Raw genomic sequence first — 50,330 nt, forward strand, 5'->3', positions numbered from 1 at the left:
CCGATGGTGTAGCCATCCGGCGGGGCCTTGGCGATGGCGTCGGCGCCGATCGAACCGCCCCCGCCAGCGCGGTTTTCCACCACCACGGGCTGGCCGAGGATGCGGCTCATCTGGTCGGCCACGCCACGGCCCACGATGTCGGTGGTGCCACCCGGCGCGAACGGAATGATCAGGCGGATCGGCTTGGTCGGAAAGCTTTGCGCGTGCGCCACGGAAGCCACCGAGGCGATGGCGGCAACGGCCAGGGTCAGTGCGGTTTTACGAGCGTGCATGAGAAGAGAGTCTCCCGTTCTGAAAGCCGGACGGATCGCGCCCGGGGAGGTCATAAAACGCCGGCGAGCGTTGCGCCGGCGGCGTTGCGGATTCAGCCGCCCAGCAGGCCGCGCTTGAGTTCGCGGTCCACCGGATGTTCGCCCAGGAAGATGCGCAGCACCGCCTGGTAGAAGTCCTCGCCCGGAATCGGCCGCCCGCGCGGGATGCCGTTGACGGCCACCACGGTGCCGCTTTCGGGGGCGTAGTCGAAGTTGATGACATCGCCCCGGCGCGCCGTGCCGACCAGGTTCATGGTCTGCTCGAGCTGGGTGAGGCGGTCGGCCAGCAGCTTTAGCTGCGGCTCGGAGTGGTTCTCGCGCAGGCCCGTGTTCAGCGCCTTGACGAAGGCATCGGACTCCACCTCGCGCAGCGGGCGGATCTGCAGCCGCTTGGGCCCGTGCGTGCCCAGCGCCACGGTGGCGTTGCGCGAACGCTCGGGCAGGTAGAGCCCGGCCGCGTAGCCCTTGATGACGAACACCGCGCGCAGCCCGGCGCCATTCAGTTGCAGCTCCTTGCCGCCGACGCGCGTGGCGTCGTCGAAGCGCACCCCCTCGATCTCCATCGCCATGGCATGCGTGGAGATGGCCGACAGCGGCGACAGCAGGCCCACGGCCACGGCGAGCGCGGCGGCGTGTCTGCGGAGAGCGGTGGATCGGCGGGCGGGGACCTTCATGGGTGCGGCGGGCAAGACGAAATTTGGCATGCCATGTTGCCGGAGTTCTGGAACAATACCCATCCGTATCTGCCCTAGTCTGCACATTTGGCCGTGCCTGCCATGGGGGTTCCCCGCCCGCGTTCCCGGTTGCCGCATGCGTCACAAGGGTGGTCTGTCGTGCATAAAAACTAAAGAGACATGTCTTCAGCATTGCTGCTGGTGCCGGACTTCAGCCTGATCCTGATCGGCTGGCTGCTGGTCCGCTACACGCCGTTCGACCGCGTGTTCTGGTCCGGCGTGGAACGCTTGGTTTACTTCGTCCTGTTCCCGGCGTTGCTGTTGCAATCCACCAACAGTGCCAGGTTCGATTTCTCCTCCACCTCGGCCATGCTGGGGCTGGCGCTGGCCACCACGCTCTTGGGCGTGGTCACGGGCTGCCTCGTCAAATTCGTGCTGCGGCCGGCCCCGCGCGACTTCGCCTCGGGGCTCCAGACCGCCTTCCGCTTCAATTCCTATATCGGGCTGGCCCTGGCGTCGCGGCTGGGCGGCAGCGAGGGGCTCGCGCTGATGGCGCTGGTCGTGGGCGTGACCGTGCCGCTGTGCAACGTGGTGGCGGTGTGGGCGCTGGCGCGGCATGGGGAGTCCCGGCTGCTGCGCGAGCTGGCGCGCAATCCGCTGATCCTGGCCACGGCGGGCGGGCTGATTACCAACCTGCTTGGCCTGCATCCGCCCGAAGTGGTGGCGATGACGCTCAACCGGATCGGCTCGGCCTCCACGGCGCTGGGCTTGATGACCGTGGGCGCCGGGCTCCAGATGCGCGGCGCCACGGGCGCGATCGGGCCGGTGGCGTGGTGGTGCGGCGTGAAGCTGCTGGCGATGCCGGCCTTCGCGTGGCTGGCTGGCCGCTACCTGCCGCTGACGGCGCTCCAGTACCAGATCGTGGTGCTGTTCGCCTCGCTGCCCACGGCGCCGAGCGCGTACATCCTCGCGGTGCGCATGGGCGGCAATGGGCCGATGGTGGCGGCGACGATCTCGCTGATGACCATCGCCGCCATCGTCACCACGCCGTTCTGGCTGGCGCTGGTCAGCTAGGGAGCGGGGGCGGCCGGGGAGGGGTCCTGGGCCAGTGCCCAGTCGATATGCTCGCGCACAAGCGGCGTGGCGGCGTCCTGCCGGGCCCGCAGCGCGGCGCGGATGCGCCCGGCCAGCGCCGGATCGGTACCGGCCGCCGCGCGCAGGCTGTTGCCCAGCCCCACGGCGAGGTTGCGCAGCCAGCGTTCATGGCCGATGCGGCGGATCGGGCTGCCTTCCAGCCGCTGGTTGAACTCGGCCTCGGTCCAGTCGAACAGGTCKACCATGTCGGGCGCGTCGAAGCCGTTGCGCACATCGAAATCGGGCAGCGTGGCCCGGTGCGCGAACTTGTTCCACGGGCAGGCGAGCTGGCAGTCGTCGCAGCCATAGACGCGGTTGCCCATCGGCGCGCGGAATTCCTCGGGAATCGGCCCCTTGTGCTCGATGGTCAGGTAAGAAATGCAACGCCGGGCGTCGAGCCGGTACGGCTCCAGGATGGCGGCGGTGGGGCAGATGTCGATGCAGCGGCGGCAGTTGCCGCAGTGGGGGGCCTCGGGCGGGTCCGCAGGCAGGGGCAGGTCGACGAGGATTTCGCCGAGGAAGAACATCGAGCCGCCGTCGCGGTCCAGCAGCAGCGTGTGCTTGCCGCGCCAGCCCAGCCCGGCCTGGCTGGCCAGCGCCACCTCCATCACCGGCGCGGAATCCGTGAATACGCGATAGCCGAACGGGCCGATGGCCTGCTCGATGCGCGCCGCCAGCTGCTGGAGCCGGTTGCGCAGCACCTTGTGATAGTCGCGGCCCCGGGCGTAGAGCGAGAGCACGGCCGTGGACGGATCGTCGAGCCGCGCGAGTTCGTGGCCGCGCCAGTCGTCAGGGCCTTCGGCAGGCAAATAGGGCATGCGGGCGACGATGGCCCGCACCGTGCCCGGCACCAGTTCGGCCGGCCGGGCGCGCCGCATGCCGTGGTTGGCCATATAATCCATGTCGCCGTGGTAGCCCGCCTGCAACCACGCCAACAGGCCCGCTTCCGCGTGGCGCAGATCGACATCGGCGATGCGGATCGCATCGAAGCCAAGCGCCGCGCCCCAGCCACGCATGGACTGCGCCAGGGCGGCCAGATCCGGTGGCGCCTGTGGCGAGATTTCAGTGGGGGCGGGTGCTGCGACATCGATCATTCCTGAATTGTACGCAATGCCCCTGCTCGAAGAACGCATCCTGACGCTGCCGGACGAGGCCGCCACCGCCCGCTTCGGCGCCGCGCTGGCCGCCACGGTGCAGGCCATGCCGCCGCGCACGGTGCATGTGCAGCTCTCGGGCGACCTGGGCGCGGGCAAGACCACGCTCTCGCGCGCCGTGCTGCGCGCGCTGGGCCACGCGGGCAAGGTCCGCAGCCCCACCTACACGCTGTGCGAGCCCTACGAGGTGGCCCGGGCCGATGGCTCGCCCCTCACCGTCTACCACTTCGACCTGTACCGCTTCGCGGACCCCGAGGAGTGGATCGACGCCGGATTCCGCGACTGTTTCGCCGAGCCGGCGTTCAATCTCGTCGAATGGCCGGAAAAGGCGGGCAGCCTGCTTGGGGAACCGGACCTCCACGTGTTGCTCCAATCGGACATCCGCGCGCTGGAATTGGCCGCGGGCGCCGATCCGGAAGGCGCCGATCCCCGCATGGCCACGCTGCGGGCCTATACTCCCACTGGACTTATCCTGCTGAACGCATGCTGATCAAGCGACTCGCCACCGACCGACCCGATGGACCCGACGGACTGCTGCAGGCCCGGCGCAAGTGGATGGCGCAGGCTGCGCGGCTGGGCGCGGGCACGGTGGTGCTGACCCTCGTCGGCCCGCAGATTGCACGCGGCGCCGGCATCGTGGCCGTGCGCGTCTGGCCCGCCGAGGATTACACGCGCGTGACCATCGAGTCCGACGCGCCGCTGGCCGCGCAACACCAGATGATCCGCAGCCCGGACCGCCTGGTGGTCGATATCGACGGCCTCGACCTCTCGCCCACGCTGCGCGAGCTGGTGGCCAAGATCAGCACCAACGACCCCTATATCCAGACCGTGCGCGTGGGCCAGAACCGGCCGCGCGTGGTGCGGATGGTGTTCGACCTCAAGGAAGACGTCTCGCCGCAGGTGTTCACGCTGGCCCCGATCGGCAACTATCGCAACCGGCTCGTGTTCGACCTCTACCCGGTGAATCCGCCCGATCCGCTCTGGAAGCTGGTGCGCGATACCGAGGACAAGCAGCGCCGCTTCGCCCAGACCCCGCCGCCGGCCGGCAGCGAGGGCGTGTCCGGCGCGCCGCCCGGGGCCGAGGAAGATGCGATTGGCGCGCTGGTGCGCAAGTTCGAGGATAAGGACCAGCTCCCGCCGGCCACCACGGCGCCGCCGCCGGCTGTCGCGCAGGTCAAGCCCAGGCCTTCTACCCCTTCGGCTCCCTCGGCACCGCCCGTGCCGCCGCCGATGGCCCAGACCAATGTGCCGCCGCCCAGCCAGTTCAAGATGCGCCGCCTGCTGACCGTGGCCCTTGACCCCGGCCACGGCGGCGAGGACCCCGGCGCCATCGGCGCGGCGGGTTCGCGCGAAAAGGACGTGGTGCTGCAGATCGCGCACCGGCTGCGCGCCAAGATCGACGCCCAGCCCAATATGCGCGCGATGATGACGCGCGACTCGGACTTCTTCGTGCCGCTGAACGTGCGCGTGCAGAAGGCGCGGCGCGTGCAGGCCGACCTGTTCGTGTCGATCCACGCCGATGCCTTCCTGTCGCCGGAGGCGCGCGGGGCGTCCGTGTTCGCGCTGTCGGAGCGGGGCGCGTCCAGTACTGCCGCCCGCTGGCTCGCCAACAAGGAAAACAACGCCGATCTGATCGGCGGGACCAATATGGGCAACAAGGATGCCCAGGTGGCGCGCGTGCTGCTGGACCTGTCCACCACGGCGCAGATCAACGACAGCATGCAGGTCGGCAAGGCCGTGCTGGGCGAGATCGGCGGCATCAACAAGCTGCACAAGGGCAGCGTGGAGCAGGCCGGGTTTGCCGTGCTCAAGGCGCCGGACATTCCGTCGATCCTGATCGAGACCGCCTTCATCAGTAACCCGGAAGAGGAGCGCAAGCTCAACGACGACGCGCACCAGGAGCAGCTGGCCAACGCCATCCTGCGCGGCATCAAGGCGTACTTCGCGAAGAACCCGCCGCTGGCGAAGAATCCGTCGGTGTAAGCCCTTTTCGTACTGGTCAGAAACAAAAAGCGGCGCCCGAGGGCGCCGCTTTTGTCATGCGGGAGAGGCTCAGGCTCAGGCGCGAGCCGTGCCGCGCGCCTCGGGGGCGTCGTCGCGGCTGGCGTAGCGGCCGGCGATCACCGAGCAGACGATCAGTTGCAGCTGGTGGTAGACCATCAGCGGCAGCACCAGCAGGCCCAGCGCGGGATGGCCCGCGAACAGGATCTTGGCCATCGGAATGCCGTTCGCCAGGCTCTTCTTCGAGCCGCAGAACACCGCCGTGATCTCGTCTTCCACCGAGAAACCGAGGCGGCGGGCGACGAAGGTGGTGGCGCCGAGCACCACGATCAGCAGGATCGCCGCGATACCCATCACCGCGCCGATGGTCTGCCAGTGGTACTGGTGCCACAGGCCAGCGGCCGTGGCATCGCAGAACGACGAATAGACGATCAGCACGATCACGCCACGGTCGATCTTGCTGGTGATCTGCTTCTTCTTTGCCAGCCAGTTGCCGATCAGCGGACGGGCCAGCTGGCCCAGTGCGAACGGCAGCAGCAGTTGCAGCGCCACGCCAGTCAGCGCGCGGCCCAGCGGCATGTTGCCGGTGCCCGAGGCGCTGATCACCAGGCCCATCAGCAGCGGCGTGAGCGCCATGCCGATCAGGCCCGAGATGGTGGCGTTGAAGATGGCGCCCGGCACGTTGCCGCGCGCCATCGACGTCATGGCCACCGACGAGGACACCGTGGACGGCAGCACGCACAGGAAGAACACGCCGAGCAGCAGGTCTGCCGGCAGCGCGTCGCGCAGCGCGAACATCAGCACCACGCCCACCACCGGGAACACCACGTAGGTGAACGCCTGGACGAACACGTGCAGGCGCCAGTGACGCGCGCCGGCCACGAGTTTGTCGCGCGAGAGCGCTGCGCCGTGCAGGAAAAACACCAGCGCGACGCCAAGGTTGGTGACAATGCCAAGGTGCAGCGGGCCGTCACCGGTACCGACCTCGGGGGCGATCAGCGCCACCGCAATCGCGGTCAGCATGATCAGGACGAAGCCGTCGATCAAGTCGTACAGCTTTTTGAAGGGAGTCAGGATGGCAGACATTGGGGATAGTGCTTAAGGGTTTCCGCTTGGTATTGGACGCCAACGGCGTCTAGAATGCAAATTCATTTATCGTATTGATTCATCTGATCGTTGCATGAATTACACATTGCGGCAGTTGCGGGTCTTTCTGGCGGTGGCGGCGCACGGCAGTTTCAGCCGGGCGGCGGATGCCGTCGGCCTCACGCAGCCGGCGGTGAGCCGGGGCGTGGCAGAGCTTGAGGAAGCACTTGGCGTGCGGCTGCTGGATCGCACCACGCGCGAGGTGGTGTTGACCGATGCCGGCACGGCGCTGGTGCCAGCGCTGGAGCGGCTGCTCGGCCAGCTGGACGACACCCTCGAGGAAACCCGCCAACTGGGCGAGCGCTACCGAGGCCGCGTGGTGATCGCCAGCGCACCCACCATCTCCGCCCGCCTGATGCCGATGTATGTGGCGGAATGCGCACGCCAGTACCCGGAAATCCGCCTGTTCGTGCGTGACAACGTGCAGGCCGATGGCCTTGAACAGATCCGTGCCGGCGCGGTGGACTTCGGCGTGCTGATCGATCCGATGGCGCGGGAAGGGCTGACCATCGCCCCGCTGGCGACCGATCCCTTCTGCTTCGTGTGCCGCCGGGATCACCCATTGGCGGACGCCAAATCGGTCTCATGGACCGCCTTGCACGGTCAACGGCTGGTGCTGCTCGATTTCGCGTCCGGCAGCCGGCCGCTGATCGACCGGATCTTCGCGCGCCATGGCGTGGCGCCGCATGTGGTGCAGGAGCTGGGCCATTCGGCCAGCGTGTTCGGAATGGTGGAGGCGGGGATTGGGGCGTCGGTGCTGCCGTCGTTCTCACTGCCGCTGCCGGAGGCGTCGCCGCTGGTGTCGCGCCCGCTCACGCCGCGCGAGGAGCGCAGCATCGTCATGGTCCGGCGCGAGGATCGCTCGCTCTCGCCGGCGGCGGCAGCGGTCTGGCAGATGGTCCAGACGCTGCCGATTCCGGCCGAAGCGGTCCTGACTAATTAGTTAACAGCCTTATCCGATGCGCGGCGTGGCGGTCACCATGGTCGCCTCCAGCGAGAAGCTGCCGTCTGGCTGCACCCGGTAGCGCTCGCGCACCTCGGCGGGCGCCTGCTGCCAGAGATGGCGGATGGCGGCCACCGCCACCTCGGGCGTGCGCATGCGCGCCACCCAGGTATCGAAATCGAGTTCGATCCGCCAGGTCGGTGACACCGTCACATCGAATCCCGCCGCTTCGCACAGCGCCGCCCATTGCGTCGGCGAAAAGTCGCGGATGTGTGACGGATCGCGCAGCAACTCCACCGACTGGAGCCACGTATCGCAGAGCGKATCGTCGGCGCCGGCAATATCGATCATCACCAGCTTGCCCTGCGGCTTTACCACGCGGCGGATTTMGCGCAGCGCGGCGGGCACGTCGCGCCAGTGATGGGCGCTCATGCGCGAGACCACGGCGCAGAAGCTGGCATCGGCGAACKGCAGCGTCTCGGCCGCGCCCTGCTGTGTGGTGATGTTCGTCAGTCCTCGCTCACGCGCGGCGCCCGCCACCACGTCGAGCATGGACGGCGAGAGGTCGTACGCGACTACCGCATTGGCCTGCGTCGCCGCAGCGAAGCTGGCATGGCCGGCGCCGCAGCCCAGGTCGAGCACGCGGCTATGGCCCACCGGCTTCAGGTGGGCGAGGGCGGCTTTGAGTTGATCGAGATCCGCGCCCTGGGCGTGGACCGCGCTGGTGAGATAAGCCTGCGCGGTGGCGCCAAACTGCGCCGCGACGAGTTCCTGCTGTTGCATGGGGTGCCTCATTGTTCTATTTGGACGGGGGAAGACTTGCCTTGGGCCCAAGGGTTCACGTACTGTAGACGGCACGTTTTCCCGGTACAAGTGACCGATTTATCCTGGTATAAGAAGCACCACCATGTCCGAGCCATCTGCCCCTTCATCGCGCGAAGCCGAACTTGGCGCCTTCCTGCGCGCCCACCGGGAGCGCCTCACGCCTGCCGATGTGGGCCTGCCGCCCGGCCGGCGGCGCCGCACCCCTGGATTGCGTCGTGAGGAAGTCGCGCAACTGGCCGGGCTCAGCGCGACCTGGGTGACGTGGCTGGAGCAGGGCCGGCCGGTGTCGATGTCCGCGCGTGCGCTGACCAGCCTGGCCCAGGCGCTGCGGCTCTCGCGCGCCGAGCACGGTTACCTGTTCGCGCTGGCGGGCCGTCCCGCCCCGCGCGATGACGCCGAGCCGGCCGTGCCGCCCGCGCTGCTGGCCAGCGTGCATGCGATCGCCGGCCCCGCCTATCTGCTTGATCGGCAATGGAATGCGCTGGCGTGGAATGCGGCGGCGGCCGACCTGTTCGTCGGCTGGCTCGATCCCGGCAGTACGGAGCGCAACCTGATGCGTGCGATGTTCCTGTCGCCGGCCTTGCAGGCACTGGTCGAGGACTGGCCGCATCGGGCGGCGCGGCTGGTGGCGGAGTTCCGCGTGCACAGCCTGCGCCATGCCGAAGACCCGCCGACGCGGGCGCTGGTGGAGGGATTGCGGGCGGAGAGCGCGGCGTTTCGCGCGGCCTGGGCCTCGCAGGATGTGGAGGAGCGCCAGGGCGGCCGGCGCGGGTTTCATCACCCGACGCGCGGCCTGCTTGCCTTCGAACAGATCACGATGGTGCCGCCGGCCGCGCCGGGCCTGATGCTCGGCATGCTGCTGCCGACGGCCGGGTAGCGTCGGTACTTACTTCGGCTGCATCCGGATTGCGCCATCGAGGCGGATCACCTCGCCGTTCATCATCGTATTGACGACGATGGCCTGCACCAGCTTCGCATACTCGGCCGGACGGCCCAGACGCGGAGGGAACGGCACCATCCGGCCGAGCGCATCCTGCACTTCCTGCGGCATGCCCATCAGCATCGGGGTCTCGAACAGGCCGGGGGCGATGGTCATGCAGCGCACGCCGTCGCGCGCCAGGTCGCGGGCGATGGCCAGCGTCATGCCGACCACGCCGCCCTTGGACGCCGCGTAGGCCGCCTGGCCAATCTGCCCGTCGTACGCCGCCACCGAGGCGGTATTGATGACCACGCCGCGCTCGCCATCGGCGTCGGGCGTGTTGCCCACCATGGCGGCAGCGGCCAGCCGGATCATATTGAACGTGCCGATCAGGTTCACGCGCACGGTCTTCTCGAACGAAGCGAGCGGGTGGGGGCCATCCTTGCCGACGGTCTTGGCCGCCACGGCGATCCCCGCGCAGTTGACCAGCCCGGCCAGCCGGCCCAGCTTCAGCGCGGCGTCGACAGCCGCCTGGCCATCCACCTCGGACGCCACATCGCACTTCACGAACTGGCCGCCCAATTCCTCGGCCAGCGCGGTCCCGGCCGCCTCGTTCAGGTCGGCGATGACGACCTTGCCGCCGGCTTGCGCCAGCATCCGCGCGGTGCCCGCGCCCAGTCCCGATGCGCCGCCGGTAACGATGAATACGTTGTTCTGGATGTCCATCCGCCTGTCTCCTTGGTTTCCTGTGGTCAGATTGCCGTTTACGTTAACGTAAATCGACCGTCATGGGAAAGCCTGCGGATAAAAAACGAACGCGCGGACGAAAAAAAGGCGACCCGGAGGTCGCCTTTCTCGGTACAGCGGCGCGGTGCGCTTACTTCAGCGCTTCGAACACGGAGGCCGTGATCTTGTCCACATCGCCCACGCCCGCGATCTTGCGGTACTTGGGCGGCGACACCTTGGCCGACGCGTCACCGTTGGCGGCCCAGTTCGAGTAGTAGTCGACCAGCGGACGGGTCTGCTGCGAGTACACGTCCAGGCGCTTGCGCACGGTTTCTTCCTTGTCGTCGTCGCGCTGGATCAGCGCTTCGCCGGTCACGTCGTCCAGCATGTCCTGCTTGGGCGGGTTGAACTTGACATGATAGGTGCGGCCCGAAGCCACGTGCACGCGGCGGCCGCTCATGCGCTCGATGATGGCGTCGAACGGCACGTCGATCTCCAGCACGTAGTCGATGGCCACGCCGGCTTCCTTCATCGCCTCGGCCTGCGGAATGGTGCGCGGGAAGCCATCGAACAGATAGCCCTTTTCGCAGTCGCAGTCCTTAAGACGGTCCTTGACCAGGCCGATAATGATGTCATCGGACACCAGCCCGCCCGCGTCCATCACCTTCTTGGCTTCGATACCCAGCGGCGTACCGGCCTTCACCGCGGCGCGCAGCATGTCGCCCGTGGAGATTTGCGGAATGCCGAACTTTTCGCAGATGAACTTGGCTTGCGTGCCTTTGCCGGCGCCAGGTGCGCCCAACAGGATCAAACGCATTTACGGGTCCTCAGAACAATTTGAATTCGGTCTTGCGGGGGTATCGAAGGAGGGTAACGCCGCAACTTGACGCAGGACTTACGCCGGCAAGTCGTGCCGACGTCACGTCATGGTTGGCGCCCGGGCGCACTCGGCTGCCGAAGGCAGCGGGGCTCACGGTCTGGCTCGCTTTCTCTATCTCCCCACCGAGCCTTGTGCGGACGCGTAGCACGCGCCCACGGGCTCTGTATCGGCAAGCATTATGCCACGGGCAGTACGGTTCGGATTCCGTTCAGGTTGCAGCAGTATGAACTTCCGTGCAGGAATGCTGTCACGGACCTTCCTGCGCCACGCTGCTGGCCCACAGGGCGCGCACGCGTTCGAGGTCGGCCTGGGTGTCCACACCGGGGGCAGGTGCTGCCCCCGTCACCAGCACGCCGATCCGCTCACCATGCCACATGGCGCGTAGCTGCTCCAGGGCCTCGGTCTGCTCGATCGGGGCGACGGCCAGCGTCGGAAACCGGCGCAGGAAGCCCGCGCGGTAGGCATAGAGGCCGATATGGCGCAGCACCGGCATGGCCGGCAGCGGCACGGTGGCGCTGGCCGCCGGCTGCGTGGGCACGGCGGTCCAGGCGTCGCGCGCCCACGGAATCGGCGCGCGCGAGAAATACAGCGCCCGGCCGAGGTTGTCGCACACCACCTTCACCACGTTCGGATTGAACACCTCCGCCACGTCATCGAGCGGATGCGCCGCCGTGGCGATCGCGCAATCGGGATGGGCGGCCAGATACAGCGCCACCTCGTCGATCAGGTTCGGGTCGATCAGCGGTTCGTCGCCCTGCACATTGACCACGATGTMGTCGTCGGCCAGKCCCAGCAGGGTGGCCACTTCGGCGAGGCGGTCGGTGCCGGACGGATGGTCGGCACGTGTGATCACCGCCTCCACACCGTGCGCGGCACAGGCTTCGGCCACGGCGGCGGCATCGGTGGCCACCACGGTACGGCGCGCGGACGAGGCGTGGGCGCGTTCGGCCACGCGCACGATCATCGGGTGCCCGCCAATATCGGCAAGCGGCTTGTTCGGCAGGCGCGTCGAGGCGAGCCGGGCCGGAATCACGACGGTGAAGGCGGGAATACGCATCGCGGGAAAACTCAGTTGCCGGCGGCCGGGGCGGACGGCTCCACGGGCACCACGCGGCCCGGCACGGTCTGGCGCGCTTCATCGGCCAGCATGACCGGAATGCCATCGCGGATGGGGTAGGCCAGCTTGTCCGCGTGGCAGATCAGTTCCTGCGCGGCGCGGTCGTATTCGAGCTTGGCCTTGCAGAGCGGGCAGACGAGGATTTCAAGCAGCCGGTTGTCCATCGTGGGATTCCTTGTCGAGCCCGRTCGTCGCCCCGTTTGCTGCKGGGGCGGCTTGCCCCACGGTGACGGGCGTGGCGATGGCCGGGTTGCGCGCCTGCACGGCGCKGCGGATTTTGTCGATCAGGCCCGCGTCGATCACGGGCGTGGTGGGGACAACCCAGATGCGCGGGTCGTCGAAGCGGTCGCATTTTACGGCATCCTTTTCGGTGATCAGGATGACGTCGGCATCGAGCGCCGCCGGGTGGTCCGCGAACGGGTCCTCGGCAAAGTCGTAGTGGTCCGGCAGCGGCAGCGTGGCGGGCTGGAGGCCGGCGCCGCGCAGGCTGGCGAAGAACCGTTCCGGATTGCCGATGCCTGCCGCGGCCAGCACGCGCCGCCCCGCGAAGGTGGAGAGCGGGCGCACCATGGTCGGGTCGTTCAGTTGCCACGCGTCGTCGAGTTCCAGGCGCATGCCGTAGACATCGGGTTTGTCGGGCGTGGCGCGGAAGTGCGGGTCGTTGATCAGCGTGGCGTCGCGCGGACGGGTCAGCGGTTCGCGCAGCGGGCCGGCCGGCAGCAGCATGCCGTTGCCGCCCATGCGGGTGTCGAACATCACGATCTCGAAGTCGCGCTGGAGCTTGTAGTGCTGCAGGCCATCGTCGAGCAGCAGCACGTTCACGCCGGGGTGGGACACCAGCATGGTCTGCGCGCACAGCGCGCGGTCCGGATAGACCCAGACCGGCACGTCGGTGGCGCGCGCGATCAGCAGCGGTTCGTCGCCCACCTGGCTGGCCTGCGAGGTGGGTTTCACGCGGCGCGGATGCTTCAGCGACACGCCATAGCCGCGCGAGACCACGCCGGGCCGCAGCCCCGCTTCGGTCAGCGCGCGCGCCAGCGCGATCACGGCCGGTGTCTTGCCGGTGCCGCCCACGGTGACATTGCCGACCACGATCACCGGCATCGGCAGTCGGGTGGATTTGAACCAGCCGTTGAGATAGCCGTGCCGGCGCACCCGGGCGATCAGGCCGAACAGCAGCGAGGCCGGCCACATCAGCCGCGCGAACCAGCCGCGGCGCTGCCACTGGGCGGTGACGAAGTCGGCTACGGCGTGTCGGGGAGCGGGCATGCGGGCGGCGGAGGCGACGATAGGGCGGACGGAAATCGGCGATGGCGCACCGGCTGGCGCGCCATCGATCGGCATGCAGACATTATGGGCATTGCGCGGCGCACGCCGCAAGCCCGGTGCGGATGGTACACCAGCGGCCCGGCGCCCTTTGGGCGTGGGCCGCCGGGTATGCCGGGGCAGGTCAGCGTTGCTGCGTGCTCTGCGTGGCGAAGGTCAGGCGCGACAGGCCGGCCACACGTGCGGCCTCCATCACATTGATGACGGCCTGATGGCTCGCCTGGGCATCGGCATTGACGATGACCACGGGCGGCGGGCCATTGCCGAGGGGGCCGGCTGCGTTGCGTAGCTGATCGGCGAGGCTCGTCACGTCCTTCTGTTCGAGCACCTGCTTGTTGACCGAGTAGACGCCACGGGCCGAGACCGACACGACGATCTCGCTCGGCCGCTGCTGGGCGCGCTCGGCGTCAGCGGTCGGCAGCTGGATCTGCAGCTCGGTGTAGCGCGAATAGGTGGTCGTGATCATCAGGAAGATCAGGATCACGAGCAGGACGTCGATGAGCGGGATCAGGTTGATCTCGGGCTCCTCGCGCCGCTGGCGGGAACGGAAATGCATGGCGCGTCCCCGCGGCTCAGGCCCGCCGCTGGGGCAGGATCGCGTCGAGGAACGTGGTGGCGCGGAATTCGAGTTCGGCCACGTAGTCGTCCACGCGGCGGCGGAAGTAGCGCCAGAAGATCAGCGCCGGAATGGCCACGATCAGGCCGAAAGCCGTGTTGTACAGCGCCACCGAGATGCCGTGCGCCAGTTGTTCTGGGTTGGCGCCGGTGCCGCCCTGGCTGCCGAAGATCTCGATCATGCCGATCACGGTACCGAGCAGGCCCATCAGCGGGGCCACCGAGGCAATCGTGCCGAGCGCGTTCAGGTAGCGCTCCAGCTCATGCGCCACGACGCGGCCGGCTTCCTCGACGACATCCTTGGCGGCGTCACGCGAGGTATGCGGCTGCAGCACCACATGGCGCAGGCCGGCGGCCAGCACGCGGCCCAGCGGGGAATTCTTCTCGAGATTGTTCACCACCTCGGGCGTGGCCTTGCGCTGCTGGGCGGCCGACAGGGCCTCCTCGTACAGACGGGCCGGCAGCACCTTGCTGCGCTTGAGGGTGAGGAAACGTTCGACGATCAGCGCGAGGGCAATGATCGAGGCGAGCAGCAGTGGCCAGATCGGCCAGCCGGCCGCTTGAATGATGGAAAACACGTGGACCCCCGAAATCTACAGAACCAACAGACCCGAAACGGACAGCGAGGTACCGGTGCGGTACCGCCAATGCGCGGCAGCCTTTGTTGCGCACCGATGGACCCGGCGCGCCGCGGCAATGCTCGAAAAATGCAGGCGCCACTCTAACCCGCCCCTCGACGCGCGGCAAGACACTCGCGCGCGTGCTGTCTCAGGCGCGCATCGGCCCGGCCCGGGCGGCTCGTGTGGCTGTCTGCGCGGCTGTCTGCGTGGCTGTCTGTGCGGCTTTCCACATTGGCGCGGGACAGTGCTGTGGACGGGTTGTGGAAAGCTGCCTGAAAAGCGGGCTAAGCCCTTGATTGGAAAGGGTGTAGATGGCGTTGCCCAAAAAACAGGCAAACGCGGCGGGTGCGCGATGCGGCCCGGCGGCGCAGGTGCGGGGGTCCGACMGCCACCGCTGTCCACAGCGGCGCGGGACAGGACTGTGGACCCGCTGTGGACAGCGTTCTGAGAAGCCGCCTAAGCCGTTGATCCATAACGGGGAACCGTGCCCTGCCTAAAAAACGGGCAAATGAGCCAAAGGGAGCGAAAGGGGGCAGGAAGGTGGCCGAAGGGGCCCCTCGCGACGCCTGACCGGAAAAAGTCGACCGCTTTCCACATGAAAGCAGGACAGTACTGTGGACCGCTTGTGGATAAGCGCCGGACAAGCGGGTTAAGTCATTGATCGATATGGACTTCCGTTTGATTGCTGAAAAATCAGGCACTTTTGGTGCACTGCGGTGCCCGGTGAGCGGGGATCGACATCGCAACTCGCCAGCCGTTGCTGTAGCGCAAGCGCCGCGCATCGGCGGAAGTTCTCCACAGGCAAAACGCTTGACAAATCGATTATCCAGAACTTCTGTGGATAACTTTGTGAACAAGATGCGGCCGCTGGCCGTAAGTGGTTGACGCGTAAGGTTTTCTCTTACATTGCCTGTTTTTTGGTCCGACCCGATTCCTCATAAGAATCAAAGGGTTGTACGGATGGATGCGGCAATCCGAGCGATCGGCGCGGCCCGGGGTGTACCACTTGACACAGCGGGTATGCTGTGGACATGTCCATTCCACGCCGCCTGTGCGGCCGTGCGCCATGCCCGACTTTGAGAATGTTCCGCGCAACCTGCCGCCCGCGATGCCCGCCGTGTCCGCGCGGACCCGGGAGGTCATTCCCGTCAGTGAGCTGAACCATGCGATTGCCGGCGTGCTCGAGCGCAGCTTCCCGCTGGCCTGGGTGCGCGGAGAAATCTCGAACTTCACGCGCGCGGCGAGCGGTCACTGGTATTTCTCGCTCAAGGACGCCCGCGCGCAGATCCGCTGCGTGATGTTCCGGGGGCGCAACCAGCACGTGGATTTCGCCCCGCGCGAAGGCGAGGCGGTGGAAGTGCGCGCGCTGGTGTCGATGTACGAGGCGCGCGGCGAGCTGCAACTGGGTGTGGAGGCCATGCGCCGCGCCGGCATGGGCAATCTTTACGAGGCTTTCCTGCGCCTCAAGGAAAAACTTGCCCAGGCCGGTCTGTTCGCTCCCGAACGCAAACGACCAATTCCGAGCCACGCCCGCACGATTGGCGTGGTGACGTCGCTACAGGCGGCAGCGATGCGCGACGTGCTGACTACGCTCCAGCGGCGTGCGCCACATGTGCCGGTCATCGTCTATCCAGTGCCAGTGCAGGGCGCCGGCGCGGCCGAGAAGATCGCCGCCATGCTCGATATCGCCAGTGCGCGGCGCGAATGCGACGTGCTGATCCTGTGCCGGGGCGGCGGCAGCATCGAGGATCTCTGGTCGTTCAACGAGGAAGTGGTGGCGCACGCGATTGCGCGCAGCGCCGTGCCGGTGGTGTCCGGCGTGGGCCACGAGACCGATTTCACGATTGCCGATTTCGTCGCCGATGTGCGCGCCCCCACGCCCACGGGCGCGGCGGAACTGGTCAGCGCGGACCGCGCGCATCTGCTGCAGGCGGTTCGCCGCGCGCGCGATGCGCTGGCGCAAAGCCTGGACCGGCAGATGGAACGCCGCGCGCAGCACCTGGAATGGCTGGCGCGGCGGCTGCGCAGCCCGCAGGCGCAACTGCAGGAGCGGCGCGCGCGGGTCGACAATCTGGCCCGGCACTTGCGTGCAGCCCTGCGCGATACGGTGTCCGCGCAGCGCCACCGGCAGGACGTATTGGCGATGCGCTGGCGCGCGTGCCGCCCCGACGTGGCGGCCGCACAGGCCGATTTGGGCCGGCTGGCCGCGCGCCTGGACGCCGCCGCCGTGCGCCGCCACGAGCGCGAAAGCCAGCGGCTGGGCCGCGTGGCCGGCGCGCTGGAATTGCTGGCGCCGCAGCGCACGCTGGAACGCGGCTATGCGGTACTGCTGGATCAGCGTGGCAAGGCGCTGCGCTCGCCGGCCGAATTGCGCGCGGGCAGCGTGGTGGAGGCGCATCTGGCCGATGGCGTGGCGGACCTGGAAATCGCCGGGGTGCAGGCCAAGCTGGCGGCGTTCTGAAGTCGTTCTGAAGTCGTTCTGAAGTCGTTCTGGAGCCGTGATGGGACTGATTCTCAATCGACCCGACATTGTCTTCCGCGCAAACTAACATGAGTCCAGGGGGCATTCCGCCCGCGTTTGCGCGGGTCTGGCAAGTCACCTACAATCGGCAACTCCCCACCCCAAACCAAGAGACAGAACAATGGAACACAAGCTCCCCCCGCTCCCCTACGCGCATGATGCCCTGGCTCCGCACGTCTCCAAGGAGACCCTGGAGTTCCATCATGACAAGCACCACCAGACCTACGTCACGAACCTGAACAACCTGATCAAGGGTACCGAGTTCGAGAACGACACGCTGGAAGCCATCGTCAAGAAGTCGTCGGGCGGCATCTTCAACAACGCCGCCCAGGTGTGGAACCACACGTTCTACTGGGATTCGATGAAGCCCAACGGCGGCGGCCAGCCGACCGGCGCGCTGGCAGATGCCATCAACGCCAAGTGGGGCTCGTTCGACAAGTTCAAGGAAGAGTTCACCAAGACCGCCGTGGGCACGTTCGGCTCCGGCTGGGCCTGGCTGGTGAAGAAGACCGACGGTTCGCTGGACCTGGTCTCCACCTCCAACGCCGCCACGCCGCTGACCACCGACGCCAAGCCGCTGCTGACCTGCGACGTGTGGGAACACGCCTACTACATCGACTACCGCAATGCCCGTCCGAAGTACGTGGAGGCATTCTGGAACGTGGTGAACTGGGACTTCGCGTCGCAGAACTTCGCCTGAATCCAGGTTCCGCAAGCGTGACAAATTCGTCACGAAGGCGGTAGGGAAAGGCCCCGGAACGGGGCMTTTTTMGTGTCCGCGCCCGGCGGTGGTGCGGCAGCGCCTGCACATAGTAAATCACCTACAATAGCCACAATAGCGAAGGTGATCGACGCAGTAACCCCCCAGGAGGCGAGATGAGTTCGTGGTCGCAAACGACGTTGGCCAAAAGCCCGCAGGACAGCAAGGAGCGAGTGGTCTACGTGGTCGATGACGACGAGGCGGTCCGGCTCGCCCTGAGCGGCCTGCTGCGCTCCACCGGCCTGCGCGTGGAGACTTTCGAGTCGTCGCAGGAATTCCTGGCGTTTCCCAAGCATGATGCGCCGAGCTGCCTGATTCTCGATGTCCGCCTGCGCGGCGAGAGCGGCCTCGCGTTCCAGGAGCAGATTGCCAAGAGTGGCGTGCGCATGCCGATCGTGTTCATGACCGGTTATGGCGATATTGCGATGACGGTGAAGGCGATGAAGGCCGGCGCGGTCGATTTCTTCGCCAAGCCGTTCCGCGACCAGGACATGCTGGACGCAGTGGCCAACGCCCTGGCCCGTGACGGCGAGCGGCTGGCCGCCGAGCAGTCGGTGGCGGGTCTGCGCACGGCCTACGAATCGCTGACCCCGCGCGAGCGCGAGGTGCTGGTGTTCGTGGTGGCCGGCCTGATGAACAAGCAGATCGCCTATGAGATGGATCTCACGGAAGTCACCGTGAAGATCCACCGTGGCCGKGTCATGAAGAAGATGGCCGCGCGCTCGGTGGCCGATCTGGTCCGCAAGGCCGAGTCACTGGGCGTCCAGCCGCAGCCGCGCAAGCCGGCCTGAGCGGACGCCACCTTCCGGCATTCGTCGATCTACGATGGCAGGTCCAGCGCCACGCTGAGCCAGTGGGCGATGGCGTCGGGGTCCACCGGCTTGTCGAGCACGGCCAGCGCGCCGTTCTCGGCCGCGCGGGCCTTGAGGTCTGCGGTGGGGAACGCAGTGATGAAGATCGTCGGCGGCGTATAGCCGAGCGACAGGATGCGTTCATGCATCGCCACACCGGACATGCCGGGCATCATCACGTCGGAGATCAGGCAGGCGGTGACGGCGAGCAGGCCCGATTGCAGGAACTCCTCCGCCGAGGCAAACAGGCGTGTCTGCCTGCCGAACGAGCGCACCAGGCTCTCCGTCGCGAGGCGAACGGCCTCTTCATCGTCGACAATCGACACTATCTKATCAGAAGGCAAAAGACCGACCTCGACCCTTGGGGATGGATATGGCACGCGACAGGCGTGCACCTATCGCGTGAATGTGTAGACGTTTCCAGCGTAGCGCGCATGCCTGCGGCGGAGCATTATACAAACGTATTACGCGTCGCCTGGCGGCCCTCAGGTAATACCCCAGTATGACTTCGCGCATCCTAGGTAGGACCTCCCGCTACCCCTGTGCAGAATAGTTTTACGGCCCCCCGGCACGTAACCTTCTGTCATGGCCGGTGCGAAGTGCGCAGTGCACTCCGCAGACTGCCGGCACGCTTGATAGGGGGGCCATCAAATGCATCAGACGGTGTCATCTCAGTGTGGTTTTCGTGTGGGCACGCCCAATCGCGCCGACGCGCTGTCCAGCTGCTTCTCCACCAGCTACGCCGGCATCATCGCGTTCATGGCGGTGGCCACGGAGGGCAGCTTCGTGCGCGCCGGGGAGCGACTGGGCATCGGCCGTTCGGCGGTTTCCCGGAGTGTGCAGAAACTGGAAGAGCAGCTAAGTACCCGCCTGTTCCTCCGCACCACGCGTACCACGAACCTGACCCGCGAGGGCGAGCGCTTCTTCGAGAACTGCAACCTCGGCGTGACCCAGATCGTCGGCGCCATGAACGACATGCTGGACCTGCGCAACGGCCCGCCGCAGGGCATGCTGCGCGTCTGCTCCACCGTGGGCTTCGGCCGCAATGTGGTGGCGCCGCTGCTGCTCAAGTTCTCCGAGGCCTACCCGGACATCTCGGTGGAACTGCTGCTCGATGACMGGCCCGCCAATTTCGCCGCCGATCAGGTCGACGTGGCGTTCCGCGACGGCTATATCGACGACTCCAGCATCATCGCCAAACAGCTCATTCCGATGCAGATGGTGGTCTGCGCCGCGCCGGCCTATGTCCAGAAGCGGGGCCTGCCGGCCACGCTGGACGAACTGGGCGAGCACGACTGCATCAACCAGCGCTTCACCAGCGGGCGGGTGGCCGAGTGGGAATTCAAGGTGGACGGCCAGCTGCGCAAGGTGCTGCCGACTGCCCGGCTGACCTTCAACGACGCCGACCTCGTGCTCCAGGCCGTGCGCGATGGCCGGGGCATCGCCCAGATGCCGGCGCACCAGGTGAAGGACTACCTCGCGCGCGGGGAACTGGTCATGGCCCTGCGCCAGCATGTGCCGAGCGACCGCGGCCACTACATCAGCTACCTGTGCCGCCAGCACCTGCCCACGCGCATCCGGGCGTTCGTCGATTTCATGACCGACCAGATCCGCGCGCTCGACCTGCTTCAGGTGGCCGAAAGCGAAGCCGTGCCGGAGCGGATGGCGGCCTGAAGAAAAAGCGCCGGATGAGGCATATTAGGCGACTGCCGGCCCTGCTCCCCAACATATGCCCACTGACCTTGCTGTGCCCGATCACGCACGTTTCATGGCGGCGCGTTCGCCTTGGTATATGCTGACGCAGATCAATATCGGGTCTCGGCACCAATGGGTAACAGATTGCACGTCCTGTGGGACGACGGCGAACGCGTGTTCTGCCGAGACCGGCTTCCGGGCGAGGGCGACGGCCATGCCGTGCTGCTGGCACGCCCGGCCGCGGAACACCCTTTGCCCGCCACGCTCGACCGCCTCGTGCACGAGTTCGGCCTCCGGGACGAACTGGACGACGCCTGGGCCCTGCGCCCGCTGGAGTTGTCGCGCGACGGCGGACGAACCGTGCTGATGCTCGACGATCCGGGCKGCGAGCCGCTCTCGACGATGCTGGGCACGCCGATGGAAGCCGGCACCTTCCTGCGCCACGCCACCAGCATCGCGCTGGCGCTCTGCAAGCTGCACCAGCGCGGCCTGGTCCACAAGGATCTCAAGCCCTCCCATATCCTCGTGAACTGCGCCGACGGCCAGGCCCGGCTGACCGGCTTCGGCCTCGCCTCGCGCCTGCCGCGCGAGCGCCAGGCCCCGGAGCCGCCCGAGACCATCGCTGGCACGCTGGCCTATATGGCGCCCGAGCAGACCGGGCGGATGAACCGGTCGATCGACTCGCGCTGCGACCTCTACGCCTTCGGCATCACCCTCTACGAAATGCTGACCGGCGCGCTGCCGTTCGCGGCGACGGATGCCATGGAGTGGGTGCACTGCCATATCGCCCGGATGCCGCAGTCGCCCCGGCTGCGCGTGGACACCGTGCCGGCCGCGCTGTCCCGCATCGTCATGAAGCTGCTCGCCAAGACGGCCGAGGAGCGCTACCAGACCGCCGCCGGGGTCGAGCACGACCTGCGGCGCTGCCTGGAAGACTGGGAGCGCCAGCGCCGCATCGAGGATTTTCCGCTCGACGAACACGGCACGCGCGACCGCCTGATGATCCCCGAGAAGCTGTACGGGCGCGAGCATGAGGTCGATACCATGCTCTCGGCCTTCTCGCGCATCATCCGGACGAGCACGCCGGAACTGGTACTGGTGTCCGGTTACTCGGGCATCGGCAAGTCCTCGGTGGTCAACGAGTTGCACCGGGTGCTGGTGCCGCCGCGCGGGCTGTTCGCCGCCGGCAAGTTCGACCAGTACAAGCGCGATATCCCGTACTCGACGCTGGTGCAGGCGTTCCAGAGCCTGGTCCGCACGCTGCTCGGCAAGCCCGATGCCGAACTGGCGCGCTGGCGCGGCGCACTGCTGGAGGCGCTGGAGTCCAACGCGCGGCTGGTGACGGACCTGATTCCCGAGCTGAAGCTGATCATCGGCGAGCCGGAACCGGTGCCGGACATGGAGCCGCAGCAGGCCCAGCAACGCTTCCTGCTAGTGTTTCGGCGCTTTATCGGCGTGTTTGCCCAGCCGGAGCATCCGCTGGCGCTGTTTCTCGATGACCTCCAGTGGCTGGACGCCGCCACGCTCGACCTGATCGAGGACGTGCTGGTCCGCTCCGACCTGCGCCACCTGATGCTGGTGGGCGCCTACCGGGACAACGAGGTCGATGCCACCCATCCGCTGACCGGCAAGCTGCTGGCCATCCGCAATGCCGGGGTCAAGGTCGAGGACATCAAGCTGGCGCCGCTGAGCCGCGCCCACATCGAGCAGCTGTTTGCCGATTCGCTCCATTGCGAGCGGGCGCGCATCGCCCCGCTGGCAGAGCTGGTGGAGGACAAGACCGCCGGCAACCCGTTCTTCGTGATCCAGTTCCTGCAGGCACTGGTCGAGGAGAACCTGCTGACCTTCGACCACGACGCGCGGCAGTGGACCTGGGACCCCGACCGCATCCACGCCAAGGGCTACACCGACAACGTGGTGGACCTGATGGTCGGCAAGCTGGCCCGCCTGCCGGCCGAGACCCAGCAGGCGTTGCAGCAGCTGGCCTGCCTCGGTAACGTGGCCGAGATGACGACCTTGACCACCGTGCTGGGCGTGCCGGAGGCGCAGGTCCACGCGGCGCTGTGGGAGGCTTTCCGCCAGGAACTGGTCGAACGCGCCGACGGCGCCTATGCCTTCGCGCATGACCGCGTGCACGAGGCCGCCTACCTGCTGACGCCGGAAGCGTCGCGCCCCGCCGCCCACCTGCGCGTGGGCCGGATGCTGGCGGCGCAGACGCCGCCGGAGATGCTCGACGAGGCCATCTTCGAAATCGCCGGCCAGCTCAATCGCGGCGCGGCGCTGATCACTGAGCCGGCCGAACGCGAGCGTCTGGCGGAACTGAACCTGATGGCCGGGCAGCGCGCCAAGGCCTCCAYGGCCTATGCCTCGGCGCTGGCTTACCTGAGCACCGGCGCGGAGCTGCTGGGCGACGGGGGCTGGGCGAATCGGCATGCGCTGCGCTTCGCGCTGGAGCAGCACCGGGTGGAATGCGAGTTCCTGACTGGCCAGCTGGATATCGCGGACGCGCGCCTGGGCGCGCTGACGGCGCGCGCCACCACCACAGTCGAGAAGGCCCTGATCGCCTGCCTCCAGATGGACATCTGCCTCGTGCTCGACCAGAGCGACCGCGCGGTGGCGGTGTGCCTGGAGTACCTGCGGCAGGTCGGCATCGAATGGACGCCCCACCCGGACGACGACGCGGTCCGACGCGAGTACGACGAGATCTGGACCCACCTCGGGGACCGCGCCATCGAGGACCTGATCGACCTGCCGCTGATGGACGACGCGGCGTCGCTGGGCACCGTGGAGGCGCTGAGCAAGCTGTTCGCGCCGGCCGTGCAGACCGATGCCAACCTGGCCGGCCTGACCATCTGCAAGGCAGTCAGCCTCAGCATCGAGCGGGGTAACTGCGATGCGTCCTGCGTGCTCTACGCCAATGTCGGCCGGGTGGCCGGGCGGCGTTTTGGCGACTATCAGGCCGGCTTCCGCTTCGGCCAGCTGGGCTGCGAACTGGTGGACCGGCGCGGCCTCACGCGCTTCGAGGCCAAGACCTTCCTCTGTTTCTCGATCTTCGTCATGCGCTGGCTGCGGCCGGTGCGCGAGTGCGAGCCGATGCTGCGCCGCGCGTTTGCGGCGGCGAACCGGATCGGCGACCTGCCGTACGGCGCCTTCGCGGGCAACGCCCGCAACTCGGACATGCTGTTCGCGGGCGAGCCGCTGGCCGAGGTGCAGGCGGAGGCCGAGCGCGGGCTGGCCTACGCCGAAAAGGTGCGCTTCGGGCTGGTGACCGACTTTATCGGCACGCAACTGGCGCTGGTGCGGATGCTGCGCGGCCTGACGCCGGTCTTCGGCAGCCTGGACGGCGATCCATTCGACGAGGCGCGCGTCGAACAGCATCTGGCGGCCAGCCCGGACCTTGTGTTGGCCGAGTGCTGGTACTGGACCCGGAAGCTCCAGTCGCGCTACCTGTGCGGCGACTACGTCACCGCCATGGCCGCGGCCGCGCGTGCGCAGGTGCTGCTCTCGACCTCGTCCTCGTTCTTCGAGGAGGCGGAATACCACTTCTACGCCGCGCTGGCCGAGGCCGCCACCTGTGACAGCGCGCCGGCCGACGGCCGCCAGCCGCATCTTGACGCGCTGGCCGCACATCACGGGCAGCTCGCGCACTGGGCCGAGCACTGCCCGGAGAACTTCGCGGACCGCGCGACGCTGGTCGGCGCCGAGATCGCCCGGCTTGAAGGCCGTCTGGTGGACGCCGAGCATGGCTACGAGCGGGCCATCGACGCGGCGCAGGCGAGCGGCTTCGTGCACATCGAGGCGCTCGCCAACGAACTGGCCGCGCGCTTCTACGCGGCGCGCGGGCTGGAGAGGATCGCCCGGATCTACCTGCATGACGCGCGCTATGGCTACCTGCGCTGGGGCGCCGACGGCAAGGTGCGGCAGCTCGAGGCCGAGTATCCGTATCTGCGCACCGAAGATCCCGCGCCGGGCCCGACGACCACTATCGCCACGCCGGTGGAGCATCTCGACCTGGCGACGGTTCTCAAGGTGTCTCAGGCCGCCTCGGGCGACATCGTGCTGGAAAACCTGATCGACATGGTCATGCGCACGGCCATCGAGCAGGCCGGCGCCGAACGCGGCCTGCTGGTGCTGTCCGGCGCGGGTGCGCACCGGGTGGCGGCGGAAGCCACCACTGGCACGGACGCGCCCCAGCTCCAGTTGCGCGACGTCCCGGTCAGCGCGGAAATGCTGCCCGAGTCGCTGCTGTTCCACGTGCTGCGCACGCGGGAGAGCGTGGTGCTGGACGATGCGGCGGCCGATTCGCCGTTCGCCACCGACCCCTATGTGCGCCAGCATCGCGCCCGCTCGATCCTGTGCCTGCCGCTGATGAACCAGGCCCGGCTGACCGGCGCGCTCTATCTGGAGAACAATCTCACCGCGCGCGCGTTCAGTCCGACGCGGATCGCGGTGCTGAAGCTGGTGGCGTCGCAGGCCGCCATCTCGCTGGAGAACGCCCGGCTGTACCGCGACGTGGCCGAGCGGGAGGCCAAGATCCGGCGCCTGGTGGAGGCCAATATCATCGGCATCATCGTCTGGAACGTGGCCGGCGAGGTGCTGGAAGCCAATGACGCCTTCCTGCGCATGGTGGGCTACGCGCGCGAGGATCTGATCTCCGGCCGGGTGCGCTGGCGCGACCTGACCCCGCCGGAGATCCGCGCGGAGAGCGAGCTGGCGCTGGCCGAGAGCGAGCGCTCCGGGCACGCCACGCCGTTCGAGAAGGAATACATCCGCAAGGATGGCACGCGGGTGCCGGTCATCGTCGGCCTGGCCTCGTTCGGCGACGGCCGGCAGGAGGGCGTGGCGTTCGTGCTCGACCTGACCGAGCGCAAGCAGGCCGAGGAGCGCGTGCGCGAGGGCGAGCGGCGCTACCGCGAGGTGCAGACCGAGCTGGCGCACGCCAACCGGGTGGCGACCATGGGGCAGCTGGCGGCGTCGATCGCGCACGAGGTGAACCAGCCGATTGCGGCGACGGTGACCAACGCGCAGGCCGCGCTGCGCTGGCTGGGGGGCCGGCCGCCCAATGTCGACGAGGTGGGGGAGGCGCTGACCCGCATCGTCAAGGACGCCAACCGGGCGGGCGATGTGCTCGGGCGCATCCGCCAGTTGATCAAGAAATCGCCGCCCCGCAAGGAGCCGGTGGACATGAACGCGGCGATCCGCGAGGTGGTGGAGCTGACCCGTGGCGAAGCCGCCAAGGGCCTTGCCACGGTGGAGACGGCGCTGGCGGACGGCTTGCCGCACATCGAGGGAGATCGTGTCGAACTGCAACAAGTGCTGCTCAACCTGATCGTCAATGCGCTGGAGGCGATGGGCGGCGTCAGCGATGGCGGCCGGCACCTGGTGATCCGCACCGCGCCCGCCGAGGACGGCTGCGTGAGCGTGGCCGTGTGCGACTCGGGGCCCGGTTTCGGCGCCGACAGCGCCGACAGCGCCGACAGCGCCGACAGCGTCGAGCGCGTGTTCGCCCCGTTCTACACCACCAAGGAAACCGGGCTGGGGATGGGGTTGTCGATCTGCCGGTCGATCATCGACGGACACGGCGGCCGGCTCTGGGCCAGCCCCAACACCCCGCGCGGGGCGGTGGTCCAGTTCACGGTGCCGGCGCGGCAGACGGATTAGCCAGACTGGCTTGGAGGAAAGCAAAAACCGGGGCACAAGGCCCCGGTTTTCTTTTCAACGCTTGGTACTACATCGACATCACAGCGACTGCAGGAACGCGACCACCGCGTCGCGGTCGGCCTTGGGCAGCGCTTCGAACTGCGTGCGGCTGCTGTCGGCCTCGCCGCCGTGCCAGAGGATGGCTTCCAGCATCGAGCGCGCGCGGCCGTCGTGCAGCAGGCGCACGTTCGCGTCGCCGCCCTGTACGAAGCGCAGCGAGCCAACGCCCCACAGCGGCGCGGTACGCCACAGGTTCGGCGCGGCGTTGGCTTCCCGCAGCGAGTCGGCCAGGTTCGGGCCCATGTCGTGCAGCAGCAGGTCCGAGTACGGGTGGATGGTCTGGTTGCGCAGCTCGGCGAACGGGTGCGTGTTGCCGGTCTTCATCGTCGCCGTGTGGCAGGCCACGCAGCGGACCTGGTTGAACAGCGCGGCGCCGCGTGCGATCAGGGGCGGGTCCACGTCATGCTCGGGCGACACGCGGATGCCGTCCGGGAAGCCGCTGCGCAGGCTGCGCTGGGCCGGCACGCCGATCAGCGACAGGTAGTGCGTGAGCCGTTGCAGTTCGCCCTCGGAGACCGAGGTGGCCGCCGAGGTGGTGCGGCAGTCCGGCGCGCCGCGCTGGCAGCCGCGCGTCGGGAACGTCGGCGAGGTCACGCCCATGTCCTTGATCAGCGCATCGCCCACCTGATGGCGCAGGCTGGCCTTCGACGCCTTCCAGCCAAAGCGGCCGAGGTGCGTCTTGCCGGTTTCCGGATCGACGATCCAGTTCGGGATGCCGCGCACGCCGTCGCCGTTGGCGTCGTTCGGGTCGGCCTGGGCCAGGATGGTGGCCTCGGGCAGCGCCTCGATCAGGCCCATGCCGATCACCTGCGGCGCCTGGCGCGCGGAGAACTGCGCGGGCGTGGGGCCCTTGAAGGCGAACACCGGCTTCACCAGTTCCACGCGCTCGCCGTCAGGCAGCGTGCGCACGGTCTTGTCGAGCGCCTGGAGCGTGACGTCGAACGGCGTCGCCGTCGGGTCCTGGGCGTGCTGCTGCACGTTGTAGCCGTAGGCCGGGTCGGCGCGGCCATCGGCGCCGTTGGTCAGCATCGACATGGTGTCGAGCTTCGCCCCGATGCCGGCGGCCACGCTGCGGCCGTTGTTGGTATGGCACTCGATACAGCGCGGCTGGTTGTAGCGCGGGCCGAGCTGGCCGATGTGGGCCGTGAAGACCGGGTTGTCGGCGTCGTGCTCCGAGTGCTTGCCGTCGAGGAACGAGGTGTGGAACAGCCGGCGGCCTTCCACGAAACGCTGCGTGTTGACGATGCCGATGTTGTTCGCCATCTGCTGGAACACGCGCATCGGCTCTTCAGAGTAGTTGTACGAGATGCTGGCCTGGCCGCCGAGCAGCGTCTCTTCGGGCAGCGGTTCCGAGTCGAGGTTCGGGGCGATGCCGTACCACGGGCGCATGCCCACGCCCACCACGTAGAGCTGCTCGAACGAGTAGTAGCGGCTGCCGCCGCCGTCCACCACCGGGTCGCGCTTGAGGCGCGGCGCCGGCGCCAGTTCGACCTTGTCGCCGATCTTGAGCGGGCTGTGCGGATCGGTCCGCCAGTTCGAGTCGAAGGACATCATGCAGTCCTCCTTCGGCTGGCCCTCGCTACAGATCGGCAGGCCGCCCTGTTTCGGATTGTTGAAGCCGTAGTTCAGCGACCAGCCGTAGTCGCGCACGGTGGTGTCCAGGATATTGCGGAACAGGCTGAACGTGGTGCCGTCGAAGATGCCCTGGTTGACGCGCAGGTACACGTCCACGCGCGAGATGCCGGCCGGCACGTGGTCGTGGATTTCCAGGCCGAAGGTGCGGTTCTGGAAGTAGAAGGTCGGGAAGGTCAGGTAGCGGCCCGGGCCCGCATCGGGGGCGTCCCACGCCTCGCCGCGCTCGCGCGCGTGGCGCTCGGTCGGGCGCGAGCCCATCATCGTGACCAGCGTGCCGTCGGCTTCACGGTACTGGATCTGCTCGTTCATCGGCGTGCCTGCCGGGAACAGCGGCGTGTACCCGAGGGTGTCGCCGGCTGGCGTACTCGCGGGCGGTGCGCTGTCACCGCCGCCGCCGCCACAGGCGGCCAGCAGCAGGGTGGCGGCAACACAGACAGATAGGGCGGCGGATAGGCTCGTTAGGCGCGATAGGCGAGACGTGGCGCGATGCCCGTCGCGCCCCGGCCGAGGGCGTGATGTAAGGACCTGCATGGTTTGACCCCTTCGTTTTTGTTGAACAGCTTCCCGTTACTGCCGGCGGTCACTCTTCGGTGCCGCTCGTATTTGTCGCTGGGTTCATGACAGGTACATGACAAATGTCATGTATCGACATGGCCCGGCGCCCTGGTCGCATGATGCATGCGCAGGGCTGCCCCTACTTAATGGGGGTGAAAGTTAGCAAATGTGAACGGGAAAGTGTGGGCGACGTAGAGGGGTGTCGCGTTGGCGTCACACCGCCAACGCGATAAGCGTGTACCTAAAGAGGACAGGGAGATCAGGCGGAGGCCGCTTCGCCGCGCTCGGCAAGGATTTGCCGGATGGCCTGCTCGAATGCCTCGGGCGCCTGGCCGCCCGTGACGAGGTAGCGGTTGTCGAAAATAATCGACGGCACGGACGTGATACCCATGGCCTGGGACTGCTGCTCCTCGGCGCGGACTTCCTCGGCAAAGTCGTCGCTGTCCAACACGGCGCGTGCCGCGGCGACGTCGAGCCCGGCCGACTGTGCCGCTTCCACCAGCACGGCGTGGCTGCTCGGGTCCTTGCCCTCGCCGTGATAGGCGCGCAGCAGGGCTTCCTTCAGCGCCAGCTGCTTGGCCGGCGCCTGCTGGCCCGCCCATTCGAGCAGGCGATGGGCGTCGAAGGTGTTGTAGACCCACTCGCGCGGGCCGAAGGTGAAGCCCACCTCGGCGCCGCGCGCGCGGATCATCGTCTGGGTCTCGGCGATCTGCGCCGGCGTGCGGCCGTACTTCTTGCTGATGTAGCCGACGATGTCCTCGCCCTCGGGCCCCATCTGCGGGTTCAGTTCGAACGGATGGACGACGATCTCGGCCGCCACGGCGTCGCCCAGGCGGGAGAGTGCGACCTGGAGCGAGGACAGGCCGATCGCGCACCAGGGGCAGGCGATGTCGGAAACGAAGTCGATGCGGAGGGGTTGGGCTTGGGTCATGGCAATCCTGTTCGGCGCGCAAAAAAGCGATGACCGACAGGGTAGCCCGATTCGCCGCCCCTTGCAGGCGGCGGGTGTGACGGCGTAAGGGGGAGGGAAGGGCTAGAGCCCTGAGATTGACTGCCCGGGCACTTGCCCGTCGATGATTTCAGTGCCGGCCTGTACCGCCGCGCGGCGTGCGCCGCCGAGGCTGTCCCACTGGCGGGCGAGCATCGGGAAGACCCGGACCAGGGCCGATACCGGATCGGTCCCTTCACGGCAGATCACCACGGAGGCACTGTAGGTGCGGTCCGGGCGGCGTTCGTACCATTCGTGCGTCGCGGCATGTGTGTAGACCAGCGGGTAGATGTCGTACCCTTTGTAGCTGGCGCTCGGTGATGTGTCCATGGCCGCCTCCGGGAAAGTGGATGGGCCCACTGTACGCGCAATTCCACACCAAAACAGGCGCGCCCCGGGTTTATTTCACGTGGCTTTCCGAAAGATGCCCCGGGCGCGCTTTATGGCTGCCGGGCCTCACCCACGCGGCGATTCCTCGGCGATATTGAACTGCGCCTGCAGCGCGCGGATCTTCGGCGCCAGCGCCTCGCTGCAGGCCGCGCCGCTCTCGCCTTCCATCTTCGAGACGCTCCAGTTGCAGCCGTCGCCATCGGGCGCATTCCAGCAGACGTCGCCGAAGCAGCATCCCTTGCAGGCCGGGAGCTTTTCCTGCTCGGCGCGGATCATCGCGCGGACTTCGGCCTTGTTCTTGATCTGTCTCGACATGTCCCCTCCTGGTGGGCGTCGGGCGCCCGGTTTTGTGGTGATGGGTTAGTTATAGTGCATTCGGCGCGTTCGGATTCGCGCGGGATGGGGGGTCTGTCACCGACTTTTCACGCTGTTGTGCTAGCGTCGCGCGCTGGCGMACATCGTGTCGATCATCGACGAAGGGACAGGGGGTTTCATGCAATCCGGCATTGTCGAATCCGGCTATGGTTCCGATCCGGTGGGGCTCGTCAACGGGTTCCTGTTCGAGCCGGGGCAGCCGCCGCGCGAGATTCCATCCGCCGAGGCAGTAGCCTGGTTGCAGCGCCAGGATGCGGCGGACGCCGATCCCTCCCAGGCGCGTCCCCATGACGGGCCGTTCCTGTGGCTGCATTTCAACCTGTCGCACAGCGCCTGCGAGCGCTGGATGAAGATGCACCTCGGCCTGCCCGACGATTTCTTCGAGGCGCTGCGGCAGGGGTCGCACTCCACGCGCATCGAGCGCCAGGAAGACGCGCTGCTGGCCGTGGTCAACGACGTGATCTACAACTTCGGGGTGACCTCGACCGACATCTCCACCCTATGGGCCAACGCCGACCACCGCCTGCTGGTGACCGCCCGGGCACGCCCGCTGCGCTCCGTGGACAAGCTGCGCGCCGCCGTGCGCCGGGGCGAGGACTTCCGCTCGCCGCTGGATCTCGTCGTGCACCTGTTGCGCGATCAGGCCGATGTGCTGGTACAGATCGTGCGTGAAACCGGGGTCAGCGTGGACCAGATCGAGGACCGCCTGCTGTCCCAGCGGCTGCAGGGCAACCGTGCCGACCTGGGCGCCATGCGGCGTGGGCTGGTGCGGCTGCAGCGCCTGCTGGCGCCCGAGCCCGGCGCGCTGTTTCGGCTGCTGAACCGCCCGCCGGCGTGGCTGCGCGAGGCCGACCTGCAGGCGCTGCGCGAGTCGACCGAGGAATTCTCGCTCGTGCTCGACGACCTCGCCGCGCTGGTGGAGCGGATTAAGCTGCTGCAGGAAGAAATCGCCGCCAAGCTCAACGAGCAGACCAACCGCACGCTGTTCACGCTGACGCTGGTGACCGTGCTGGCGCTGCCGATCAACATCGTGGCCGGCTTCTTCGGCATGAACGTGGGCGGCATTCCGCTGGCCGACCACCCGCACGGCTTCTGGGTGCTGGTGGCGGTGGTGGGCAGCTTCTCGGTGCTGGCCGGGCGATKGGCGTTCCGGAAGCAGGCGGAGTGACCCGCACCACGCAAATTCATGCAATTGCCATGGGTCAGGCGTACGATATTTCGCCATAGCCGATGCAGGACATGACGGAGGATTTGCCATGGATTACAACGACGAAGCGCTGATCCGGCGCATCCACCGCGAGGTGGCGGACTACTACGACGAGGAACTGGAACTGGAGCTCGAGGACCGGGATCCTTCGGTGATCCAGAGCCTGCTGGCGCGCGAATCGGGCGGGCCTGGCGATACTTCGGACGTGCCCGACAGCGACGCTGAGCGCGCGGAACGTCACATGTACTTCCGCGAACTGTTCCGCCTGCAGGGCGAACTGGTGAAGCTCCAGAGCTGGGTGGTGGCCACCGGTCACAAGGTGGTGATCCTGTTCGAGGGCCGCGACGCCGCCGGCAAGGGCGGGGTGATCAAGCGCATCACGCAGCGGTTGAACCCGCGCGTGTGCCGGGTGGCCGCGCTGCCGGCGCCTAACGACCGCGAGCGCACGCAGTGGTACTTCCAGCGCTATGTGTCGCACCTGCCGGCCGCCGGCGAGATGGTGCTGTTCGACCGCAGCTGGTACAACCGCGCCGGCGTGGAGCGCGTGATGGGCTTCTGTACCGACGACCAGTACGAGGAGTTCTTCCGCTCGGTGCCGGAGTTCGAGCGCATGCTGGTGCGCTCGGGCATCCAGGTCGTCAAGTACTGGTTCTCGATCTCGGACGAGGAGCAGCACCTGCGCTTCCTGAGCCGCATCCACGATCCGCTCAAGCAGTGGAAGCTGAGCCCGATGGACCTGGAGTCCCGCCGCCGCTGGGAAGACTACACCCGGGCCAAGGAGACCATGCTCGAGCGCACCCATATTCCGGAGGCGCCGTGGTGGATCGTGCAGGCCGTGGACAAGAAGCGCGCGCGGCTGAACTGCATCCGCCACCTGCTGACGCAGATGCCGTACGTGGAGCCGTCGCAGCCGGTCATCGTGCTGCCCGAGCGCGAGCGCCATGCCGACTACACGCGCCAGCCGGTGCCGGACTCGATGATCGTGCCGGAAGTCTACTKATCCGCCAGATCTGGCCCCAAAGCAGCAAAAACKACAGAACGCGACAAATTCTGACAAATCCCTAAAGCACGGGTGACGCCCGCCGTTAAGACAGGACGCGCCCCGGCACCCTGCCGGGGGCTCACCTATTTCTTGGGAGTGTCCTGATGCGTCGCCTTGCTGTGCGTGGTTCTGATCTGTCCCTGTTTTCGCGCGGCCTCCCCGCGCTGACCGTCCTGGCGGCGCTTGCGCTCACCGCCTGCGGCGGCGGCGGTGACAATGCCGCCACTACCACCACGACGCAGCAGCAGGCCGGCGACACCAACACGCCCGTAGTCCCGACGCAGCCGCTGCTGGTGACCGGCCTCGACCAGGCCTGCAGCGGCGTCCAATGCAGCGCCGCCACCAGCGCCACCTTCTCGGGCGCGGGCACCGGCATCTGGGGCCACACCAACGCCGGCGGCACCTCCGAGGACGTGCAGTTTTCGATCTCGGGCCTGCTCGGCACCTCGATCTCGCTGCTGCTGACCAACGTGAAGGACACCCTGGCGCTGATGCCGGCCGGGCTCTCCGCCAGCATGCTCGATGCCACCACGGTGACCCGCCTGTCGCCCCAGGCCCTGACCGCTGACGCCGAGGCCGAAGCCCGCCGCCGCGAGATCGCCGAATTCAACCGCACCGGCTGGGCCGAGAAGGTTGCCGCCGCGCAACCGCTGCGCCAGACGCTGGGCGTGCCGGCGCCACATGCCGTCGCCGTGCCGGGCGTGGGTTCGACGAAGTCCTGGTACCACACCGACGGCTCCACGCGCCCGGCCACGCTGCGCAAGCAGATGACCGCCACCGACGGCACCCTCGTCAACGTCTGGGTGGAAGACTCCCAGTACAACGTCGTCAACGGCATCGACTCGACCATCGTCGACGACCTGGGCGCCGCCTTCGCCGGCACGGGCAAGATCTATKACCTGCTGACGGGCATCGGCGGCGCGGTCTGGGGCGCAAACACGCATCCGGACACCGTGCTGCCCGCCGGCCAGCCGATCGACATCGTCATCCTGAATTTCGACGGCAACGGCGCCCCGGGCGGCACCGTGGGCTACTTCTGGGGCCTGCACAACCTGCTGAAGACCGCGGATTCGCGCAGCAACGAGTCGATTTCGCTGTACCTGGACAGCGAGACGCTGGCCCTGGGCGGCGCCACCGGCAGGAAGGCGATGAAGATGACCATGGCGCACGAAGGGACGCACATGCAGAACTTCTACCGCCGCGCCGTGAAGATGGGCACCGCCTACGCCTACGACGACTGGCTCGAGGAAATGACGGCGATGCAGATGGAGGACTTCCTCAGCTACAGCATCGACCCGACCTACAACGCGATCCGCGATGTGCGCTTCCCGGACTTCTACCGCTACAGCGGCTTCAACTGCCCGCTGCTGACCTTCACGGGCGGTGGCACGTGCGAGAGCTACTCGGTCTCCGGCAGCTTCGGCGGCTTCCTGGACCGCCAGCTCGGGCTGCCCTTCTATAAGGATCTGCTGACGCGCCAGGTGGTGGGCTCCAAGACGGTGCTCGACCAGGCGATCCAGGCGGCCCAGCCGGGCCTGTCCTTCAACCTGGCGCTGACGCGCTGGGCGGCGACCAACGGCAGCGGCATGCCGGCGGACAAGGCGCCGACCGGCTACGGCTATCCGCGCTGGACCGACGGCACCTTCGAGCTGCCGGAGATCGACCCGGCCTCCACCGCCAATGCCGCGCTGCGCAAGCTGCCGGCGTCGGTGCCGACCTTCCTGCAGGGCCTCGGCACGCTGCCGCTGAAGCGCACGGCCACCAATGGCGTCTACAGCGACAAGGTGCGCCTGCCGGCCGGCGTGACGCTGTCCGTCGTGGCCTACTGATCGGTCCTGCCGGGTCCGATCGCTTCCCGGCATCCCCTATGACTTATAGCGGGATGCCCGGGAACGCCTCTTCGAAGGTCAGCACGGTTCCCGTCAGCGCGCCGTCGTAGCCCGGCAGCGCGTTGACGCGTTCACGGTAGGCCGCGCTGCGCATGGCCGACACCGCGCCAGCCAGCGCCGGACTGTGCAGCGCCGCCTTTCCGATCGCAAAGAAATAGCGCTCCTTGAGCACGGGCACGAATTCGAGCCCGAAGCGGCGCGCTGCCGTCTCCACGCCGAAGCCCACATCGGCCATGCCGCTGCCGATATAGGCCGCCACCGCCGCGTGCGTGAACTCCCCATTGCTGAAGCCCTCGATCCGGTTCGGGTCGATACCGCGCCGCGCCAGCATCAGCTCCAGCAGCAGCCGCGTGCCCGAGCCGACCTGCCGGTTCACGAATCGCACGTCCGGCCGGACCAGGTCTTCCAGCGTTTCCACGCCAAGCGGGTTGCCGGGCCGCACAAAGAGACCCTGGGAGCGCACGGCGAGATGGATCAGGCAATGCGTCTCGGGCCGCAGCCAGGCGGCGAAGCGGTGCAGGGTATCCTGTTCGAGTGCCCCAATCGGCACATGAAAGCCGGCCACGTCGCACGCACCCTCGGCCAGCGCCGCCGCGGCTTCCAGGCTGCCGCAGTACTTCAGGTCGTGCCGCACCTTCTGTTCGTCGAGATAGTCGCGCAGCGCCGCCACCGCGAAACCGTGGCTGGCGTAGAGCCGCACGGCCGGGTCGGTGGCATCCATCAGCTTCTTCAGTTCGATTTCCAGTTCGGACGCCAGGCTGTCCAGCGTGGGCGAGAGCCGCGCCGCGATGCGCTTGCTGGCCCACACCAACTGCTGGGCCATCGGCGTCAGGGTGGAGCCCCGTCCACGTGTCTTGGCGATCAGGGCGCCGCCGAAAAGCGTTTCGGCGTCGCGCAGGATGCCCCAGGCGTAGCGGTAAGACAACGACACGGCCTCGGCCGACTGGGCGATGTTGCCGGTGGCCTCGATATGGCCAAGCAGGGCCACCAGCCGTGACACATCAAGGCTGGGCGCGGCCCGCGCGGCATCGGGGGCGGCGTCGTCGCGGATCTGGAGATGGGGCTCGATCGAGATACGTAGCATATGCAGAAAATAGCATATTGAACGCCAGAAATCACGGGCTTATAGTCGCGAAAAGGCCCAAAGAGCCAGCTGCGAAACCCCGGAATATGAAATAAATAGCATATGTGGTCCCGGGGCCAGAACGATGACAAGCACGGAGACAACCATGCCGGACATCCCCAATTCCATTACGCGCATCGTCGATGCCCGGCGCAACATGCCGGGCGCGCTGCTGCCCATCCTGCACGAGATTCAGGACAGCCACGGCTTCATTCCCGCCGATGCGGTGCCAGTCATCGCCAAGGCGTTGAATCTCTCGCGCGCCGAAGTACACGGCGTGATCACGTTCTATCACCATTTCCGCGAGCAGCCGGCGGGCCGGCACGTGGTGCAGGTCTGCCGCGCCGAGGCGTGCCAGTCCGTGGGTGCCGACGCGCTTGCCGCGCACGCCAGCCGGGCGCTGGGCTGCGGCTTCCACGAGACCACGGCCGATGGCCGCTTCACGCTGGAGCCGGTCTACTGCCTGGGCCAGTGCGCATGCGGCCCGGCGATGCTGATCGGCGAACAGCTCCACGGACGCGTCGATGCGAAGCGCTTCGACGCGCTGGTGGCGGCACTGCCTGAAGCTACCGAGGCTACCGAGGCGGAGGTCCAGGCATGAGCACGACGATCTTCGTCCCGCGCGACTCCACCGCGCTGGCCCTCGGCGCCGACGATGTGGCGCGCGCCATCGAACAGGAAGCCGCCAAGCGCGGCGCGGACGTGCGCATCGTGCGCAATGGCTCGCGCGGCCTGTTCTGGCTTGAGCCGCTGGTCGAGGTGCAGACCGACGCGGGCCGCGTGGCCTACGGGCCGGTGGCCGCCAGCGATGTGCCCGGCCTGTTCGACGCCGACTTCCTGACCGGCGGCGCGCACGCGCTGGCCCACGGCCTGACCGACGAGATCCCGTTCCTGAAGAAGCAGGAGCGGCTGACCTTCGCGCGGGTGGGCATCACCGATCCGCTCTCGCTCGACGACTACATCGCCCATGAGGGCTACGCGGGGCTGATCCGCGCGCTGGCCATGGCGCCGGCCCAGATCGTCCAGGAAGTCACCGACTCGGGCCTGCGCGGCCGGGGCGGCGCCGCGTTTCCCACCGGCATCAAGTGGAAGACCGTGCTGGGCGCGGCGTCGGACATCAAGTACATCGTCTGCAATGCCGACGAGGGCGACTCCGGCACCTTCTCCGACCGCATGGTCATGGAGGACGATCCGTTCATGCTGATCGAAGGCATGACGATCGCCGGCCTCGCCGTCGGCGCCGAGCGCGGCTATATCTATACCMGCTCCGAATACCCGCACGCGATTGCCGTGACCGAGGCGGCCATCGCCCTGGCCACGCGGGCCGGCTGGCTGGGCGATGACATTCGCGGCAGCGGCCGGCGCTTCCATCTGGAAGTGCGCAAGGGCGCTGGCGCCTATGTCTGCGGCGAGGAAACGGCGCTGCTGGAGAGCCTGGAGGGCAAGCGCGGCGTGGTGCGCGCCAAGCCGCCGCTGCCGGCCATCGAAGGGCTGTTCGGCAAGCCCACCGTCATCAACAACGTGATCTCGCTGGCCACGGTGCCGGTGATCCTGGCGCGCGGCGCCACGTTCTACCGGGACTTCGGCATGGGCCGCTCGCGCGGCACGCTGCCGTTCCAGCTGGCCGGCAACGTCCTGCAAGGCGGGCTGGTGGAGAAGGCGTTCGGCATCACGCTGCGTGAACTGCTGGTGGACTACGGCGGCGGCACGCGCAGCGGCCGGGCCATCCGCGCGGTGCAGGTCGGCGGGCCGCTGGGCGCCTACCTGCCCGAGTCGCGCTTCGACACGCCGATGGACTACGAGGCCTTCGCCGTCTTCGGCGCGGTGGTCGGCCACGGCGGCATTGTCGTGTTCGACGAGACCGTGGACATGGCCAAAATGGCCCGCTACGCCATGGAGTTCTGCGCGATCGAGTCCTGCGGCAAGTGCACGCCGTGCCGCATCGGCTCCACGCGCGGCGTGGAGGTCATCGACCGGATCATTGCCGGCGAGCAGCCGGTGAAACAGGTGGCGCTGGTGCGCGACCTCTGCGACACCATGCTCAACGGCTCGCTTTGCGCGATGGGTGGCATGACGCCGTACCCGGTGCTTTCCGCGCTGAACGAGTTTCCGGAGGATTTCGGCCTCGCGCCGAAGTCCGCCAAGGCCGCCTGAGCCGGATCAAAGAACGACGCGCCCCTCAGGGGCGCGCAGCCCTACGAAGTTTGACGGGAGACATCCCTTGAACGCACGCGACGATTTCGATTTTGGAACCCCGGCCAGCCTGTCCGAGACGCAGGTGACGCTGGAAATTGACGGCGTGGCCGTCACGGTGCCGGCCGGCACCTCGGTGATGCGGGCGGCGGCCGAGGCCGGTGTGGGCGTACCCAAGCTGTGCGCCACCGATTCGCTGAAGTCCTTCGGCTCGTGCCGGCTCTGCCTGGTGGAGATCGAGGGACGGCGCGGCTACCCGGCCTCGTGCACCACGCCGGTGGAGGCGGGCATGAAGGTCCGCACCCAGAGCGACAAGCTCGGCGACCTGCGGCGCGGCGTGATGGAACTCTATATTTCCGATCATCCGCTCGACTGCCTGACCTGCCCGACCAACGGCAACTGCGAATTGCAGGACATGGCCGGTGTGGTCGGCCTGCGCGAGGTGCGCTACAACGACGGCGCCAGCGCGGTGCCGGTGGCTACGCACACGGCGCTGACCAAGGACGAATCGAACCCGTATTTCACCTACGATGCCTCGAAGTGCATCGTCTGCAACCGCTGCGTGCGCGCCTGCGAGGAAACCCAGGGCACCTTCGCGCTGACCATCAGCGGGCGCGGCTTCGAGTCCCGCGTGGCGGCCGGCACGAGCCAGTCGTTCATGGAGTCTGACTGCGTGTCCTGCGGCGCCTGCGTGCAGGCCTGCCCGACGGCCACGCTGACCGAGACGTCGGTCATCAAGCTGGGGCAGGCATCGCACAGCACCGTGACCACCTGCGCCTATTGCGGCGTGGGCTGCTCGTTCAAGGCCGAGATGAAGGGCAACGAGGTCGTGCGCATGGTGCCGTACAAGGACGGCCAGGCCAACGAGGGCCACGCCTGCGTGAAGGGCCGCTTCGCCTGGGGATACGCCACGCACAAGGACCGCATCCTCAAGCCGATGATCCGGGCGAAGATCACCGACCCGTGGCGCGAAGTGTCGTGGGAGGAAGCCATCGGCTACGCGGCCTCGCAGTTCAAGCGTATCCAGGCCGAGCACGGCAAGGATTCGATCGGCGGTATCGTCTCGTCGCGCTGCACCAACGAGGAAGGCTATCTGGTGCAGAAGCTCGTGCGCGCGGCCTTCGGCAATAACAACGTCGATACCTGCGCCCGGGTTTGCCACTCGCCCACCGGCTATGGCCTGAAGACCACGCTGGGCGAGTCCGCCGGCACGCAGACCTTCCGCTCGGTGGCCAAGGCTGATGTGATCATGGTCATCGGCGCCAATCCGACCGACGGCCACCCGGTGTTCGCCTCGCGCATGAAGAAGCGCCTGCGCGCCGGCGCCAGGCTGATCGTGGCCGATCCGCGCCGCATCGATCTGGTCGATTCGCCGCACATCCGCGCCGACTTCCACCTGCAACTGCGCCCGGGCACCAACGTGGCGCTGGTCACGTCGATGGCGCACGTCATCGTCACCGAAGGGCTGCTGGCCGAGGCGTTCATCGCCGAGCGTTGCGAGGATCGCGCGTTCCAGCAGTGGCGCGACTTCGTGGCGCTGCCCGAGAACTCGCCCGAGGCCATGGAAGCCGTGACCGGCGTCCCGGCCGGGACGCTGCGCGGCGCTGCCCGCCTCTACGCCACGGGCGGCAATGCGGCGATCTACTACGGGCTCGGCGTGACCGAGCACGCGCAGGGCTCGACCACGGTGATGGGCATCGCCAACCTCGCCATGGCCACCGGCAACATCGGCCGCGAAGGCGTGGGCGTGAACCCGCTGCGCGGGCAGAACAACGTCCAGGGTTCGTGCGACATCGGCTCCTTCCCGCACGAACTGCCGGGCTATCGCCATGTGTCCGATTCGACGGTGCGCGGCGCCTTCGAGGCCGCCTGGAATGTCGAGATCAACCCGGAGCCGGGCCTGCGCATCCCGAACATGTTCGAGGCGGCGCTGGCCGGCTCGTTCAAGGGGCTGTACTGCCAGGGCGAGGACATCGTGCAGTCGGACCCGAACACGCAACACGTGTCCGAGGCGCTGTCGTCGATGGAATGCATCGTCGTGCAGGACATCTTCCTGAACGAGACCGCCAAGTACGCCCACGTGTTCCTGCCGGGTTCGTCGTTCCTGGAGAAGGACGGCACGTTCACCAACGCGGAGCGCCGTATCTCGCGCGTGCGCAAGGTCATGCCCCCGAAGGGCGGTTATGCTGACTGGGAGGCCACCATCCTGCTGGCCAACGCGCTTGGCTACCCGATGCACTACAACCATCCGTCCGAGATCATGGACGAGATCGCGCGGCTCACGCCGACCTTCTCGGGCGTGAGCTACCAGAAGCTCGACGCGCTGGGCAGCATCCAGTGGCCGTGCAACGCCGACGCGCCGACCGGCACGCCGACCATGCACGTCGATGCCTTCGTGCGCGGCAAGGGCAAGTTCATCATCACCAAGTACGTGGCGACCGACGAGCGCGTCAATCGCAAATACCCGCTGATCCTGACCACGGGGCGCATCCTGTCGCAATACAACGTGGGCGCCCAGACGCGGCGCACCCACAACGTGCACTGGCACGACGAGGACCGGCTGGAGATCCATCCGCACGATGCCGAGGAGCGTGGCATCAAGGACGACGACTGGGTGGGCGTGCAGAGCCGCGCGGGCGAGACGGTGCTGCGCGCCATCGTCAGCGAGCGGATGCAGCCGGGCGTGGTGTACACCACGTTCCACTTCCCCGAGTCCGGCGCCAACGTGATCACCACGGACAACTCGGACTGGGCCACCAACTGCCCCGAGTACAAGGTGACGGCGGTGCAGGTGATGCCGGTGGCGCAGCCGTCGTCCTGGCAGCGCGAGTACGAGGCGTTCAACCGCGAGCAGCTGGCGCACCTGCGCGCGGCCAGCGAGCCGGTGCAGGCGTCGGCGGAGTAGGGCGATGAAGCGCTGCATGCCGCCACACGAGACCGCGCCGGATGAGGCGGGGGAATTCCCAGCGACCCAGCAGTCGATGGCGGTGACGCGCTGGCGCGGCGGGGAAGCGATGGCGGCGACAGCCGAGATCGACCATATCGCCGAGGAAGTGCCCGTGGCGCTGGAGTACAACGGCGTCTCGCACGCGGTGATGCTGGCCACGCCGGCCGATCTGGAGGACTTCGCGCTGGGCTTCAGCCTGAGCGAGGGCATCGTGGCGGCGCCGCGCGACATCTACGGCATCGAGGTGGTCACGCGCCCGAACGGCGTGGCCGTGGAGATCGAGATCGCCAGCGAGGCCTTCGTGGCGTTGAAGGCGCGGCGCCGCGCGCTGGCCGGCCGTACGGGCTGCGGGCTGTGCGGCACCGAATCGCTCGACGAGGTCATGCGGGCGCCGCACGCGGTGCAGAGCGAGGCGTCCTTCGACCCGGCCGTGCTGCACGCCGCCTTCGCCCAGTTGCAGCGCCGTCAGGCCCTGCTGCGCGACACCGGCGCCACGCACGCGGCGGGCTGGCTGCGCGCCGATGGCGAGGTATCGCTGGTGCGCGAGGACGTGGGCCGGCACAACGCGCTGGACAAGCTGGCGGGCGCCCTGGCCCGTTCGGACGAGGATATCGGGCGCGGCGCGGTCATCGTGACCAGCCGCGCGAGCTATGAGATGGTGCTGAAGACGGCCGCCATCGGGGCGGGGGTGCTGGCAGCGGTGTCCGGCCCCACCGCGCTGGCGGTGCGCCTGGCCGGGACGGCCGGCGTCACGCTGGCGGGATTCGTGCGCGCGGGCGGCCTGGTCGCCTACGCGCATCCACATCGACTACGGATGGCTTAGACCTGTCATGCACATCGACAACCTGATCAAGATGGCTAACCAGATCGGCGGCTTCTTCGAAGCCATGCCGGACCGCGACGAGGCGCTGGCCGACATCGCCAGCCACCTGAAGCGCTTCTGGGAGCCGCGCATGCGGCGCGCACTGCTGGCACACGTGGACGCGACGGATGGGGGCGAAGGGCTCATCCCCATCGTGCAGGCGGCGGTGGCGCGGCATCGGGAGAAGCTGGAGATTACGTTGCGGGCCCCGATGGTCACTGCCGTCCCATGAAGATGCGCGACGGCATGACGAAGTCGCGCAGCGCCAGCATCTCCAGCGGCCCCTGGCCGACTTCCGTACGCATCAGATAGCGCAGCGGATAGACCATGTCGGCAGGCGGCGGTTGCTTCGCTGCGCGTGGCGTCAGGCTGTCCGGATCGGACGCGGCGGGGTCGTGCAATCCGGCCGGGCGGGTATCCGGTATCCCTTGCCAGGTCAGCTGATAGGTCGCGCTGTCCAGCGGCTCGATCTGCGCACGCTCCAGCATCCGCAACCAACCCCAGCGGCCCCCGAACTCATAGTGCTTGTTGGTGCCCGCGCGTTCGGCTTGCCATTGCAGCCGGGTGCCCGGCTCCTGCGCGAGATTGGCCGGCCAGCGCATGGCCTGCCAGCGCTCCTGCTGGTTGTAGTAATGCAGCGTCTGGCTATCGAGGGTCAGCAAGGTGTCGGTGAGCCCCGGGGACGGGATGGGCTTGATCTCGAAGCGATACGCAGGCTCACCGTCCACCAGCATATGCGCCGCAACGCGCTGCAGGGTATTGATTGCCTTGAGGAAGGCCGGATCGAAGGCTAGAGCGGACTGCCCGCCGGCATCTCCTCTGCCAGCCGTAGGGATCCATTGATCCCCCTGCAACGCCAGCACACCCGCCAACTGCGTACCGAGGAACGTGCCGATCAGCCCGGTCTGCGGGCGCAGGAAGCGCGTCAGTTCCGGCAGCGAGGCATCGTTGGCGCTGTCGGCGAACGGATAGCGCCCGGCGAACGATCGTCCCCACGCCATCGCGATGCCTTGCCGCCAGGCATCGTTCAGGCTCGCCTGGGCGGGCTGCAGCACGGTCTGCGTGGCCTGGGCGATGGGCTGCACGAACAGCGCCTCCCCCATACCCGCCCATTGGCTGCCAAGGCTGGCGGCCATCAGCTGCGCGTAGGACTGGGTATCGGCCAGTTCCGAGCCTTTGCCCTGGAACAGCGCCTGCGCCATTTGCCGGGCCTGCGCATCGGCATCGGCGCTGTGGCTGATCTGCTGCAGCCGTAGCCGGAGCGCGGTGGCGCGGTCGAGGAAGCGTTGCAGGCTCAGGTCGTCATTGGCGCTTTGGCCTGACGCCTGCGCCATCAGCCGGAGGACCGGGCCAAAGGCGGCGCGGAGCGGCCCCGCCGGCTCCGGTCTGGCGGCCTCGGGGCCTGCCGCCTTCTTGCCGAGCAGATCCTGCGCCTTGGCCACCAGCGTGTCCGACAGGGAATGCTTGCGCGCGCCAGCGCCGCCCTGGTATTCGAGCGATGTCATCAGCGCGATCACCGGCGACTGGCGTGCGTCGGCCATCAGCTTGAGTTGGTCGATGGCGGCGGGAAGCGTTGGCGCCGGCGCCCATTGCAGGCTGTTCATGAAGCCCTGCCAGTGTTCTGCGTAGTCCGCGAAATACTGTGCGGTCAGGGCGGCCTGCAGGGCATCGGCCGAGCGGCCCGCAGGCTGTGGAGCGTTTTCCGGCTCGCCGTCGGTCAACACCCAGTCGCGGGGGGGCGCCGTGCGTTTGGCGGCCGCCTCGATCGCGGCGGCGACATAACCCTCATAGGCCTGGCGGGTGAACACGCCGGGCACGATGGCCGCTGTCCGCACCAGTGCGCGCGGATCAGTGCCTGTTGTCAACGACGCCAGGGTCTGGTCAGGATACCGGTTGCCGTTGTGGGTGCCGAAGGCGTCCAGGATGCCCTGGTAGATCGTGCTTTCGGCGTTGCGCTCCCCGATGACCGCCAGCAGCGTCTGACGCGCGCCATTCACCAGTTCCGGCTGGGGATCGATGCGCCAGTCCGGCTTGGCAGGTAGTTGCGTGGCGTAGAACCCGAGCAGGCGTTCGGCGAGATCGTCCCGTTCGCCCGGCGTGAGCCGCGCATCGGTGGACCAGTGTCGCACCAACTGCGGGGCGAGGAAGCCCGGCTCGGCCCGATCGGTTTGGGCCAGCATCAGATAGGCCTTGAGTGCTTGCTGACCATCCAGTGCTCGCTGGCTGGTCAGTTCGTCCAGCGTGTCCGTGCGCATCTGCGCAAGGTCGGCGAGCGAAGCTTCCAGATTCTGCTCCACGGGCAGGGTGAGCAACTGGCGAGCGGCGTGCGAGTAGGGCTTCCACAGCGCTTCGAGGATCGTCGCATCGCGATTCAGGCCGAAACGTGTCGTCAGTGCGGCGTGATGCTTGGCGCGGTGTTCGTAGCGTTCGATCTGCCGTTGCAGGACAAGCAGCGCACGCAGGCTGGCGGCCGTGTCGGGCGCCGAGCGGAGGTTGTCGACGGCCCGCTGTGCGGCGTGCGCGTCCCGCCCGTTCTGCACGCCGGACACCAGCATGCCGGCGCTCCACAGGCCAATGGCCGTCAGGACCGCGACGGTGCAAACCGTGACCGGGTGCCAGCCGATACGCCTGCCGGGATGCCGCCGGGCGGTTTCGGCGAGGTGTTGCCAGAGCGGCAGTTCGATGCCGGGACCCTCGGCTGCATCGGCGTTCGGATAGGAGGCGAACATGATGCCGCGCAGCGGGATGCGCCGCCGCTGACCGGTCGCCAATCCGCCCAGCCAGTCGGCAAGCATCTGGGCGCGGGTGTCGAGGCGCGCGGACAACTCGCCCATGTGGCGATCGCGGCTGTCGCGGACCAACTGTTCGATACTGAGATCCGAGAGCTGGTTGCGCAGGGATTGCAGCGCCTGGCTGATGGCGGCTGTGTTTGCTGGTGCTGCCAGGTCGCAGCCGATGACCGGGGAATGGGCACAGTCCTGGGCGACATCGAGCAGATATACCGGGGCGGACCAGCGCAGCGCCCCGGCGATACGGAGCAAGGTGGCGCTGTACGCATGGGTGCCGTGGCGTTGTGCAGTCGGGTCCGCAGTGCCGTCGATGGTCAACGCTACCGCATCGATCGGTCGATCGCGGCGTAGTGCGGACAGTTGCCTTAGCCACGCCGCGTCCGGATGCCCGTCCTGGTCGGCCTGGCTCCACAGCAGCACGGCGTCCTGCGTGACCAGCCAGCCGGTCTCAACCAGTGCCGGCAGCAGTCGGCCGATCGTCGTGTCATCGCCGGTCACCAGTAGCCAGGGCTGACGGTACCGCCAACGCCGGCCATGGATCCCTTGCAGTTGACTGCGCAAGCGGCTCAATGGCTCGCCAACTTGCGCAACATCCTCGGATGGCGGGCCGAGTTCAGCCGAGCCGACATCGCGCATCGCAGCCTTCCGGCTAGCGCGCCTGACGAGCGTGACCTGTACGAGGACCGCGAGCAGAAAAAAGATCACGAGGCCGCAGATGGCGAGCAGCTGCTGCGCTGAGGTCGTCAGGCCCAGGACTTCGCCCTTGCCGAGCACKAACAGTCCGGCAGCGGCGAGCACCGCGCAGAGGGCTACCAGCGTGTAATTCAATCGCATAAGGAAACCGGTCTCAAGTTCGTGGGCCAACCACCGCGAGCGTCATGGCGTCAGCCTCGGCGATGCTCAGCAATTGCTTCTGCCCGGAGGCCAGCGCGTGAGCCGAGGCAAGGGCCACGCATAACCATGGCGCAGCCGCGCCCGCTGACCCGATGCGAAGATCGACGTCATGTTGGCCTTTCAGTTCGGGCGTCATGAGCACACCCACCCCTTGGCGATCGAGATGGGCCGCCAATCCCCGCTGCATGGGCGCCGCCGAGCCACCGGACATCCACTGGTCCCTGACGTCGACACCGTCCGAACGGCTCCACAGCAGTACCTGACGGAGCCCCTGTCCCAAATCCTTGTCATCGTGCCGTTCCGGCCGGTAGAGCAGGGTCTGGCTCACTAGCCGCTTCTGAGCAACCAACGGCGAGGCGGCGAACATCAGGATGGCGCCGGCTTCCGCCGCGCCGGCAACCGGCGGCGGGTGGAGCAGTGGATTCAGTTGCACCACGCAAAGGAGGTGGACGGCGTCCGTCGCGAAATCGGGCGCGCCGTCGAGCCAGCCGTCGACCGCGATCAGGTCCGGAACGCCTGCGTTGAACTCGGTTCGCACGGCCTCCCCGAGCCCTTGCGTGTGCCATGTGTCGTGCCAGATGGTTTCGACTTCCGCAGTCGCAAGCTGCGCCTCGGCGCAAACCTGAATGACCAGCCGGGTGCGCTCAGGCAACGCGCGGACCTCCGGGGCAATCTGCCGCTGCAGCGAGCCGAACACGTATGGCAACAGGTCGCGGTGCCGCGCTACATCAGCCTGGTCATCGCCGGCCCGCCACGCGTAACCGGCCGGCTCGATCCAGCGCGCGACGATGGCCTCGCCATCGCCCGCAAAGCGGCTTCGCGGCACGAGCTCCAGCGCCCGCTCCACTACCGCCGAGACGGTGTTCTCGTGCGCCTGCGCGGAAAAGAGGAAGCCGGCGCCCAGGACGTGCAGCGGGACCCCGGCTTTGCGGCACACCGCGTCCTGATAGTCGCGCCGCGCCGCGTTATGGTCTTCGGCGCGCGTCCGCTGGGTCTGCAGCACCCCGAGATAGCTGAAGAACAGCATCGCCCACACGATAACCGGGAACGCTACAACGCAAGTCCAGAACCAGAGCGTTTGCGTGGGCTCGCCCTCCGGCCAGAGGCGGAGGGCAACCAAGGCACCGCCGCCACCGATCAAGGCAAGCAGGAACAGCCAGGGAAGCCACGCAGGCTTTAGCGGTCGGACCTCGCGCTCAGGCGCAATGCGCCGCAGATCGAAGGCCATCAGCGACTTCCTATCGCCCCGCTGGACGCGAGCAGTATCGCGCCGCACAGCGTCTTGTGCCCATGAAAGGCAAGCGGCAGGTTGCCGTCCAGCATCTTCCCGTTGCCTTCCGCGATGGCATTCTCGCCGCAGCGAGGGCAGGAAACCCTGTCGGACTGACGCGCGACAGGGCGTCCGTTAAACGAAACACGTGACGAGCCCGTGAGCACCTTGCCGCCATGGCTGGTGTCGTCACCCACATAGATTGCATTTGGCATGCTGCTCCCTTTGACAGTTGGCATTGAGGAACGACTGCTTTTTCCGTGATAACCGTCACCCTCCCGACATCGTTCGCGCAGCATCCATAAAATTCTTCGCCCCCCACCACGCCGACATCACAGCGAAGAGAAGCGCGACGATGCGAAACGCTGTGCCGGATTTCTTCGCCAGCCGCTMGTCTGACGCCCGCTCCTGAATCCCGCTCGCGTTCGGATCGCGTCTTGTCTCGTCAGTCTTCATCTCTTTGTCCGCCTTGTAGTCATTGCCACGCATTTCGCAAAGTCCTTACTCTGTGTCTTCGGTGCTGAACGCCGCCATTCTTGCTTCGACATCCCTTGAATCAGCCGCTTGTGAACGTCTTCAGCGATACCCCTCTGGATTCGTGCTCGAATCACGCACGTACGGATCGCCTGGCATGATTCGGCAGGCGGCTTCGACATCGGCGGGCCAGAGTGGTACTTTGCTTGTGGCGTGGTGGATCAGACGGCCAAGGAAGAAGAACACGTGGAATGGGAACATGAACCATTTGAGAATAAGGTTCGATGCATCCATGGAAACCAGTGCCACCCAGCCTTGATAGAGGGTTTCCCGCTTGTCTGCGATGGGCAGGCAGAACTGGAACCCTGGTGCGTCAATCACGGATTGCGGCCCTTCTTCCATGTAGCGGCGGATGAATTCCCAATGGTGTCGGCATTGGTCGAGGCTCGTCGAGGCGAAGCCKATTACGAACATCTCTCCGACGGTCTGCTCATCCTTCAGGATGAGGCCACAGATGCCATAAGAGCGCACGCCCGCAAACTGGCTGTTGACCCGCAAGGTGAAATACACGTCGTCCCACGATGCTTCCAGCACCGTGTCGTCGCCACGGAATAGGTAGACCTTGCGGTTCTGACGGTTGAAGCGCAACGGGTAATGCGTATAGCGGAACCACTCGCCGATCTTGAGGTTGAAGGCGACGATGCCGGTGATGAAGAGTGAAACAATCACTGTGCAAATGATCGTCGCCCACAGCATCTCGGACTCGTCGTGATGGTCCCAGTCTGGGTTCAGATAGCGAGCGATTACAGTGTGAAAGAGCGAAATCAAGAAAGCACCGGTTAAGCTCACGCCAAAGATTCCGACTGCGCTCATCCCTCCGCGATTCGAGTAGAGCCCGTCAACCAATTCCAGATAGGTGGAGTTCATCCGTATCGCAAAACCTGAGGCATGCGGGTCGGCCCTTCGCTGGCGGATTGGCAGATGCCATTCACGATCCTGATTGTTCAGTGGACGCTGCTTTTTGCTCGTTGTAAACATCATGCCCTCGCCATCACTCGACTAAAGTCGGACTGTTCTGTTGGGAAGTCGGCGTAGCGACCCGACTCCAGCCTGCCCCAGTAGCAGCGCTCTAGCCACTGCGCGAAGTTGTCACCTCTGACGTAATCGATAGCAATACTTATTGCAACCAACACAACCGCCAGGACCAAGCCCCATACCGTTAAGGTGAGTCCCGCGACCATGGTTGCACTACCCGCAGGAGCGAAGGCCGCCCAGATTACAAGGCTCGCAGCAATCGCCCCACCGGTGCCTGCGGCCAATTGCAGTCCCATTAACGCCCATTGCCCGTTATCCATGCTTTGAGCCGCGTCCACGAAATCCAATGCCGCCATTACCCCCGCCAGCACAGCCGTCAGTGCACCCGCCACGCGTAACGCAATTCTGGCGCGCGTCGCATATCGTTCCCCCGTTGCCCGCTTCACCATCCCCGTTGCATACAAATTGCGCCACGTCCCATACGCCTGCACCACCGCCGCCGCCCMGGACGCCAGCGCCCCCAAATACAGCCCGTACMCCAAATTCACCCGAACGTCCTGCGTCCACGTCTTCTGGAACGACAACGCCTTGGCTTCGGCCTGCAGCATCTGCTCCCAGCCCGCGAATTTCCACACGGCGTCGATGGCGGTCAGGATTCCCATCGATACCGCGCCGAAAATCGGGATCGAGCGGCTGATTCTTAGTACGCCGTATTCGTGCAGGCTCTTTGGGGTTTTCACATGCTCGGCCAGCCAGGCGATTTTCTTGGTCGGGTCCTTGATGTTCGCTAGCGTCTTTTCCATGTCGTCAGTGATAAACACGGCAATCTTCGCTTTTACATCCTTGGACGCAATGGCCGTGTTGAATGCCCCGATATTGCCGCTGGCGAAGCTTCCCGCAACCTGCCGCTCGGCATACGTGGCCGACTGTCGAGCCCGGCGCGCCCAGTGATGCTTGCATACATCCCTATCGATATCCCTCCGGATTCGTGCTCGAATCCCGCACGTATGGATCGTCCGGCGTGATCTGACACGCTGCTTCGACATCGGCAGGCCATAGGGGCACCTTGCTGGTCACGCGGCAGACGAGACGGCCAAGGAAGAAAAACACGTGGAAGGGGAACATGACCCACTTGGCAACCGGGTTCCACGCATCCTGAGACGCGAGCGCGATCCAACCCTGATAGAGCGTTTCGCGTTTGTCGGCAATCGGCAAGCAGTCCAGGAGGCCGGGTGCGTCTATCACTGTCTGCGGCCCTTCCTCCATATATCGACGAATGAACTCCCAGTGACGCAGGCAGTGGTCGCGGCTGGGCGACGCGTAGCCGAACACGAACATTTCCTCTACGGTCTGTTTGTCCTTCAGAACGAGACCGCATATGTTCCAGATGCGTATCCCAAAGATGTTCGCGTTGATTCGAAAGGCGAAGTGCACGTCGTCCCACGGGGCTTCAAGCACCGTATCGTCACCGCGAAATACGTACACCATCCGGTTCCGTCGGTTGAAGCGCATCGGGTAATGCGTGTAGCGGAACCATTCGCCGATCTTGAGATTGAAGGCGACGATGCCAACGATGAGAAGTGAAAACAGTATTAAGCCGAAGATCGTGGCAAACAGCATCTCCGATTCGTCGTGACGATCCCAATTTGGATCGAGGTAGTGGGCGACTATGGTGTACACAAGGAAGATCAGGACAAATGCACTTATTCCCACGCCKAAAATTCCAACCGCACTCATCCCTCCGCGATTCGAGTAGAACCCGTCGACTAACTCGAGATAGGAAGAGTTCATTCGGATCGCCCGGCCTGATGCATGCGGCTCGCCTGCACTGTCATGGATCGGTACATGCCACTCACGATCCTGGTCATTCAGCGGACGTTGTTTCTTGCTCGTTGTAAACATCATGCCCCTGCCATTGCTTGACTAAAATCGGACTGTTCTGTTGAAGAATCGGCATAGCGGCCTGACGCCAACTCGCCCCAGTAGCACCGCTCCAGCCACTGCGCGAAGCTGTCGCCCCTGACGTGGCCGATGGCCATGTTCAGCGCCACCAGTAGGACAGCCAGCACCAGACTCCAACCCGTCAAGCTCAGCCCGGCGACCACGGTTGCACTGCCTGCGGGACCGAAAGCTGCCGAAAATGCGAAAACTGCCGCACTAACTCCAGCGCCCACCGACGTTAGATGAAGTATCGTAAGAGCCCATTGCCCGCGCCCCGCGCTTTGAACGGCATCCACCAAATCCATCGCCGCCGCCACACCCGACAGGGCAGCCATCAGTCCGCCCGTCATACGCAGCGCTTTCCCGGCTCGCACGGCCAGTTCTTTCCCTGCTGCCCGTTCCAGCATCCCCGTCGCATACACATTGCGCCACGTCCCATAGGCCTTCACCGCATTTCCCACCCCAAGACCGAGCGCCCCTACATACAAACCAAATCCCAAACTCACCCGCACGTCGTTCTGCCATGTCTTCTGGAACGACAACGCCTGCGCTTCGGCTTGCAGCATCTGCTCCCAGCCCGCGAACTTCCACACTGCGTCGATAGCTGTCAGGATTCCCTGCGATACCGCGCCGTAAATCGGGATCGAGCTKCCGATCTTCAGTACGCCGTATTCGTGCAGGCTCTTTGGGGTTTTCACATGTTCGGCCAGCCAAGCGATTTTCTTGGTTGGGTCCTTGATGTT

The 50,330-nt window shown here is 66.9% G+C and carries 44 protein-coding genes (1 of these 44 running past the window's edge); 18 read left to right on the forward strand and 26 right to left on the reverse strand.

The window, feature by feature from the left end:
- Positions 1-272 carry the beginning of a tripartite tricarboxylate transporter substrate binding protein BugE gene (locus tag AC1EJR_RS13885; protein WP_092298037.1) on the reverse strand. The gene continues 706 nt to the left of window position 1, outside the view, so the window shows 272 of its 978 coding nt (coding positions 1-272); its start codon is at positions 270-272; the stop codon falls past the left edge of the window.
- A 92-nt stretch (positions 273-364) separates the two neighbouring features.
- A complete protein-coding gene (locus AC1EJR_RS13890; protein WP_255370917.1) occupies positions 365-985 on the reverse strand; it encodes a chalcone isomerase family protein in 621 nt (206 codons plus the stop codon).
- Between the two features lie 180 nt (positions 986-1,165).
- On the opposite strand from AC1EJR_RS13890, the gene AC1EJR_RS13895 reads away from it, so the two are divergent.
- Positions 1,166-2,059, forward strand: a complete 894-nt coding sequence (locus AC1EJR_RS13895; RefSeq protein WP_092298043.1) for an AEC family transporter — start codon at positions 1,166-1,168, stop codon at positions 2,057-2,059.
- Here the strand turns inward: AC1EJR_RS13895 and queG are convergent.
- A complete protein-coding gene (gene queG, locus AC1EJR_RS13900) occupies positions 2,056-3,213 on the reverse strand; it encodes a tRNA epoxyqueuosine(34) reductase QueG (protein ID WP_255370918.1) in 1,158 nt (385 codons plus the stop codon). The two genes, AC1EJR_RS13895 and queG, sit on opposite strands and share 4 nt — an antisense overlap.
- Before the next feature lie 16 nt (positions 3,214-3,229).
- Here queG and tsaE point away from each other — a divergent pair, with 16 nt between their 5' ends.
- Positions 3,230-3,763, forward strand: a complete 534-nt coding sequence (gene tsaE, locus AC1EJR_RS13905) for a tRNA (adenosine(37)-N6)-threonylcarbamoyltransferase complex ATPase subunit type 1 TsaE (protein ID WP_441645015.1) — start codon at positions 3,230-3,232, stop codon at positions 3,761-3,763.
- Complete coding sequence (locus AC1EJR_RS13910) at positions 3,757-5,256, forward strand: N-acetylmuramoyl-L-alanine amidase (RefSeq protein WP_092298049.1); 1,500 nt, start codon at positions 3,757-3,759, stop codon at positions 5,254-5,256. Before tsaE ends, AC1EJR_RS13910 begins: the two co-directional genes overlap by 7 nt.
- 75 nt (positions 5,257-5,331) lie before the next feature.
- Here AC1EJR_RS13910 and AC1EJR_RS13915 read toward each other — a convergent pair whose 3' ends face one another.
- Complete coding sequence (locus tag AC1EJR_RS13915; RefSeq protein ID WP_092298052.1) at positions 5,332-6,360, reverse strand: bile acid:sodium symporter family protein; 1,029 nt, start codon at positions 6,358-6,360, stop codon at positions 5,332-5,334.
- Between the two features lie 94 nt (positions 6,361-6,454).
- On the opposite strand from AC1EJR_RS13915, the gene AC1EJR_RS13920 reads away from it, so the two are divergent.
- Positions 6,455-7,363 (forward strand): LysR family transcriptional regulator, encoded by a 909-nt coding sequence (locus tag AC1EJR_RS13920; protein WP_441591788.1) that lies wholly within the window; start codon positions 6,455-6,457, stop codon positions 7,361-7,363.
- A 9-nt stretch (positions 7,364-7,372) separates the two neighbouring features.
- On the opposite strand, the gene AC1EJR_RS13925 is transcribed toward AC1EJR_RS13920, so the two are convergent.
- Complete coding sequence (locus AC1EJR_RS13925) at positions 7,373-8,146, reverse strand: class I SAM-dependent methyltransferase (RefSeq protein ID WP_477147217.1); 774 nt, start codon at positions 8,144-8,146, stop codon at positions 7,373-7,375.
- A 124-nt stretch (positions 8,147-8,270) separates the two neighbouring features.
- Here AC1EJR_RS13925 and AC1EJR_RS13930 point away from each other — a divergent pair, with 124 nt between their 5' ends.
- Positions 8,271-9,065, forward strand: coding sequence for a helix-turn-helix transcriptional regulator (locus AC1EJR_RS13930; protein ID WP_441591790.1), 795 nt, complete (start codon positions 8,271-8,273; stop codon positions 9,063-9,065).
- A gap of 9 nt (positions 9,066-9,074) precedes the next feature.
- Here the strand turns inward: AC1EJR_RS13930 and AC1EJR_RS13935 are convergent, their stop codons facing one another.
- From AC1EJR_RS13935 to AC1EJR_RS13965, 7 genes are all read right to left on the reverse strand, one after another.
- Positions 9,075-9,833 (reverse strand): 3-hydroxyacyl-CoA dehydrogenase, encoded by a 759-nt coding sequence (locus AC1EJR_RS13935; RefSeq protein ID WP_477113366.1) that lies wholly within the window; start codon positions 9,831-9,833, stop codon positions 9,075-9,077.
- 151 nt (positions 9,834-9,984) lie between these two features.
- Positions 9,985-10,650, reverse strand: a complete 666-nt coding sequence (gene adk, locus AC1EJR_RS13940; RefSeq protein ID WP_092298067.1) for an adenylate kinase — start codon at positions 10,648-10,650, stop codon at positions 9,985-9,987.
- A gap of 310 nt (positions 10,651-10,960) precedes the next feature.
- Positions 10,961-11,770, reverse strand: a complete 810-nt coding sequence (kdsB, locus tag AC1EJR_RS13945) for a 3-deoxy-manno-octulosonate cytidylyltransferase (protein ID WP_477147218.1) — start codon at positions 11,768-11,770, stop codon at positions 10,961-10,963.
- An 11-nt stretch (positions 11,771-11,781) separates the two neighbouring features.
- Positions 11,782-11,994: a Trm112 family protein gene (locus AC1EJR_RS13950; protein WP_092298073.1), complete on the reverse strand. Its 213-nt coding sequence runs from the start codon at positions 11,992-11,994 to the stop codon at positions 11,782-11,784.
- Positions 11,975-13,099: a tetraacyldisaccharide 4'-kinase gene (lpxK, locus tag AC1EJR_RS13955; RefSeq protein ID WP_477147219.1), complete on the reverse strand. Its 1,125-nt coding sequence runs from the start codon at positions 13,097-13,099 to the stop codon at positions 11,975-11,977. The genes AC1EJR_RS13950 and lpxK overlap by 20 nt, the downstream gene beginning before the upstream one ends.
- 181 nt (positions 13,100-13,280) lie before the next feature.
- The gene (locus AC1EJR_RS13960) at positions 13,281-13,712 is read right to left on the reverse strand and encodes an ExbD/TolR family protein (RefSeq protein WP_092298076.1); all 432 of its coding nucleotides are present in this window, start codon (positions 13,710-13,712) and stop codon (positions 13,281-13,283) included.
- Between the two features lie 16 nt (positions 13,713-13,728).
- Positions 13,729-14,349: a MotA/TolQ/ExbB proton channel family protein gene (locus AC1EJR_RS13965; protein WP_092298078.1), complete on the reverse strand. Its 621-nt coding sequence runs from the start codon at positions 14,347-14,349 to the stop codon at positions 13,729-13,731.
- Between the two features lie 1,108 nt (positions 14,350-15,457).
- On the opposite strand from AC1EJR_RS13965, the gene xseA reads away from it, so the two are divergent.
- The 3 genes from xseA to AC1EJR_RS13980 all read left to right on the forward strand — a co-directional run bounded on the left by xseA (position 15,458) and on the right by AC1EJR_RS13980 (position 18,463).
- Positions 15,458-16,852, forward strand: coding sequence for an exodeoxyribonuclease VII large subunit (gene xseA / locus AC1EJR_RS13970; protein WP_092298080.1), 1,395 nt, complete (start codon positions 15,458-15,460; stop codon positions 16,850-16,852).
- Positions 16,853-17,033: 181 nt separating this feature from the next.
- A complete protein-coding gene (locus AC1EJR_RS13975; protein ID WP_092298083.1) occupies positions 17,034-17,612 on the forward strand; it encodes a superoxide dismutase in 579 nt (192 codons plus the stop codon).
- 176 nt (positions 17,613-17,788) lie between these two features.
- On the forward strand, positions 17,789-18,463 hold the full coding sequence (locus tag AC1EJR_RS13980; RefSeq protein WP_092298086.1) for a response regulator transcription factor: 675 nt from the start codon (positions 17,789-17,791) through the stop codon (positions 18,461-18,463).
- A 29-nt stretch (positions 18,464-18,492) separates the two neighbouring features.
- Here AC1EJR_RS13980 and AC1EJR_RS13985 read toward each other — a convergent pair whose 3' ends face one another.
- Positions 18,493-18,849: a response regulator transcription factor gene (locus tag AC1EJR_RS13985; protein WP_369823513.1), complete on the reverse strand. Its 357-nt coding sequence runs from the start codon at positions 18,847-18,849 to the stop codon at positions 18,493-18,495.
- A 325-nt stretch (positions 18,850-19,174) separates the two neighbouring features.
- Between AC1EJR_RS13985 and AC1EJR_RS13990 the strand changes: the two genes are divergently transcribed.
- Both AC1EJR_RS13990 and AC1EJR_RS13995 read left to right on the forward strand, forming a co-directional pair.
- Positions 19,175-20,197 (forward strand): LysR family transcriptional regulator, encoded by a 1,023-nt coding sequence (locus tag AC1EJR_RS13990; RefSeq protein ID WP_092298092.1) that lies wholly within the window; start codon positions 19,175-19,177, stop codon positions 20,195-20,197.
- Between the two features lie 153 nt (positions 20,198-20,350).
- Positions 20,351-25,879, forward strand: a complete 5,529-nt coding sequence (locus tag AC1EJR_RS13995; RefSeq protein WP_477147220.1) for a trifunctional serine/threonine-protein kinase/ATP-binding protein/sensor histidine kinase — start codon at positions 20,351-20,353, stop codon at positions 25,877-25,879.
- A 78-nt stretch (positions 25,880-25,957) separates the two neighbouring features.
- On the opposite strand, the gene AC1EJR_RS14000 is transcribed toward AC1EJR_RS13995, so the two are convergent.
- The 4 genes from AC1EJR_RS14000 to AC1EJR_RS14015 form a co-directional block, all read right to left on the reverse strand.
- Entirely contained in the window at positions 25,958-27,922 is a 1,965-nt protein-coding gene (locus AC1EJR_RS14000) for a di-heme oxidoreductase family protein (RefSeq protein ID WP_218158048.1), read from the reverse strand.
- 505 nt (positions 27,923-28,427) lie between these two features.
- Entirely contained in the window at positions 28,428-29,099 is a 672-nt protein-coding gene (locus tag AC1EJR_RS14005; RefSeq protein ID WP_454756836.1) for a DsbA family oxidoreductase, read from the reverse strand.
- 102 nt (positions 29,100-29,201) lie between these two features.
- Positions 29,202-29,486, reverse strand: coding sequence for a hypothetical protein (locus AC1EJR_RS14010; protein WP_092298104.1), 285 nt, complete (start codon positions 29,484-29,486; stop codon positions 29,202-29,204).
- 126 nt (positions 29,487-29,612) lie between these two features.
- A complete protein-coding gene (locus AC1EJR_RS14015) occupies positions 29,613-29,861 on the reverse strand; it encodes a hypothetical protein (RefSeq protein WP_441591804.1) in 249 nt (82 codons plus the stop codon).
- A gap of 178 nt (positions 29,862-30,039) precedes the next feature.
- Here AC1EJR_RS14015 and AC1EJR_RS14020 point away from each other — a divergent pair, with 178 nt between their 5' ends.
- The 3 genes from AC1EJR_RS14020 to AC1EJR_RS14030 all read left to right on the forward strand — a co-directional run bounded on the left by AC1EJR_RS14020 (position 30,040) and on the right by AC1EJR_RS14030 (position 33,999).
- Entirely contained in the window at positions 30,040-31,089 is a 1,050-nt protein-coding gene (locus AC1EJR_RS14020) for a transporter (protein ID WP_477147221.1), read from the forward strand.
- Between the two features lie 88 nt (positions 31,090-31,177).
- Positions 31,178-32,182, forward strand: coding sequence for a polyphosphate kinase 2 (gene ppk2, locus AC1EJR_RS14025; RefSeq protein WP_477147222.1), 1,005 nt, complete (start codon positions 31,178-31,180; stop codon positions 32,180-32,182).
- Positions 32,183-32,274: 92 nt separating this feature from the next.
- Complete coding sequence (locus AC1EJR_RS14030) at positions 32,275-33,999, forward strand: M30 family zinc metallopeptidase (protein ID WP_477147223.1); 1,725 nt, start codon at positions 32,275-32,277, stop codon at positions 33,997-33,999.
- Positions 34,000-34,042: 43 nt separating this feature from the next.
- Here the strand turns inward: AC1EJR_RS14030 and AC1EJR_RS14035 are convergent, their stop codons facing one another.
- Positions 34,043-35,143, reverse strand: a complete 1,101-nt coding sequence (locus AC1EJR_RS14035) for a substrate-binding domain-containing protein (RefSeq protein ID WP_441591808.1) — start codon at positions 35,141-35,143, stop codon at positions 34,043-34,045.
- Between the two features lie 145 nt (positions 35,144-35,288).
- On the opposite strand from AC1EJR_RS14035, the gene AC1EJR_RS14040 reads away from it, so the two are divergent.
- From AC1EJR_RS14040 to AC1EJR_RS14060, 5 genes are all read left to right on the forward strand, one after another.
- Entirely contained in the window at positions 35,289-35,783 is a 495-nt protein-coding gene (locus AC1EJR_RS14040; RefSeq protein WP_092298119.1) for a formate dehydrogenase subunit gamma, read from the forward strand.
- Positions 35,780-37,336, forward strand: a complete 1,557-nt coding sequence (locus AC1EJR_RS14045) for a formate dehydrogenase beta subunit (protein ID WP_477147224.1) — start codon at positions 35,780-35,782, stop codon at positions 37,334-37,336. Before AC1EJR_RS14040 ends, AC1EJR_RS14045 begins: the two co-directional genes overlap by 4 nt.
- 67 nt (positions 37,337-37,403) lie before the next feature.
- Positions 37,404-40,280: a formate dehydrogenase subunit alpha gene (gene fdhF / locus AC1EJR_RS14050; protein WP_477110378.1), complete on the forward strand. Its 2,877-nt coding sequence runs from the start codon at positions 37,404-37,406 to the stop codon at positions 40,278-40,280.
- Between the two features lie 4 nt (positions 40,281-40,284).
- On the forward strand, positions 40,285-41,145 hold the full coding sequence (gene fdhD, locus AC1EJR_RS14055) for a formate dehydrogenase accessory sulfurtransferase FdhD (protein ID WP_092298128.1): 861 nt from the start codon (positions 40,285-40,287) through the stop codon (positions 41,143-41,145).
- Positions 41,146-41,152: 7 nt separating this feature from the next.
- On the forward strand, positions 41,153-41,416 hold the full coding sequence (locus tag AC1EJR_RS14060) for a formate dehydrogenase subunit delta (RefSeq protein ID WP_092298131.1): 264 nt from the start codon (positions 41,153-41,155) through the stop codon (positions 41,414-41,416).
- Here the strand turns inward: AC1EJR_RS14060 and AC1EJR_RS14065 are convergent.
- The 8 genes from AC1EJR_RS14065 to AC1EJR_RS14100 all read right to left on the reverse strand — a co-directional run.
- A complete protein-coding gene (locus tag AC1EJR_RS14065; protein WP_477147225.1) occupies positions 41,400-44,837 on the reverse strand; it encodes an ImcF-related family protein in 3,438 nt (1,145 codons plus the stop codon). The two genes, AC1EJR_RS14060 and AC1EJR_RS14065, sit on opposite strands and share 17 nt — an antisense overlap.
- The gene (locus AC1EJR_RS14070) at positions 44,821-46,095 is read right to left on the reverse strand and encodes a hypothetical protein (RefSeq protein WP_477113903.1); all 1,275 of its coding nucleotides are present in this window, start codon (positions 46,093-46,095) and stop codon (positions 44,821-44,823) included. Before AC1EJR_RS14070 ends, AC1EJR_RS14065 begins: the two co-directional genes overlap by 17 nt.
- Complete coding sequence (locus AC1EJR_RS14075; RefSeq protein WP_441645783.1) at positions 46,095-46,352, reverse strand: PAAR domain-containing protein; 258 nt, start codon at positions 46,350-46,352, stop codon at positions 46,095-46,097. Before AC1EJR_RS14075 ends, AC1EJR_RS14070 begins: the two co-directional genes overlap by 1 nt.
- A 55-nt stretch (positions 46,353-46,407) precedes the next feature.
- A complete protein-coding gene (locus AC1EJR_RS14080; protein WP_477147226.1) occupies positions 46,408-46,626 on the reverse strand; it encodes a hypothetical protein in 219 nt (72 codons plus the stop codon).
- Between the two features lie 87 nt (positions 46,627-46,713).
- A complete protein-coding gene (locus tag AC1EJR_RS14085) occupies positions 46,714-47,652 on the reverse strand; it encodes a DUF6708 domain-containing protein (RefSeq protein WP_477110887.1) in 939 nt (312 codons plus the stop codon).
- Positions 47,649-48,467 (reverse strand): hypothetical protein, encoded by an 819-nt coding sequence (locus AC1EJR_RS14090; RefSeq protein WP_477147227.1) that lies wholly within the window; start codon positions 48,465-48,467, stop codon positions 47,649-47,651. Before AC1EJR_RS14090 ends, AC1EJR_RS14085 begins: the two co-directional genes overlap by 4 nt.
- A 145-nt stretch (positions 48,468-48,612) precedes the next feature.
- Entirely contained in the window at positions 48,613-49,551 is a 939-nt protein-coding gene (locus AC1EJR_RS14095; RefSeq protein ID WP_477147228.1) for a DUF6708 domain-containing protein, read from the reverse strand.
- Positions 49,548-50,330, reverse strand: a 783-nt coding sequence (locus AC1EJR_RS14100; protein WP_477113902.1) for a hypothetical protein, incomplete at its 5' end; no start/stop codon positions are given. The genes AC1EJR_RS14100 and AC1EJR_RS14095, both read right to left, overlap by 4 nt.

It is taken from the genome of Cupriavidus sp. 05T42 (assembly GCF_056396345.1).

Bases quoted from the DNA above. Each gene is read 5' to 3' on its own strand.
- AC1EJR_RS14075 (WP_441645783.1), bottom strand. From the start codon at position 46,352: ATGCCAAATGCAATCTATGTGGGTGACGACACCAGCCATGGCGGCAAG.
- AC1EJR_RS13920 (WP_441591788.1), top strand. From the start codon at position 6,455: ATGAATTACACATTGCGGCAGTTGCGGGTCTTTCTGGCGGTGGCGGCG.
- AC1EJR_RS14000 (WP_218158048.1), bottom strand. From the start codon at position 27,922: ATGAACGAGCAGATCCAGTACCGTGAAGCCGACGGCACGCTGGTCACG.
- fdhD (WP_092298128.1), top strand. From the start codon at position 40,285: ATGAAGCGCTGCATGCCGCCACACGAGACCGCGCCGGATGAGGCGGGG.
- AC1EJR_RS14035 (WP_441591808.1), bottom strand. From the start codon at position 35,143: ATGCTACGTATCTCGATCGAGCCCCATCTCCAGATCCGCGACGACGCC.
- AC1EJR_RS13950 (WP_092298073.1), bottom strand. From the start codon at position 11,994: ATGGACAACCGGCTGCTTGAAATCCTCGTCTGCCCGCTCTGCAAGGCC.
- AC1EJR_RS13975 (WP_092298083.1), top strand. From the start codon at position 17,034: ATGGAACACAAGCTCCCCCCGCTCCCCTACGCGCATGATGCCCTGGCT.
- AC1EJR_RS14070 (WP_477113903.1), bottom strand. From the start codon at position 46,095: ATGGCCTTCGATCTGCGGCGCATTGCGCCTGAGCGCGAGGTCCGACCG.
- AC1EJR_RS13910 (WP_092298049.1), top strand. From the start codon at position 3,757: ATGCTGATCAAGCGACTCGCCACCGACCGACCCGATGGACCCGACGGA.
- AC1EJR_RS14060 (WP_092298131.1), top strand. From the start codon at position 41,153: ATGCACATCGACAACCTGATCAAGATGGCTAACCAGATCGGCGGCTTC.
- AC1EJR_RS13960 (WP_092298076.1), bottom strand. From the start codon at position 13,712: ATGCATTTCCGTTCCCGCCAGCGGCGCGAGGAGCCCGAGATCAACCTG.
- AC1EJR_RS13930 (WP_441591790.1), top strand. From the start codon at position 8,271: ATGTCCGAGCCATCTGCCCCTTCATCGCGCGAAGCCGAACTTGGCGCC.
- AC1EJR_RS14040 (WP_092298119.1), top strand. From the start codon at position 35,289: ATGCCGGACATCCCCAATTCCATTACGCGCATCGTCGATGCCCGGCGC.
- adk (WP_092298067.1), bottom strand. From the start codon at position 10,650: ATGCGTTTGATCCTGTTGGGCGCACCTGGCGCCGGCAAAGGCACGCAA.
- AC1EJR_RS14010 (WP_092298104.1), bottom strand. From the start codon at position 29,486: ATGGACACATCACCGAGCGCCAGCTACAAAGGGTACGACATCTACCCG.
- xseA (WP_092298080.1), top strand. From the start codon at position 15,458: ATGCCCGACTTTGAGAATGTTCCGCGCAACCTGCCGCCCGCGATGCCC.
- AC1EJR_RS14005 (WP_454756836.1), bottom strand. From the start codon at position 29,099: ATGACCCAAGCCCAACCCCTCCGCATCGACTTCGTTTCCGACATCGCC.
- AC1EJR_RS13935 (WP_477113366.1), bottom strand. From the start codon at position 9,833: ATGGACATCCAGAACAACGTATTCATCGTTACCGGCGGCGCATCGGGA.
- AC1EJR_RS13895 (WP_092298043.1), top strand. From the start codon at position 1,166: ATGTCTTCAGCATTGCTGCTGGTGCCGGACTTCAGCCTGATCCTGATC.
- AC1EJR_RS13890 (WP_255370917.1), bottom strand. From the start codon at position 985: ATGAAGGTCCCCGCCCGCCGATCCACCGCTCTCCGCAGACACGCCGCC.
- AC1EJR_RS13915 (WP_092298052.1), bottom strand. From the start codon at position 6,360: ATGTCTGCCATCCTGACTCCCTTCAAAAAGCTGTACGACTTGATCGAC.
- AC1EJR_RS14015 (WP_441591804.1), bottom strand. From the start codon at position 29,861: ATGTCGAGACAGATCAAGAACAAGGCCGAAGTCCGCGCGATGATCCGC.
- tsaE (WP_441645015.1), top strand. From the start codon at position 3,230: ATGCCCCTGCTCGAAGAACGCATCCTGACGCTGCCGGACGAGGCCGCC.